This is a genomic window from Limnohabitans sp. TS-CS-82 (assembly GCF_002943475.1).
The window spans coordinates 288,358-346,028 of sequence record NZ_PTQX01000002.1 but is presented as its reverse complement, the minus strand read 5'-3'; the positions used below and the strand labels follow the sequence as shown (position 1 = coordinate 346,028).

Here is a 57,671-nt window from a genome sequence, read left to right as displayed (position 1 = left end):
CAGTGGCATAGCTCACAAAGTCACTGCGGTCTGGCAGTTTGCCGTTGGGCAAGGTCTTGACCCACTCAGGGTTGGGTGCCAAGACGATGGTGTTGTCTAAAAACGAAGTCGATTTGTGTCGCCACTTCAGAGCTTTGTCTAGCCAACCAGGCACCACGGTTTGTTGAAAGTGCGGATATAGCACCAAGCCGTTGTAGTTGAGGTGCAAGTGGTAGTCGGTGATGCCGCCGTCCCAATACGCGCCTGTGGGCGCATCGGGAATGTCGTGCACGGCTTGCAGCACAAACGGGATGGAGCAACTGGCTTGCAGCGCGGCCATGAAGTTGCGCTCGTTCAGTGCCGTGTGTTGGGTGGCAAAGTCAGACGCATCAAACGGCAGTTCGCCACGGCTAGAAAACACCACGCGTTCTAGCCACGCGCCTATGGCTTTGCGTTGCACGGCATTACACAGATATGCACCTGCGTAGCCCAAGGGCGTGAGCAGCGGGTGCTCGTGGTGCAGGATGTGTTTGCCACGCGAGGTCACCACATGCAGGCGATAGCGTGGGTTGTTCAGCACTTCGCTGACATGGCCACCATAAAACGCTTGCAGGGTTTGACTGAACTCGTCGCTCACCTGCTTGGCGCTGGGGCGTTTTTGGCCTTCGGGTAACTGATAGTTTTGGTGGATGTAGTCGTGTGACAGGCGATCAAAGCCTTGCACGGGGTTATCCAAACACGCCGTGGCCATGCGCCACGCGCCGATGGATGCACCGACCAAATCGATAGGCTGCGTGCTTTGGGGCAACCACTCACCAAACAAAAAACGGTCCAGTGGTCCGAGTATCAAACCCTTGGGCCCACCCGCCGCAGCGGGAATGACGCCAATGTGTTCAGGCTTCAAGCCATTGACCTCGATGTGGGCCAAAGCTTTGGGTCCAGCGTAGATGTGCAGGGCTTTCAACGCGCGGCCTTGGGCTTACTTTTTCAAACCTTGCAGCTTGGCAAATGCACTCGCCATGGCCGAGCCCGCCGCGGCTTGCGGTGGTGCGGTGTAGCCGCTGCTGTAGTTGCCACTGCCGCGTTGGCGGTTGTCACGGCCTGCGTGCTCGAAGCGGTTGTCGCGTGGACCATCTCGTTTGGCAGGCGCGCCATCCATCTTCATGGTCAAGCTGATGCGTTTGCGAGCCACGTCCACTTCCAGCACTTTCACCTTGATGATGTCGCCGGTTTTCACCACTTCACGGGCGTCGGTGATGAACTTGTTGCTGAGCTGACTCACGTGAATCAAGCCGTCTTGGTGCACGCCCAAGTCGACAAACGCGCCAAAGGCCGCCACGTTGCTGACCGTGCCTTCGAGCACCATGTCGACCTTCAGGTCTTTGATGTCTTCTACGCCGTCTTGCAGCTTGGCCACTTTGAAATCGGGGCGCGGGTCGCGGCCTGGCTTTTCGAGTTCGCTCAAGATGTCTTTGACGGTGATGACGCCCACGGTGTCGTTGGCAAACAGCTCGGGCTTCAATGTTTTGAGCATGTCAGCGCGGCCCATCAGCTCGGCCACGGGCTTGCCCGTTTGCGCCATGATGCGCTCGACCACGGGGTAGGTTTCGGGGTGAACCGCCGTCATGTCCAGTGGGTTGTCGCCATCGCGAATGCGCAAGAAGCCCGCGCTTTGCTCGAACGTTTTCGCGCCTAGGCCCGTGACTTTGAGCAACTGCTGGCGGTTGGCAAACGCGCCATTGGCTTCGCGCCAACGCACCACGGCTTTGGCGGTGGTGGTCGAGAGGCCCGACACGCGGGTGAGCAATGGCACGCTGGCCGTGTTCAGGTCCACACCCACTTTGTTCACGCAGTCTTCCACCACGGCTTCGAGGGTGCGGGCGAGTTCGCTTTGGTTCACATCGTGTTGGTACTGGCCCACGCCGATGGATTTGGGGTCAATCTTCACCAACTCGGCCAAGGGGTCTTGCAGGCGGCGCGCAATGCTGGCCGCGCCGCGCAGGCTCACATCCACATCGGGCATCTCAGAGCTGGCGTATTCACTGGCGCTGTACACCGACGCGCCTGCTTCGCTCACCACCACTTTGTCAATCACCTTGCTTGCGTCGTGTTTGGCCATGAGCTTGATGAGTTCACCGGCCAGTTTGTCGGTCTCGCGACTGGCGGTGCCGTTGCCAATGGCAATCAGGTTCACGCCATGCTTCTCGGCCAACTTGGCCAAGGTGTAGAGCGATCCATCCCAATCTTTGCGCGGCTCGTGTGGGTAAACGGTGGAGGTTTCCACCAGCTTGCCCGTGGCATCAACCACGGCCACTTTCACGCCGGTACGAATGCCTGGGTCTAGGCCCATCACCACGCGTGGGCCCGCAGGTGCGGCCAGCAACAAATCGCGCAGGTTGTCGGCAAACACTTTGATGGCCACCTTCTCGGCTTCTTCACGCAGACGGGTGAACAAGTCGCGCTCTGTGGAGAGGCTGAGCTTCACACGCCACGTCCACGCCACGCATTTGCGAATCAGGTCATCCCCTGCCCTGCTGGAATGGCTCCAACCAAGGTGCAAAGCAATCTTGCCTTCGGCCAAGCTGGGCTTGCCGGGTTCGGGCTCGACGGGGAGAACGAGTTTGGCATCGAGCATTTCGAGCGCACGGCCACGGAACACGGCCAAGGCGCGGTGCGATGGCACGCGGCCAATGGGTTCGTCGTAATCAAAGTAGTCACGAAACTTCGCCACATCAGGGTTGTTTTCGTCTTTACCAGCAGCGATCTTGCTGCGGAACAAGCCTTCGGCCCACAGCCATTCGCGCAAGCTTTGAATCAATGCGGCGTCTTCAGCCCAACGCTCGCTCAACAGATCGCGTACACCGTCCAACACAGCGGCTACGGTGGTGAAGTCGGCTCCTTCAATCTTGCCAGCGGGCAAGATGAATGCTTCCGCTTCCACATTGGGGTTGAGTGTGGGGTCGGCAAACAGTTTGTCGGCCAGTGGCTCCAAGCCCGCTTCCTTGGCAATCATGCCCTTGGTGCGGCGCTTGGGTTTGAAAGGCAAGTAAATGTCTTCCAGCTCTTGCTTGGTGGGCGCGGCTTCGATGGCAGCCAACAACTCGGGCGTGAGCTTGCCTTGTTCTTGAATGCTCTTGATCACGGCAGCGCGGCGGTCTTCTAGCTCGCGCAGGTAGCTCAGGCGAGCTTCGAGTTCGCGCAGCTGAATGTCGTCCAAGCCGCCGGTCACTTCTTTGCGGTAACGGGCAATAAAGGGGACAGTCGCGCCACCATCTAGTAGCTCCACAGCTGAACGCACTTGGGCTTCGGATATCTTGATTTCGTCCGCCAGTTGGCGGGTAATTTTTTGCATGTTTTCAGTCAGTCGAATTCGCTAAAGCGGGCAATTTTGCCTTAGCTCTCTAGGGTGCTTGAAAACATAGCTTCCCTTCGTTGGCCTGTGCTGTGGTAAGCCAAGACGGCTTACATCGCTGCGCGACGAATGGCGCCGCCTTGGCTCACCTCAACCCACTCGGATTTAGGGGATATTAAAGTGCTAATTCGCGGGTTATGTTCAATTTAAAATGTCTTGGCGTGCCGCAACCGCTTGCCAAAGATGTGAAGCTATCTCAACGCAAGCACTAACCTCAGTCCGTAGGAATTTCGTGCAGCTGTGTGGGGGCAGCTTCACGCTTCACGTACTTAAAAGTTGCCGTCGCGTGGGCACATGCTTTGCCTTCTGCGTCGTACAACGTACCTTCTGTAAATGCCATGCTGCCTGTGCGATGCATCAAACGGCCCTTTGCAGTCAGCGTGCCTTTGGCGGGCTGCATGAACGAAGTTTTCATCTCGATGGTGACCACGCCCATGCCTTTGTCCACACTGCGGGCTGCCGTGGCCAGGGTCACGTCTAGCAGTGTCATCACCGCCCCGCCATGCGTCACATTGAACGAGTTCATGTGCTCAGGCTCGGGGGTGTAGCGCAGCTCGGACTGTCCTTCATCAAAGAACACCAGCTCAAAACCCAAATGGTCGACAAACGGGATGTAGGCGCCAAAGCTTTCTTGCATGGTGTTCTCCTTGAGGTGTTACAGAACTTCGAAGATACCCGCAGCACCCATGCCGCCGCCGATGCACATGGTCACGCATACGCGCTTAGCACCTCGGCGTTTGCCTTCGATCAGGGCGTGGCCCACCAATCGCTGGCCGCTCACGCCGTAGGGGTGGCCCACGGCAATGGCGCCGCCGTTGACGTTGAGGCGGTCATCGGGGATGCCCAGTTTGTCGCGGCAGTACAGCACTTGCACGGCAAAGGCTTCGTTGAGTTCCCACAGGTCAATGTCACCCACGCTCAGGCCCAAGCGGTTGAGTACTTTAGGGATGGCGTACACGGGGCCAATGCCCATTTCGTCAGGCTCGCAACCGGCCACGGCAAACCCGAGGAAGCGGCCCAAGGGCTTCAGGCCACGTTTGCTGGCGAGCTCTTCGCTCATTACCACGCAAGCGCCTGCGCCATCTGAAAACTGGCTAGCGTTACCCGCAGAAATCAAGCCACCAGGCATGGCGGACTTTAGGTTGGCCAAAGCTTCGACAGTTGAGCCTTCGCGAATGCCCTCGTCCTTGCTGACCGTGACTTGCTTGGTCATCAGGCCCATCACTTTGTCGGCAATACCGGCTTTGACAGTGATGGCGGCAATCTCGGCGTCAAACAAACCAGCCGATTGCGCAGCAAAAGCGCGTTGCTGGCTTCGTGCGCCGTATTCATCCATGGCTTCGCGGCCAATGTTGTATTTCTTGGCCACATGTTCAGCGGTTTGCAGCATGTTCCAGTACATCTCAGGCTTTTTCTTTTGCAATGCCAAGTCGACCAACATGTGTTGGTTCATCTCTTGTTGCACGCAGGAGATGCTTTCCACACCACCGGCCACGTACACATCGCCCTCGCCCGCAATGATGCGCTGCGCGGCGGTGGCAATGGTTTGCAAGCCTGAAGAGCAAAAACGGTTGATGGTCATGCCCGACACCGACACAGGGCAATCGGCCATGAGTGCGATTTGGCGGGCAATGTTGGTACCAGTTGCGCCTTCTGGCAAAGCGCAGCCCATGATGACGTCGTCCACTTCGGCGGCTTCAATACCGGCGCGCGCAATGGCGTGTTTGACGACGTGACCACCCAAGGTCGCGCCATGGGTCATGTTGAAAGAGCCCTTCCAGCTTTTAGCAAGCGGTGTGCGGGCGGTAGAGACGATGACAGCGTTGGTCATAGGGATTCCTTAATTCAGAGTTCAGTTGAAGGTCTTGCCTTCGGCGGCGAGCTTTGCGAGCAAAGGTGCTGGCTTCCAAAACTCGGCGTCATCGTGGGGATTGGTGGCAAAACGCTGCATGGCTTGCACCACGTTAAACAGGCCCAACTCGTCGGCGTAGTTCATAGGGCCGCCGCGGAAAATTGGGAAGCCATAACCGCTGATGTAGACCATGTCGATGTCGCTGGCTTTGCTGGCAATGCCTTCTTCTAGGATGTGGGCAGCTTCGTTCACTAAAGCAAAGTTCAGGCGTTGCACGATTTCTTCATCGCTGATCTTGCGAGGCTTGATGCCCAGCTCTTCGCGGTGTTTTGCAATCATGGCCTCCACGTCTTTGTTGGGGATCGCGTCGCGTTTGCCTGGCTTGTAGTCATACCAACCCGCACCTGTTTTTTGGCCAAAGCGACCTTGTTCGCACAAAAGGTCAGCGGTTTTGCTGTAGCGACGTGTGGGGTTTTCTGCGTATTGGCGTTTGCGGATGGCCCAGCCAATGTCGTTGCCCGCCAAGTCACCCATGCGGAACGGACCCATGGCCCAGCCAAATTTCTCAAGGGCGCGGTCCACCTGTGCAGGTGTGCAACCTTCGTCGAGCAAGAAGCCGGCTTGGCGACCGTACTGATCAATCATGCGGTTGCCAATGAAGCCATCGCACACGCCTGAGAGCACAGCGATTTTCTTGATTTTCTTGGCCACATCCATGGCTGTGGCCAGCACGTCCTTGGCGGTGTCTTTGCCACGCACCACTTCGAGCAGTTTCATCACGTTAGCAGGGCTGAAGAAGTGCAAGCCGACCACGTCTTGTGGCCGCTTGGTGAAGTTGGCAATTTTGTTCAGGTCCAAGGTCGAAGTGTTGGACGCCAAAATTGCGCCTGGCTTCATCACCGCATCGAGTTGTTTGAACACCGCTTCTTTGACGCCCATGTCTTCAAACACAGCTTCAATGACGAGGTCAGCATCTTTGATGTCGTCGTAGCTCAGTGTGGTGCTGAGCAGCGCCATGCGCTGGGCTGCTTTATCTTCTTTGAGCTTGCCTTTTTTGACGCGGTCTTCGTAGTTTTTCTTGATCGTGGCTACGCCACGGTCCAAGGCTTCTTGCTTGGTTTCAATCATCTTGACTGCAATGCCTGCATTCAAGAAGTTCATGGCAATGCCGCCGCCCATGGTGCCAGCACCAATGACGGCCACCAACTTGATGTCGCGCACCGGTGTGTCGCTAGGTACATCGGCAATCTTGCTGGCTGCGCGTTGTGCGCCAAACAAGTGGCGCAAAGCACGACTTTCAGGAGTCCACATGAGGTTGATGAACTGCTCACGCTCGTACATCATGCCTTCGTCAAACTTTTTCTTGGTGGCCATTTCTACCGCATCCACCGCTTTGGGTGGCGCTGGGTAGTTCTTTGCCATGCCTTTGACCATGTTGCGCGAGAACTGGAAATAGGCATCGCCCATGGGGTGTTTACAAGGCAGATCACGCAATTTGGGTAGAGGGCGCACATCGGCCACTTCACGGGCGTAAGCAATAGCCTCGTCCATCAGACTTTGTGGAGACATGGCCATTTGGTCAAACAGCTTTTGGCCGGGCAACATGCTGAGCATGTCGCTCTTGATCGCTTCACCGCTCACGATCATGTTCATTGCGGGTTCTACACCCAAAGCACGTGGCAAGCGTTGAGTGCCCCCTGCGCCAGGGATCAGGCCCAGCTTCACCTCAGGCATGCTGATGCTGGTTCCAGGTGCGCACACGCGGTAGTGGCAACCCAAAGCCAGTTCTAAACCGCCGCCCATCACCACGGTGTGCATGGCTGCCACCACAGGCTTGTTACAGTTTTCCACGCAAGAGATCACGCTGAGCAAGTTAGGTTCTTGGAAGGCCTTCGGCGAACCAAATTCGCGCACATCTGCGCCGCCTGAGAAGGCTTTGCCATGGCCGGTAATCACAACGGCTTTGACCGCTGCATCGGCTTGCGCTTGCGCAATACCCGCCACAACAGCGCGGCGTGTTTCTAAACCCATGCCATTGACAGGCGGGTTATTCAAAGTGATCACAGCAACATCGCCGTGTACTTGGTAGTCTGCACTCATTGCATTTCCTTCTTTAAACGAATTGGTAGGGTTAAACGGTGGGAAGCTTGTAGTCTTTGAGCTGCTCGCGTAATTTGGTTTTGAGCATCTTGCCCGTGGCCCCAATGGGGATGGCATCGACAAACACCACATCGTCTGGAATTTGCCACTTGGCGGTTTTGCCTTCGTAGAAAGCCAGCAGTTCTTCGCGGCTCACTTGTGCGTCGGGCTTTTTCACCACGGCCACGATGGGGCGCTCGTCCCACTTGGGGTGTGCCACGCCAATGCACGCGGCCATGGCCACAGCGGGGTGCGCCACGGCGATGTTTTCAATGTCAATCGAGCTGATCCACTCGCCGCCCGACTTGATGACGTCTTTGCTGCGGTCGGTGATTTGCATGAAGCCATCGGCGTCGATGGTGGCCACGTCGCCTGTGGGGAACCAGTCTTGCCCGTCTTTGTCTTTCACCAGCGGGTTGCCTTCGCCTTTGTAGTAGTTGGCTACCACCCAAGGGCCGCGCACCAACAAGTCGCCATAGGCTTTGCCGTCGTGAGGTTGCTCATCGCCTGCATCGTTCACGATCTTCATGTCCACGCCATAAATGGCACGACCTTGCTTCATCAGCAATTTCATTTGCTCTTCTTTGGGAAGCTTGAGGTGTTTGTTCTTCAAGGTGCACAAAGTGCCCAAGGGGCTGAGTTCGGTCATGCCCCACGCGTGCAAGACTTCCACGCCAAAGTCATCACGGAAAGCATCAATCATGGCCGGTGGGCAAGCCGAGCCACCAATGACGGTGCGCTTCAAGGTAGAGAACTTCAAGCCATGGGGCTTCATGTGCCCGAGCAACATTTGCCACACCGTGGGCACGCCAGCGGCGTAGGTGACGCCTTCGTTCTCAATCATTTCGTAAACCGATTTGCCGTCCATGCCGGGGCCTGGAAACACCAGCTTGGCACCGGTGAGCGCTGCGCTGTAGGGGATGCCCCAAGCATTGACGTGGAACATAGGCACCACTGGAAGGATGGCATCACGCGCAGAGATGCACATCACATCGGGCAAAGCTGCTGCGTAGGCGTGCAAGGTGGTGGAGCGGTGGCTGTACAGCGCGGCTTTGGGGTTACCTGTGGTGCCGCTGGTGTAGCACATGCTCGACGCGGTGTTTTCATCAAACACCGGCCATTGGTAAGTGGTGCTTTGGTTGCCCATCCAAGCTTCGTAGCTGATGAGGTTGGGAATGCCCGTGTCTGCTGGCAGTTTGTCCGCATCGCACATCGCCACCCAATGTTTGACTGATGTGCACTTGCTGTGCACGGCTTGAACGATGGGCAAAAAGGTCATGTCAAAACACAGCACTTGGTCTTCAGCGTGGTTGACGATCCACGCAATTTGCTCTGGGTGCAGGCGTGGGTTGATGGTGTGTAACACGCGGCCTGAACCGCTGACACCAAAGTAAAGCTCAAGGTGGCGGTAGCCGTTCCAAGCGATGGTGGCCACGCGGTCGCTGAAACCCAGTTTCATACCGTCGAGCGCATGGGCCACTTGGCGCGAGCGGCGCGCCACATCAGACCAGGTGTAGCGATGAATATCGCCCTCGACGCGGCGTGACACCACCTCACCATCGCCATGATGTTTGTCTGCGAACTCGATCAGGCTTGAGATGAGCAGCGGTTGGTTTTGCATCAGTCCTAACATGGTGTCTCCTTGTTTTTACTTTTCCGCACGGTCGTGCTTTTTTCTGTATTGTGCCAAGTCTTTGTGTATTTTTCGGGAAAGCCCACAAAAAACCAGCCTATGGATAACCCGAGACAATGCCAGCCATGTTTCATCGTCCTGCCGCTCCCACCGCCAACCTTGCGTGGCTCAACACGTCTGATGTGGGCTTTGCTTCGCTGGGTGCCACGTTTGCCACGCCCACCGAGCCAACGCCCTTACCTGCCGCCCATTGGGTAGGTTGTAACGAAGCTTTGCGGGCCGAGCTGGGTTTGCCATCAGACCTTTGGCAACAACAAGAGGCGCTGGATTTGCTCACGGGCAATGCGCTGCCCGCGACTGGCCCCACTTACGCCAGTGTTTACAGTGGTCATCAATTTGGGCAATGGGCAGGCCAGCTGGGCGATGGCCGGGCTTTGAACCTTGGCGCACTTCAAACGCCTCACGGCTTGCAAGAGCTGCAGCTCAAAGGCGCAGGCCCGACACCCTACTCTCGCCGAGGCGACGGCCGTGCTGTGCTGAGGTCCAGCATTCGTGAGTTTTTGGCCAGCGAGGCCATGCATGGTTTGGGCATTCCCACCACGCGGGCTTTGTGCGTGACTGGCTCACCGGCCCATGTGCGACGTGAAGAAGTAGAAACCGCCGCCGTCGTGACACGCGTAGCACCCAGCTTTGTGCGCTTTGGGCACTTCGAGCATTTCGCTTCCAACGGTCAAATCGATGAACTGCGCGCCTTGGCTGACCATGTGGTGACTGCGCATTTCCCGGCATTGCAAGACCAAGCAGGTGCTGATCGCTACGTGGCACTGCTGCACGAAGTCACCCAGCGCACCGCTGCCTTGATGGCGCAATGGCAAGCCGTTGGCTTTTGCCACGGCGTGATGAACACCGACAACATGAGCATCCTCGGTCTCACGCTGGACTATGGCCCTTTCCAATACTTAGACGGCTTTGACGCCAACCACGTTTGCAACCACTCCGACCACCAAGGCCGTTATGCCTATGCGCGGCAACCGCAAATCGCCTACTGGAATTTGTTCTGCTTAGGCCAGGCCTTGATGCCGCTCATCGACGAGCAAGCCCCAGCCTTGGCTGCGCTAGAGAGTTACAAAGCAACCTTCCCAAGCGCCATGGACCAAGCCATGCGCCACAAGTTAGGCCTCAGCGACGCACACGAGGTGGACCGTGCTTTGGTGGAAGACCTGCTGCAAACCCTGCAACAAGACCGTGTGGACTACACCGTGTTTTGGCGGCGCTTGAGCATGGCCGTGCGCGAATCCGACCACAGCACCCATGCGTTTGAACCTGTGCGCGATTTGTTTATGCACCGCGAGGTGTTTGATGCGTGGTGCACGCGCTACCTAGAGCGCTTAGGCGCGGCCAACCGCCAAGCCACAGGTGACGCTATGCTGCGCACCAACCCTAAATACATCTTGCGCAACCACTTAGGCGAGCTGGCCATTCGCCAAGCCAAGGCCGGTAACTTTGCGATGGTGCAAGACCTGCTGCAAGTGCTACACGCCCCCTTTGACGAACACCCCACCTACGAAGCTTGGGCTGGCCTTGCGCCAGAATGGGCTTCATCCATCGAAATCAGTTGCTCCTCATGACCCTCCAAAAAACCGAACAAGAATGGCGCGACCTGCTGGCCGCCAAAAACGCAGAACCTGTGGCCTTTGAGGTCACACGCAAAGCCGCCACCGAGCGTCCGTTCACCGGCAAATACGAAGACCATTGGGCCCCAGGCAGCTACCACTGCATGTGTTGTGACGCCAAACTGTTCGATGCGTCGACCAAGTTTGACGCAGGCTGCGGCTGGCCCAGCTTTCACACCGCGGCCAGCGAAGAAGCGATTGCCGAGCACCGCGACACCAGCCACGGCATGGTGCGTGTGGAAACCGTGTGTAGCCAATGCGGTGCGCACTTGGGCCATGTGTTCAACGACGGCCCTGCCCCCACCGGTTTGCGCTATTGCATGAACTCGGCTTCGTTAGACTTCGTGCCTAACAAATAAAGCGTTTATGAAATTATTGCTCGACTTCTTCCCCATCCTTTTGTTTTTTGGCACCTTCAAAGCGTGGGGCATCATGGCCGCCACGGCTGTGGCCATTGCCGCTACCTTGGTTCAAATTGGCTATTTGCGTTACAAAAATGGTTTTGTAGAACCTATGCAATGGGTCAGCCTTGGCGTCATCGTGGTGTTTGGCGGCGCCACGCTGCTCACCCAAGACGAGACCTTCATCAAGTGGAAACCCACCGTCTTGTACTGGCTCATGGGCAGTGCTTTGTGGGTCGGTCACTTTGTGTTCAAGCGCAATTTCATCCAGCAACTCATGGGTGCTCAGGTGGCGTTGCCTGCACACGCTTGGGGCGTGTTGTTGCACAGCTGGGCCTGCTTCTTTGCAGTCATGGGCTGCATCAACATTTGGGTGGCCAACCACTTTGACACCGACACGTGGGTGAGTTTCAAACTCTTTGGCGGTTTGGGCTTGATGTTGGTGTTTGTCGTGGCTCAAGGCGTCTACATGAGTCGCTTCATCAAAGAGCAGCCTGAGGACTCAGCGTGAACATCACCGTACAAGCCCTGACACAGCGATTACAAGAACGCCTAAACCCCGCTTTTGTTGAAGTTTTAGACGAAAGTGCGGCGCACGCAGGCCATGTGGGGGCCAACGACAGCGGGTTTGGTACACACTTTCGCGTACGCATTCAAAGTGACATTTTTACAGGGCAATCGCGGGTTTCACGCCATCGCCTTGTGTATGATGCATTGCAAGAATATATCGATCAAGGTTTGCATGCCTTGGCCATTGAAGTCATAGAAAACCCCTGAGACCTGACATGAAAAAGCAAATGATTTGGACCGCTGTTGCAGCTGCTGCGTTCGCAGTTTTGAGCATGGGCGCTAACGCGCAAAACATCGCCATCGTCAATGGCAAGGCTGTGCCAACCGCCCGTGCTGAAGCATTGGCTCAGCAAGTGGCGCGCTCTGGCCGCCCGATCACCCCTGAGGTGGAAGCCCAGATCAAAGAAGAAGTTATTGCGCGCGAAATCTTCATGCAAGAAGCCCAAAAACGCGGTTTGGATGCCACGCCAGAGTACAAGTCTCAAATCGAACTGGCCCGTCAAACCATCCTGATTCGCGAGTTGTTTGCTGAATTCCAAAAAACCTCTGCCGTCACGGATGCTGACGTGCAAGCTGAATACGACAAGTTCGTCGCAGCCAACGGCGGCAAAGAGTACCGCGCTCGTCACATCTTGGCCGAGACCAAAGAACAAGCCGAAGCCATCCTCGCCAGCCTGAAAAAAGGTGGTAAGTTTGAAGACATCGCCAAAAAGCAATCCAAAGACCCAGGTTCAGGTGCCAACGGTGGTGACCTCGATTGGGCTGCACCTGGCAACTATGTCAAAGAGTTCTCTGACGCCATGGTCGCTTTGAACAAAGGCCAAGTGTCTGCACCCGTGCAAAGCCAGTTTGGTTTCCACATCATCCGTTTGGACGACGTGCGTGAAGCCCAGTTGCCAGCACTCGAAGACGTGAAGCCACAAATCGTGCAACAAATGACACAACAACGCATGGCCACGTTCCAACAAGAATTGCGCGCCAAAGCCAAGGTCGAGTAATTCACCTTTGCCTCATGCACACAGCGGCCTTCGGGCCGCTTTTGTTTTTCTAGATAATTCAAGCCATGTCCTTGCTCAACCACCAACTCGAACTGCTTGCCCCCGCACGCGATGCCGACATCGGCATTGCCGCCATTCACCACGGCGCAGACGCGGTGTACATCGGTGCACCAGCCTTTGGTGCGCGAGCCAGCGCCTCCAACACGCTGCAAGACATCGAGCGCTTGTGCAAGGAAGCGCACCGGTTCAACAGCAAAATCTTCATCACACTCAACACCATCTTGCGCGACGACGAGCTAGAAGCCGCACAAAAAATGGCGTGGGATGTGTACAGCGCAGGTGCCGATGTGCTGATCGTGCAAGACATGGCGTTTTTGGAGCTGGACTTGCCACCTATCCAACTGCACGCCAGCACACAAACCGACATTCGTACACCCGAAAAAGCCAAGTTCATGCAAGACGTGGGCTTCTCGCAAATTGTGTTGGCGCGCGAGCTGACGCTGCCGCAGATCAAAGCCATCCACGATGTGCTCGATGCTGAACGATGCAACTTAGAGTTTTTTGTGCACGGCGCTTTATGCGTGGCCTACAGCGGCCAATGCTTCATCAGCCATGCCCACACGGGTCGTAGCGCCAACCGTGGCGACTGCAGCCAAGCCTGTCGCCTGCCCTATCACGTGACGGACGCCGAAGGCCGCTTCATCGCACACGACAAGCATGTGCTCTCGATGAAAGACAACAACCAAAGCGAGAATCTCGCTGCCTTGGTCGATGCGGGTGTGCGCAGCTTCAAGATCGAAGGCCGCTACAAAGACATGGCTTATGTGAAGAACATCACCGGCCACTACCGCGTATTGATGGATGAACTGATTGAAGCGCGCCAATACTCGGCCGATCCTGAGCGCCCACCACTCAGCCGCGCATCGAGTGGCAACACCACGTTGTACTTCACGCCCAACCCCGAGCAAAACTTCAACCGCGAGTTCACCGACTACTTTGTGCAAGGCCGCAAAGAGGACATCGGCGCATTTGACTCGCCCAAGAACCCGGGCATTGTGTTGGGCGAAGTGATGGGCACAGGTCCGAATTGGCTGGAAGTGCAGCCCTATGACAAAGCCGCTGTGCTGCACAACGGTGATGGCCTGTGCTACTACGACCTGCAAAAAGAACTGGTGGGCGTGGCCATCAACCGCGCAGAGCCTAGCCCCAAAAAAGGCGTGTGGCGCTTGTACCCCAAAGACCCGATTGAAGGCTTTCGCGATTTGCGCGCGGGCATGGTCATCAACCGCAACCGCGACATGGATTGGGTGCGTGGGCTTGAGAAGAACTCCAGTGAACGCCGCATTGACGCATGGGTGGAGTTTTCTGAAATAGCGCAAGGGTTCGAGCTCAAGCTCACCGATGAAGACGGCCACACGGCCAGCGCCACCCTTGCCTGCCCCAAAGAACTCGCCAAAGACGCGGTGCGCAATGACGCAAGCCTGCGCGAGCACTTGAGCAAGTTTGGCGCAAGTGTGTTTGAAGTGCTCAACCTGCAAATCAATATCAGCCAGCCTTGGTTTGTGCCGGCCTCGTCACTCAACGCATTGCGCCGCGATGCCGTGGAGCAGTTGGAACTTGTGCGCCTGAAGGCCTATGACCGCCCGCAACGCGCCGCAGCTGTTGAGCCACCCGTGAGCTACCCCGAAGATTCGCTCACCTACTTGGCCAACGTCTACAACCAAAAAGCGCACGACTTTTACGCCAAGCACGGCGTGAAAGTGATTGAGGCGGCTTATGAGAGCCACGAAGAGTTGGGCGAAGCCAGCTTGATGATCACCAAACACTGTGTGCGTTTCAGCATGAGCCTGTGCCCAAAACAAGCCAAAGGCGTCACAGGTGTGCAAGGCACGGTCAAGGCTGAGCCGCTGATGCTCATCAACGGCAGCGAAAAACTCACCCTACGTTTTGACTGCAAACCCTGTGAGATGCATGTGGTGGGCAAGATGAAAAAGTCAGTGCTCAACCAGCGCATCAAAGAGATGGCTGAGTCGCCCATCACGTTTTACAAAACGCGTCCCTAAAGCGGGACACCTTGATGGCCCATGTTTCACTCTTCATCGGTCAAGTGCAGCCTCTGCCTGTGTCCGGCCGCCTCACGGCCATGTACAAAACACAGGTGCATGGCTCTGTCGAATTGGGTATTGAAGGTTTTGCAGGCGACCACCAAGCTGACCAGCGTGTGCACGGTGGCCCCGAAAAAGCCGTGCATCTCTACCCCGGCACGCACTACGCCAAGCTGGCCGTGCAGTTTGCCGATGCAGCCCCCTTGCTCGTGCCCGGCAGCATGGGCGAAAACATTGCCACGTCTGAACTAGACGAGCACGATGTGCATTTAGGTGATGTGTGGCAACTCGGTTCAGCACTGATTCAAGTCTGCCAACCACGCAACCCTTGCTGGAAGATTGATGAGCGCTTTGGCTGCGACGGCATGGCTTTGTTCATTGACCAACATCTGCTCACGGGTTGGTATTGGCGGGTGTTGCAAACCGGCACGGTCAACCCAAACGACAGTTTGGTGTTGCACGAGGCCGCAAGCCAAGCCCCTACCCTGCACCAAGCCATGACGCTTTGGCGTGAACACCGCCCCAATCTGGATGCTTTGAGCCGACTGGCAGAAACACCGGGCATTGCCAAAGCGTGGCAAGACAAAATCAAACAGCGGGTGAGCTATTTGATGAAATAAAAAACGCAGCCGTGGCTGCGTTTTTTGATTGGCGTGAGTGAATCAACCCACCCACTGACGCGCATTGCGCCACATACGCATCCAAGGGCTGAACGCATCCACGCCACCCGATGCACCCAAGTCGGTCCAGCTCATTTGTACGTTGCGGAACACGCGCTCGGGGTGCGGCATCATGGCTGTAAAGCGGCCATCTGCCGTGGTGACAGAGGTCAAGCCCCCTGCACTGCCGTTGGGGTTGAACGGATAGGCCTCAGTCGCTGCCCCGTGGTTGTCCACAAAGCGCATGGCGGGCAATGCTTTAGATGCGTTGCCGCGTTGGCTGAAATTGGCAAAGCCTTCACCGTGCGCCACGGCAATCGGCAAACGAGCACCGGCCATGCCCGCAAAGAACAGAGACGGTGATTCCAACACTTCCACCATGCTCAAACGTGCTTCAAAGCGCTCGCTTTGATTGGTGGTGAAGCGTGGCCAGTGTTCTGCGCCGGGGATGATGTCGGCTAATTCAGCAAACATTTGGCAACCGTTGCACACGCCCAAACCGAAGGTGTCGGTGCGTGCAAAGAACTGCTGCATTTGTTCAGACAACACGGGGTTGAACGTGATGCTGCGTGCCCAGCCAATGCCAGCGCCCAAGGTGTCGCCGTAGCTAAAGCCACCGCAAGCCACCAAACCTTTGAAGTCTTGCAGCTTGGCGCGGCCAGTTTGCAGGTCGGTCATGTGCACGTCGTAGGCGTCAAAGCCAGCTTCGGCAAACGCATACGCCATCTCAATGTGTGAGTTCACGCCCTGCTCACGCAGCACCGCCACTTTGGGTTTAGCGGCTAAGTTGATGAAGGGGGCTGCCACGTTGTCGCTGATACCCGCTGGCAAATGCACATGCATGCCGGGGTCGGTGGGGTTGCCAGCTGCGGCGTGTTCGGCATCCGCACAAGCAGGGTTGTCGCGCTGTTGGCAAATCTTCCAGCTCACGCTGTCCCACACTTGGTGCAGGTCGGCCAGCTTGCCAACGAACACTTCTTTGGTGTCGCGCCACACGCTGATCTCGCCCTTGCCTTTGGCTATGGTGGACGATTGGGGGCGTGTCTTGCCCACAAAGTGGCTGTGCTTGGACAAGCCATGCTCACGCAAGGTTTGCATCACCTCGTTGCGCTCAGACGTGCGCACTTGCAGCACCACGCCCAGCTCTTCGTTGAACAAGGCTTGCAGCGTCAGCTCTTCGCGACGGGCGCTTACCTGTGAAGCCCAGTTTTTGGTGTCACCGTATTCGGCACGGCTGTCGTTGATGCCGTCGCCTTCGGTGATGAGCATGTCCAGATTCAGCGCCACACCCACTTGGCCTGCAAAAGCCATTTCGCACACAGCGGCCATCAGGCCACCGTCGCTGCGGTCGTGGTAAGCCAAGATCTTGCCTTGTGCGCGCAAAACGTTCACAGCGTTGACGAGCTTGACCAAGTCTTGTGCATCGTCGAGGTCTGGCACTTGGTCACCTGCTTGGTTCAGCACTTGGCCCAAGATGCTGCCCGCCATGCGGCGCTTACCCTCGCCCAACTGCACCAACACCAAGGTGGTGTCTTCGGTGTTGTTGAGCTGCGGCGTGAGCGTGCCACGCACATCGGGGATGGACGCAAACGCGCTGATGATCAGGCTCACTGGTGAGGTAACTTTTTTGGTCTCGCCGTTCTCACTCCATTGCGTGCGCATGGACAAACTGTCTTTGCCCACGGGGATGGAAATGCCCAAAGCGGGGCAGAGTTCTAAGCCCACGGCTTTGACGGTGTCGTACAAGGCAGCGTCTTCACCGGCTTCGCCGCAAGCGGCCATCCAGTTGGCGCTGAGCTTGACGCGTGGCAACTCAAACGGTGCTGCCAACAAATTGGTGATGGCTTCGGCCACAGCCATGCGGCCTGAGGCGGGTGCATCGAGCGATGCAAGCGGCGTGCGCTCGCCCATGCTCATGGCTTCGCCAGCGAAGCTTTGGTAGTCGGCCAAGGTCACGGCCACGTCGGCCACAGGCACTTGCCATGGGCCAACCATTTGGTCGCGATGTGTCAAACCACCCACGGCACGGTCGCCAATGGTGATGAGAAAACGCTTGCTGGCCACTGTGGGGTGGCTCAACACGTTGATCACAGCTTCTTGCAAGCTCACGCCAGTCAGGTCCATGGGGGCGCTGGTGCGCTCTACACGCGTCACATCGCGGTGCATTTTGGGTGGTTTACCCAGCAGCACGTTCATGGGCATATTGACTGCCGCCTCTGAACTTTCACCTATGTGGTGAGCCAGCACCGCATCTTCATTCGCAACAGTCAGGTGACGCTCTTCAGTCGCCACACCAACCACAGCAAACGGGCAACGCTCGCGTTCACAGAAGGCTTTGAATTGTTCAAGCGACTCAGGCGCAATCGCCATCACGTAGCGCTCTTGGCTTTCGTTCGACCAAATTTCTTTGGGAGCCAAGCCTGACTCTTCCAGCGGCACAGCGCGCAAATCAAAGCGCGCACCACGACCTGCGTCGTTGGTGAGTTCTGGAAACGCGTTGGACAAACCGCCTGCGCCCACATCGTGAATGGCGAGGATGGGGTTGTTCTTGCCTTGCGCCCAGCAATGGTTGATTACCTCTTGTGCACGACGCTCAATTTCGGGGTTACCGCGTTGCACCGAGTCAAAGTCCAGTTCTGCCGCGTTGGTGCCGCTGGCCATCGAGCTGGCGGCGCTGCCCCCCATGCCGATGCGCATGCCGGGGCCGCCCAGTTGAATCAACAAACTGCCTGCAGGGAACTCAATCTTCTTGGTTTGTTCGCTGTCAATGACGCCCAAGCCACCCGCAATCATGATGGGCTTGTGGTAGCCGCGTGTCACGCCAGCCACGTCTTGTTCGTATTCGCGGAAGTAGCCGGTCAGGTTGGGACGGCCAAACTCGTTGTTAAACGCAGCGCCGCCCAATGGGCCCTCGGTCATGATTTGCAAAGGGCTGGCCATGTGTGAGGGGCGGCCTAGTTTGCTGTCCCAAAGCTTTGACACGGTGAAGCCAGACATACCAGCCTTGGGCTTGGAGCCTCGGCCTGTTGCACCTTCGTCGCGAATCTCGCCGCCATTGCCGGTGGAAGCACCGGGGTAAGGCGAAATGGCTGTGGGGTGGTTGTGAGTTTCGACCTTCATCAACACATGGTTGGTGGCAGATACTTTTTCGTACTGAGGCAGGTCTTTGCCATTGTTGGTGGCGATGAAGCGCTCGACCTTGTGGCCTTCCATGATGGAGGCGTTGTCCGAATACGCCACCACCGTGTATTGCGGGCTGGTTTTTTCGGTGTGGCGAATCATGCCAAACAGGCTGTGCGATTGCGCTTCGCCATCAATGGTGAACTCGGCATTGAAAATCTTGTGGCGGCAGTGTTCGCTGTTGGCTTGCGCAAACATCATCAGCTCCACATCGGTGGGGTTGCGCTTGAGTTGGGTAAACGCATTCACCAAATACGCAATCTCGTCCTCGGCCAAAGCCAAGCCCCATCGCTTGTTGGCGTCTTGCAATGCGGCCTCGCCACCGCCCAGCACATCCACTTGCTCCATCGGTGCGGGGTGCAGTTCGGTGAACAAGCCCAACGCTTCATCGCGTGTGCGCATGACAGATTCGGTCATGCGATCGTGCAACACATCGGCTACGGCAGCCAGTTGCTCAGGCGTGAGGGCGGCTTTGCTCAGCAAACCGTCTTTGAGCTGAATATGGAACTCGGTGATGCGCTCAATGCGCTTGAGCTGCAAACCGCAGTTGTGCGCAATGTCGGTGGCCTTTGATGCCCAAGGCGACACGGTGCCAAAACGTGGCGTGACCACCAGCAAGGTGCCTACGGGGGCAACGTGAGCAGGCTCGCCATAAGTCAGCAAAGCAGCCAGTGTTTGTTGCTGAGCGGCATCCAACGTGGCCTCGGTTGCAGCCAAATGCACAAAGCGGGCACTCAGGCCTTGGATTTGCGGGGAGATTGCCGCCAAACGGGGCAAGAGCTGTTGAACACGGAAATCGCTGAGGGCGTTGCCGCCTTCGAAAATGCTGATGTGCAGGGACACGAGGGAGCCTTGAGAAAAAGACGGAAATCGAATCGGGCCGGGCCGCTGACTGGGGCTGGTCGGCAAAGGTTAGATTTTACGTGGCTAGCGATGGTGTTTTGTACACAATTCAGGGTGACAGAGACGTGTTTTGCGACGGATGGGATAATCTAGCCCATGACCACATCCATCAAAGACGCCCAAGGCGCACAAGGCATGCGTATCGCGGGCAAACTGGCCTCTGAAGTTCTCGATTTCATTACCCCGCACGTGGTGCCGGGCGTGACGACCAACCAGCTCGACAAGCTCTGCTACGACTACATCACCGAAGTTCAAAAGGCCATCCCAGCCCCGCTGAACTACAACCCCAGCGGTGACAACCCCTACCCAAAGTCCATCTGCACATCCATCAACCATCAGGTATGCCACGGCATTCCCAATGACAAGCCGCTGAAAAAAGGCGACACGGTCAATATCGACATCACCGTCATCAAAGATGGTTGGCATGGCGACACCAGCCGCATGTTCTCGGTGGGTGATGTGTCCATCGCGGCCAAGCGATTGGCCAAGTTGACATACGAAGCCATGTGGCACGGCATCGTCAAGGTCAAGCCTGGCGCACGGTTGGGGGACATTGGCTTTGCCATTCAACGCTTTGCTGAGAGCAATGGCTTCTCTGTAGTTCGCGAGTTTTGCGGCCATGGCATTGGCCAGGTGTTCCACGAAGAGCCACAAGTGCTGCACTACGGCAAGCCCGGCACAGGTGAGACGCTGCAAGAAGGCATGACCTTCACCATCGAGCCCATGATCAACGCGGGCAAGAAAGACATCAAAGAGTTGGGTGATGGCTGGACCATCGTCACGCGCGACCACTCGTTGTCAGCCCAGTGGGAACACACCATCCTCGTCACGCCCACGGGCTACGAAGTGTTGACCCTGTCCGACGGTAGCCCCGCCCTGCCCGACTTTGTGACCACCACCTGCTGTTAAGCACCCCCACGCGATGAACGCCTTGGCTAACCTTTACCGAAAGGACAAGGCGGCTTTGCTGCTGGCCGCGTCCGGCTCTATCACCCCACGTAGCGTGAAAACCTTGTTGCACAAGTTGTGCAGCATGACCGACGACACCTTACGTAACCTCTGGGACGCTGCAGGCTTTGACCAGCAGTTGTGCTTGGTGGCTGTGGGCGGCTATGGCCGTGGTGAGCTGTTCCCCTATTCGGACGTGGATGTGCTCTTGCTCATGCCAGACGGCACATCGCCCGAAAAAGACGACACGCTCAAAGCACAGATTGAAAAGTTCATCGGCAGCTGCTGGGACACAGGCCTAGAAATTGGCTCTAGCGTACGCACCGTCACCGAGTGCGTGCAAGAAGCCTCTGCCGACATCACCGTGCAAACCTCGCTCTTGGAAGCACGCTTTTTGGTGGGCAGCGTCAAGCTGTTCAAAACCTTCCAAAAACACTACGCGATCGCGCTTGACCCCAAAGCTTTCTTTGTGGCCAAGACCGCCGAGATGCGTCAACGCCACGCCAAGTTCGAAAACACGCCTTACTCGCTAGAACCCAATTGCAAAGAATCGCCAGGCGGCATGCGCGATTTGCAAGTGGTGCTGTGGGTAGCCAAAGCCGCAGGCTTGGGTGACAGCTGGGAGAGCTTGGGCCGCAAAGGCTTGGCGACAGACTTTGAAGTCAAACAACTCAAACGCAACGAAGACGCCTTGGCACTCATCCGCACACGCTTGCATTTGGCGGCCAAACGCCGCGAAGACCGCTTGGTGTTTGACTTGCAACACGCCGTCGCCCAAAGCTTGGGGCTGGGTGTGGAAGAAGACGGCACGCTGAACGCCCGCGTGGCTAGCGAAGCGCTGATGAAGCGCTATTACTGGGCGGCCAAAGCGGTAACCCAGCTCAACCAAATTTTGTTGCTCAACATCGAAGAACGCCTGAGCAGCAACCAACACGAGCTGCGTCCCATCAACGAGCGCTTTGCCGACAAGGCAGGCATGCTCGAAGTGACCAGCGACGACGTGTATATGAACAACCCACACGCGATTCTGGAAACCTTCTGGTTGTACGAATCCACGGTGGGCATCAGCGGCCTGTCGGCTCGCACACTGCGAGCGCTGTACAACGCTCGCACCTTGATGGATGGCAAGTTCCGCGCAGACCCGGTGAACCGTGAGATGTTCATGCGCATCTTGCAAGCCCCCAGCGGCATGACGCACGCGGTGCGCTTGATGAACCAAACTTCGGTGCTCGGACGCTACCTGTGGCCCTTCCGTCGCATCGTGGGCCAGATGCAGCATGACCTGTTCCACGTCTACACCGTGGACCAACACATCTTGATGGTGCTGCGCAATGTGCGCCGCTTCTTCATGGCCGAGCATGCGCATGAATACCCGTTTTGCTCGCAACTCGCTGCGGGTTGGGACAAGCCTTGGATCTTGTTTGCAGCCGCGTTGTTCCACGACATTGCCAAAGGCCGTGGCGGCGACCACTCACAACTGGGCCGTGGTGAAGTGCGCAAATTTGCGCGTGACCACAGCCTAGAAAAAGAAGACGCCAAGCTCATTGAGTTCTTGGTGGGCGAGCACTTGACCATGAGCAACGTCGCTCAAAAGCAAGACTTGAGCGACCCCGATGTGATTCAAGCCTTCGCCAAACGCGTGGGCAACGAGCGCAACCTCACTGCGCTGTACCTGCTGACGGTGGCCGACATTCGCGGCACCAGCCCCAAGGTGTGGAACGCATGGAAAGGCAAGCTGCTGGAAGACTTGTACCGCTACACCGCCCGCGCTTTAGGTGGCCGTGCGCCGGATGCAGCCGCTGAAGTTGAGATTCGTAAAACCGAAGCCCTCACCATGCTCGCGCTGTATGCGCTGCCGTTTGAGGCCCACAAAGATTTATGGGCTACCTTAGACGTGGGCTACTTCATGCGCCACGATGCCGCCGACATTGCCTGGCACACACGCCAGCTCTCGCGCAGCTTGTCGATTGCCAAAGCGCAAAACACCCCCATGGGTGTGACCGTGCGTGCGCGTTTGTCTCCCGTGGGCGAAGGCTTGCAGGTGATGGTGTATTCACCTGACCAGGCAGATTTGTTTGCGCGCATCTGCGGCTACTTTGACCAAGCGGGCTTCAACATTTGGGATGCCAAAGTGCACACCGCCACCAACGGCTACGCGCTAGACACCTTCCAAGTGGTGAGCAGCCATTTTGAAGAGCACTACCGCAACCTCATCAACATGGTGGAGACGGGGTTAACTGAAACCATCGTCGAAGCCAAACCCTTACCAACGGTCGGCAAAGGCCGCGTGTCACGCCGCGTCAAGAGCTTCCCCATCGCGCCGCGTGTGACCTTGCAGCCCGACGAACGTGCGCAAAAGTGGTTGTTGAGCATCTCAGCCAGCGACCGCGTGGGCCTGCTTTACAGCGTGGCGCGTGTGTTGGCCAACCACAAGGTGAACTTGTTGCTGGCCAAAATCAGCACCTTGGGCGAACGCGTGGAAGACACGTTCTTGATTGACGGCGCGGCTTTGCAGCAAAACAGAGCGCAGCTGGAAATTGAGACGGAACTGCTCGCCGCCTTGCAGGCTTAATCGTCCGCGTCATCCAGCCCTGGAAACAACACCTCGGTGTAGCCAAAGCGCGAGAAGTCGCGCACACGCATGGGGTACAGCTTGCCAATGAGGTGGTCACACTCATGTTGCACCACCCGCGCATGAAAGCCCTCGACCGTGCGGTCAATCGGCTGGCCTGTTTCGTCAAAGCCCTGGTAACGCAAACGTTTGAAACGAGGCACCACACCTCGTAGGCCCGGTACTGACAAGCAGCCTTCCCAGCCCTCTTCTTCCTCATCCCCAAGGGGCGTGAGCACAGGGTTGATGAGCACGGTGTACGGCACCACAGGCGCATCGGGGTAACGTGGGTTGACCTCGCCTGAACCAAATACCACCACTTGCAAATCCACACCAATTTGCGGCGCGGCCAAGCCAGCGCCGTTGGCAGCCAGCATGGTGTCGTCGAGGTCTTTGAGCAGTGCTTGCAACTCTGGCGTGTTGAAAGCCTTCACGGGTTGCGCCATACGAAGCAGACGCTCGTCGCCCATTTTCAAGATCTCGCGAACGGCCATGTCGTGTCCTTATTCAGCTGCGTGTTCAGCCACCAAGGCCAACAAGCCAGCTTCGTCGAGCACCTTGATGCCCAACTCTTGCGCTTTGTCGAGCTTGCTGCCCGCCTCTGCACCGGCCACCACACAATGCGTTTTCTTGCTCACACTGCCTGCCACTTTGGCGCCCAAGGCTTCAAGCATGTCTTTGGCTTGATCGCGGCTGAGTGTGGGCAGTGTGCCGGTCAGCACAAAGGTTTGGCCTGCCAGCGGCAAGCTTGCGCCCGCTGTAGGTTCGCCCTCGGTCCATGTGACACCACAAGCACGCAGCTGCTCGACCACTTCGCGGTTGTGCGGCTGATCAAAGAATGTGCGCAGGCTAAGTGCGACGATGGGGCCGACGTCTGCAACTTGCAGCAGTTGGTCCACGGTGGCGTCCATGATGGCGTCCATCTTGCCGAAGTGACGTGCCAGCTCTTTGGCCGTGGCCTCGCCCACATGGCGAATACCAAGGCCAAACAAGAAGCGTGGCAGTGTGGTTTGCTTCGATTTTTCAATGCTGGCCAGCACGTTATTGGCCGATTTTTCAGCCATGCGCTCTAGCGTGACCAAAGCGGTAAAGCCCATGCGGTACAGGTCGGGCAATGTCTTGACCACACCCGCATCCACCAGTTGCTCCACCAGCTTGTCGCCCAAGTCTTCAATCTCTACAGCACGGCGGTGCGCAAAGTGCAGGATGGCTTGCTTGCGCTGTGCGCTGCAAAACAAGCCACCTGTGCATCGGTAATCGGCCTCTCCTTCTTCACGCACCGCAGGGCTGCCGCACACAGGGCACTGGTGCAGCATGGTGAAGATCTGTGCGTCTTGCAAGCGCTTTTCTAAAACGACAGACACCACTTCGGGAATCACATCGCCTGCACGGCGCACCACCACGGTGTCACCCACCCGCACGTCTTTGCGGCGGGCTTCGTCTTCGTTGTGCAGCGTCGCGTTGGTCACGGTCACGCCGCCCACAAACACGGGCGCAAGTTTGGCTACAGGGGTGAGCTTGCCCGTGCGGCCCACTTGCACCTCGATGGCTTGCACCGTGGTGAGTTGTTCTTGCGCGGGGTATTTGTGGGCCACAGCCCAGCGCGGTTCGCGGGTGACAAAGCCCAACTGACGTTGAGCGGCCAAGCTGTTGACCTTGTAGACCACGCCATCAATGTCAAACGGCAGCGCGTCCCGCGCTTGGCCCATGCGTTGGTGAAAGTCCACCAAGCCCGCTGCGCCTTGGACACACGCGGTTTGCTCGGCCACGGGGAAGCCCCATTGCTTCAGCGTCATCAACAAATCGAAATGCGTGTTGAACGTTGGGCCACCATCTTCCACAGGCGTGATGTCACCCAAGCCGTAAGCAAAGAAGCTCAAGGGGCGCTGAGCCGCAATGGTGGGGTCGAGCTGACGCACCGCACCCGCAGCGGCGTTGCGCGGGTTCACAAAGGTTTTTTCGCCTTTTTCACCTGCGGCAATGCGCGCACGTTGGCGCTCGTTCAAGGCTTCGAAATCACCACGGGCCATGTAGACCTCGCCGCGCACTTCCAGCACCTTGGGCGCGTCGCTAGGCAAGCGCAAAGGTATTTGACCAATGGTGCGGATGTTTTGCGTGACTTCTTCGCCCATTTCGCCATCGCCGCGTGTGGCGGCTTGCACCAACACACCATTTTCATAGCGCAGGCTCATCGCTAGGCCATCAAACTTCAGCTCGGCCACATAGTCAACCAACGGGTCGGCCTCGGTCAGAGCTAGCTCTTTTCGAATGCGTGTGTCAAATGCTTCTGCGCCGCTAGCTTCTGTGTCGGTTTCGGTGCGAATGCTGAGCATGGGCACCACGTGTTTGACGCTGGCAAAGCTGTCGAGCGGCGTGCCGCCCACACGTTGCGTGGGAGAGTCTGGCGTGAGGAGTTCGGGATGTGCGGCTTCTAGCGCTTGCAGTTCTTTGAACAAGCGGTCGTATTCGGCATCCGGGATGGTGGGCCCATCCAGCACGTAGTACTGGTGGCCGTGGTGATGCAGCTGTTTACGCAATTCGGCTGCGCGTGTAGCCACATCTGTATGGCCCTTGGCATCGCTGCCAAATAAGTCAGCGGTGCTCATGCTGCGTGACCTTGAAATTAGCTGAACAAGCGGCGCGCTTGCGGCGAACCTGCCGACAAGTCACGCGCATCGAGCGTGTCATACAAAGCCAGCAAATCGCGGGCAATTGCGCCTATGGCTGTTTCAGACAAGGGCTGGCCGTTGTCGTCAGAGATTGCGCCGTCCATCACACGCGCTAGTTCATAGGCGGTTTGAATCATGCGAGCGTAAGGCTCCTCTTTGCGGTCCACCTGTGGCACATCGAGTGACAAGGCGAGTTCGTAAATGGCGGATTGGGTGGGGTCTTCCGACATCGCAGCTTGCGAGTCAAAGGTGAGCCCCAAAATGGGTGGCAAGCCATGCACGGGCGCAGGCACCACCATGCGGCCTGGCAACACGCCAGCGATGAAACCCAAACGGGCGGCGTTTTGCTGCACATAGCCGGGGCTCCATGCGGCTTTGGTGGCCTTCAAGGTGAAGCTCAGTTGTGCATCGTGGGCACTGGCAAAGCTGTCGAGTTCACGGGCGCGGGCCACTTCCTCGAGCATGTCGGGAAACTCAGGTGCACCGTTGATGGTGTCGGCGAAGTGTTGAGTTTTAGTGACGAACTCAGAGAACTCAATTTCGTTCAAGGGGCCGGTGCGGTTGGCCAACTGCACACCCGATTGAAACGCGCTGTAGCGTTGGCCGTTGCGTGGGTGTTCCCACAAACCGGTTTCAGTGTTGAGTCCTTCCAAGCTGAATAACTTGCTGCCCACACGGCGTGTGGCGGGCATGGCCTGCAAAGCGGCATCACCAGAAGCGGGGTGGTCAATTTCAACCGCGGCGATGACGTCAATCAACGCATCTAAGGCTGGGCGTTTTTCGGGCTGAGGCAAGTCAGATGCGGCAGACTCCATCACTTGGGCCACAACGGGCTTCATGACAGGAGCTTGTGCGGCTTGTTGTTTGGCGCGCTCTTCTGCAACTTTGGAAGCGGCGGCTTTGCTTTCTGCAATACGGGCCAACTCAGCTTCATCAGGCACGCGCTGCGCATGGGCCGTGGCCTCTTCCATCATGCTGCGCGCCATGTCGGTCACGGGGTCAAGGCTGCCTGTCGTTTGGTACGTGGGCGTCGTCACAGGCGCAATCACTTCAGGCTCGTGGTGTACGTCGTAGCTCACGCTAGGAGCGACATCGAACGATGGCTCCTGGGGCTGACCGTAATCAGGCGTATAGGCGGCTGGCTCGATGCTTTTTTCTTGCGGCAGTGGTTCTGCCTGACGCGGTTTGTTTTTGCGTGAAGTCCACGTGCTGTGCGCCACCACACCCGCGAGAACCACGCCACCAGCAATTGCTAAACCAATTTGAAGAGTACTCATGTTCTTATTTTTCTATCAAGCATCAACCATGGACACAGCAGACTCCATGTCCACTGCAACGATACGTGAAACGCCTTGCTCTTGCATGGTCACGCCAATGAGTTGCTCGGCCATTTCCATAGCAATCTTGTTGTGCGAGATGAAAAGGAATTGGGTTTCTTTGGACATGCTCGACACCAGCTTGGCATAGCGCTCGGTGTTGGCATCGTCTAGTGGCGCGTCCACTTCGTCCAGCAAACAGAAAGGAGCTGGGTTGAGTTGGAAAATCGCAAACACCAAGGCAATTGCGGTCAGCGCTTTTTCGCCGCCGGAGAGCAAGTGAATGGTTTGGTTTTTCTTGCCAGGCGGCTGGGCCAGCACTTGCACGCCAGCATCCAAAATTTCGTCGCCGGTCATGACCAGCTTGGCATTGCCGCCACCGAAGAGCTCGGGGAACATGCGGCCAAAGTGTTCGTTGACAATCTTGAAGGTGCCGCCCAAGAGCTCGCGGGTTTCGCCGTCGATCTTGCGAATGGCGTCTTCCAGCGTGTTCATCGCGTCGGTCAAATCTTTGGTTTGCGCGTCCAAGAACAGCTTGCGTTCGCTGGCACTGGCCAGCTCTTCCAAGGCGGCCAAGTTGACAGCGCCCAAGGCTGTAATCTCGCGGTGCAAGCGGTCAATCTCGCTTTGCAAACCACCCAAGCGCACGTTGTTGGCGAGGATGGAGGCGGATACGGCTTCGAGGTCGGCCTCGGCGTCGGCCAGCAATTGGCTGTATTGCTCCAAGCCCAGTCGAGCGGCTTGCTCTTTGAGTTGGAAGTCGGTGATGCGTTGGCGCAAAGGCTCTAGCTCACGCTCCAGCTGCAAGCGGCGTTCGTCGCTGGCACGCAGTTTGGTGGTGAGGTCGTCGTACTCGCTGCGCTTGGCGGCCAAGGCGGCTTCGCGCTCCATCTTGATGTTCAAGGCGTTTTGCAAACCAGCTTGGGCCGCAGCATCGGTCAAACGTGTGAGGTCTTCTTGCACACGCGCTTCTTCGATAGACACCGAAGCGGCTTGTTGCGTGGCGGTGTCGATGATGCGTTTGAGTTCGGCTTCGCGGGTGGCCAAGCTGCGTTGGGCAAACTGGGCTTCTTGGGCTTGACGCTCCAAGCTGCGTTGTTGCTCTCGGCTGTCGTTCAAACGGCGCTCGGCGTTGATGACGGCTTCGTCCAGCTGGGCGTGGCGCTCTTGGCTGTCGGCCAATTGCATGTCCAGCTCTTCAAAGCGGGCTTCTGCGGTGGCGCGGCGTTCTTGCAAGTCGGCCAATTGGGCTTCGACTTCAGACAAATCACCACTGATTTGCTCGCTGCGCGCGCGTGTTTGCTCGGCCAATTGGCTCAGGCGCAAGGTTTCCACTTGCAGCTCGTGGGCTGTGGCTTGTGCAGCGGTGGCTTCAGCACGGATGCTGACCAAGCGCTGTGATGACTCGCTGTAAGCCGCCTCAGCACGCACCAAGGTGTTGCGGGCTTCATCGGCGATGAAGGCTTGGGCCTTGCTGCTCTTGTCGAGATTTTCAATTTCTTGAGCGCGGGCCAGCAAGCCCGACTGCGCGTTGTCTTGCGCGTAAAAGCTCACGCTGTGTGCGCTGATGGCGTGGCCGCTGGGCACATAAATCACTTGGCCGGGTTGCAAGCTGCTGCGCTTGGCCAAGGCTTCGTCGAGGTTAGGTGCTGTGAAGCAGCCGTTGAGCCAGTCGGTCAACAGGGTTTTTTGGCCTGCATCGTTGAGGCGCAACAGGTCCGACAAACGCGGTAACGCGCTCTGAGCGTCGGGCGCTGCAGCACTAGGTGCGGTGTAGAAAGCCAGCTTGGTGGGCGGCACATCCGTTTGGAAGGCGCGCACGATGTCTAAACGAGATACTTCGAGCGACGCCATGCGCTCGCGCAAAGCAGCTTCGAGCGCGTTTTCCCAGCCGGCTTCGATGTGGATGCGGCTCCACAAGGCTTGCAAACCGTCCAAGCCGTGCTTGGCCAACCAAGGCTTGAGCTTGTCGTCGGTCTGCACTTTTTCTTGCAGGGCTTTGAGGGCTTCCAAACGCGCCGACAAATCGGCTTGCTTGGCTTGCTCGTCGTTCACAGCCTGTTGTGCCGTGCGGCGGGCTTCATCCAGCACGGGCACATTGGCTTGCAGCTCTTCCAGTTGCGCAGCCGTAACTTCGGCGTGGGCTTGCGCCTCTTGCAACTGTTCTTTGAGGTTGTTCAGACGCACTTCATCGGGTGCGGCCAAAGCGTTTTTGTCAGCGCTCAAACGCTCTTGGCGGGCGTTGAGGTTGCGGCTTTGCTCTTCGATGTTGCGCTGGTCTGCAGCCAACACCTGAATTTGTTGCTGCACTTGAGCCACGCTGCCGCGTTGCTCGTTGCTGCGCTGTTGGGCGATGCGCAAGGCTTCTTCCAACTCGGGCAGTTGCATGGCCTGCTCTTCCACTTGCGCGGCGAGCATGACGGCTTTTTCTTCACCGTCCATGGCCATGGAGGCCAGGTTTTCAATCTCTTGTTGTGCTGTTTCGGACTGTGACGCCCAATGCGCAGTTTGTTCTTTGATTTGAATCAGGCGGGCTTCGGCGCGTTGGCGGCCTTCCACCACAAAGCGAATCTCGGCTTCTAAACGGCCCACTTCGGCGCTGGCTTCGTACAACGAGCCTTGCGCTTGGTTCACTTGATCGCCCGCTGCGTAATGGGCTTGGCGCACGGTTTCTAGGTCGGCTTCGATGTGGCGCAAATCGGCAATACGGGACTCTAGGTCGTTCACCGCTTTGTCGGCTTGGGTTTTGATGCCCACTTGGTCGGCTTCGGCCTCGGCACGGCGTAAGAACCACAGCTGGTGCTGCTTCAAGGTCACATCGGCGTTGAGCGCGTGGTAGCGCTGAGCCACTTCGGCTTGCTTCTCGAGCTTCTCCAAGTTGGCGTTCAGCTCGCGCAAGATGTCTTCCACGCGGGTCAAGTTCTCGCGGGTATCGCTCAGGCGGTTTTCGGTTTCGCGGCGACGCTCTTTGTATTTGGAAACACCCGCAGCCTCTTCCAAGAACAAACGCAGTTCTTCGGGCTTGGATTCAATGATGCGGCTGATGGTGCCCTGACCAATGATGGCGTAGGCGCGTGGGCCAAGGCCTGTGCCCAAGAACACGTCTTGCACGTCACGGCGACGCACAGGTTGGTTGTTGATGTAGTAGCTAGAGCCCCCATCACGGGTCAGCACACGCTTGACCGCGATTTCTGGGAACTGGCTCCATTGGCCGCCTGCACGGTGGTCGGCGTTGTCAAAGACCAGCTCCACGCTGGAGCGGCTGGCCGCTTTACGGGTGGTCGTGCCATTGAAAATCACGTCTTGCATGGACTCGCCACGCAGCTCGGAGGCTTTGGACTCGCCCAGCACCCAGCGCACGGCATCCATGATGTTGGATTTGCCGCAACCGTTGGGGCCTACTACGCCGACCAATTGGCCGGGCAATAAGAAATTGGTGGGTTCCGCAAAGGACTTGAAACCCGATAATTTGATTGAATTCAGACGCACTGAAAAGCCTCTCTAGACACAGCCTGAATCATAAAGCGCTGAGGCACGCGCGAACTTCGACCAGCAAGGTCTCCAAACTAGGTACTAATGCAGTAAAGACGGGACCTGTCACGTCCAGCGGCTTCTCGCGGCTGGTTTGGTACAGGTCAGTCATGGCTTGGGCCAAAGACTCCGCAGCAAACAAAGGCATGAAGCCTTTCAGGGCATGCAACGAATGCTCCACCTTCAAGGCGTCACCAGATGCCAAACCGGCTTGGATGATGGCCATTTCTTGGACCAAGCTTTGCTCAAATGTCACCACCAGCTCGCGCAATTGGTCGGCCTCGAAGGCAAATTCTTTGGCACGGGTCAGGTCAAGCAAGGGAGATATAGACATAAGGTTCAGATTGATCACAGAGCGCGGGGATAATAGCAGCCATGAACCCCCTTCTTTCGAGTCTGCAGCCCTATCCTTTTGAGCGGCTGAAGCAACTTTTCTCCACCGTCACACCCAACCCCGCGTATGCGCCCATCAGCCTAGGCATTGGCGAGCCACGCCATGCCACGCCGCAGTTGGTGTTGGATGCTTTGGCCAAAGCCACCGCCCAGTTGGCTGCGTATCCTGCCACCGCTGGTTTGCCAGCGCTGCGCGAGTCGTGCGTGAACTGGATGCAGCGCCGCTATGGCTTGAAGCTCGACGCCGCCACGCAAGTGCTCCCCGTCAACGGCTCACGCGAGGCCTTGTTTGCCTTTGCCCAAACAGTGATTGACCCCACGCGTGACGCAGTGGTGGTTTGCCCCAACCCGTTCTACCAAATCTACGAAGGCGCTGCACTGTTGGCAGGTGCCCAAACCTATTACGCACCCAGCGACCCTGCGCTGAACTTCAACGTCAACTGGGACAGCGTGCCTGCCGAGGTCTGGGCCAAAACCCAACTCTTGTTTGTGTGCTCACCCGGCAACCCCACGGGCGCTGTGATGCCCATGAGCGACTGGGAAAAGCTGTTTGCTTTGAGCGACAAATACGGCTTTGTGATTGCCAGCGACGAGTGCTACAGCGAAATCTATTTCCGCGAAGAAGCGCCTTTGGGTGGCCTAGAAGCAGCTACCAAACTCGGCCGCACCGACTTTAAGAACCTGGTGGCCTTCACCAGCTTGTCTAAGCGCAGCAATGTGCCGGGCATGCGCAGCGGTTTTGTGGCGGGCGACGCCAACATCCTGAAGCAGTTCTTGCTGTACCGCACCTACCACGGCTCAGCCATGAGCGGCATGGTGCAAGCCGCCAGCATTGCTGCGTGGGACGACGAAGCCCATGTGGTGGACAACCGTGAGCAATACCGCCAAAAGTTTGCGGCCGTCACCCCACTGCTTGAAGCGGTGATGGATGTGCGCTTGCCTGACGCTGGTTTTTACCTGTGGGCAGCTGTACCAGGTGGTGACGACGTAGCCTTCGCCCGCGACTTGCTGGCTCAATACAATGTGACGGTGCTGCCGGGCAGCTACTTGGCGCGTGAGGCCCAAGGCTTTAACCCAGGCGCCGGTCGAATTCGCATGGCTTTGGTGGCTGAAACCGCCGAATGCTTAGAAGCCGCGCAACGTATCGTGGCGTTTATCAAAAACACCCATTCCTGATTCCATTCTTAATTTCAACGTAGAGAAGACAACCATGACTCAACACCAACTCCAACACGTCATCGACAACGCTTGGGACAACCGCGCCAACATCAGCGCGACCGACGCCTCCAAAGAAGTTCGCGATGCCGTCGATCACGTGATTGCCGAATTGAACGCTGGCCGCTTGCGCGTCGCCACCCGTGAAGGCGTGGGTCAATGGACCGTGCACCAATGGTTGAAGAAAGCTGTGTTGTTGTCCTTCCGTTTGAACGACAACCGCGTCATGAAGTCTGGCGACTTGGCTTTCTACGACAAAGTGGACACCAAGTTTGCCCACCTGAGCGAAGAAGAAATGAAAGCCGCTGGCGTGCGCGTGGTGCCTCCAGCTGTGGCGCGTCGCGGTAGCTTTGTGGCTGCGGGTGCGATTTTGATGCCCTCTTACGTGAACATCGGCGCTTATGTGGACAGCGGCACCATGGTCGACACATGGGCCACCGTGGGCTCATGCGCACAAATCGGCAAGAACGTGCACTTGTCTGGCGGCGTGGGCATTGGTGGCGTGTTGGAGCCATTGCAAGCCAACCCCACCATCATTGAAGACAACTGCTTCATCGGCGCACGCTCTGAGGTGGTGGAAGGCGTCATCATCGAAGAAAACTCTGTGCTTGGCATGGGCGTGTTCATCGGTCAATCGACCCCCATCTTCGACCGCGCCACCGGCGAAATCAGCTACGGCCGCGTGGCTTCTGGCTCCGTGGTGGTGGCTGGCAACATTCCTAAAGTCGCTGCCAACGGCGCGCCATACAGCATGTACGCCGCCATCGTGGTCAAACGCGTGGACGCACAAACCCGCTCGAAGACCAGCATCAACGACTTGCTGCGCGACTGATCTTTTTAAAAGCACGTTTCGATGTCTCGCACACTCCAGCTCACCGAGCAACTCATCTCGCGCCCTTCGGTCACACCCGAGGACGCGGGCTGTTTGGACATCATCACCGCAAGGCTTGCGCCCATCGGTTTTGAGTGCGAACGCATCGACAGCGGGCCAGACACATTTCGCGTGAGCAACCTCTGGGCTGTCAAACGCAGCACACAGGCAGCAGCCAAAACACTGGTGTTTGCAGGCCACACCGATGTGGTGCCCACCGGCCCTATCGACCAATGGACCAGCGACCCCTTCACCCCCACCCACCGCGACGGCAAATTGTTTGGCCGCGGTGCCAGCGACATGAAAGCGTCGTTGGCAGCGATGGTGGTGGCCTGTGAAGAGTTTGCAGCCACTCAAGCGGATGCCAACATCAACATCGCCTTCTTGCTCACCAGCGACGAAGAAGGCCCAGCGTTAGACGGCACCGTCAAAGTGTGCGAAACCTTGAAAGCCCGCGGCGAAAAGCTCGACTGGTGCATCGTGGGCGAACCCACCTCGGTGGAACGCACGGGCGACATGATCAAGAACGGCCGACGCGGCACGATGAGCGGCAAGCTCATAGTCAAAGGCGTGCAAGGCCACATTGCCTATCCGCAACTCGCCAAAAACCCCATCCATTTGCTCAGCCCTGCATTGGCAGAGTTGGTGGCGATTGAATGGGACAAAGGCAACGACTTCTTCCCACCCACCAGCTGGCAAGTGAGCAACATCCACGCGGGAACAGGCGCGAGCAACGTGATCCCGGGCGAATGCGTGGTCGACTTCAACTTCCGCTTCTGCACTGAATCCACGCCAGAGCAACTGCAACAGCGCCTGACCGCGGTGCTGCACAAACACAGCTTAGAGTTCGACCTCAAGTGGACCATCGGCGGCCTGCCCTTCCTCACCACACCTGGTGATTTGGTAGGAGCCGTGCAACGCGCCATCCACGACGAAACCGGAATTGACACCGAGCTGTCCACCACGGGTGGCACGAGCGACGGGCGCTTCATTGCGCAAGTTTGCCCACAAGTCATTGAGCTTGGCCCACCCAATGCCACCATCCACAAAATCAACGAGTTTGTGGCCGTGGCTGATTTGGATCCCCTGAAAAACATTTATCGCCGTGTGCTGGAACAGCTGCACGGCTTGGCCTCACAGGCCAACACGTCCGCACAATGAACCCATCCATAACACTCAGCGCGCTCATTGCACAGAGCGCGCAGCAGCTTGACGCTGCCCACACCGCAGGCAACTTGAGCTTTGGTCATGGCACCACCAACGCCGCCGACGAAGCCGCATGGCTGGTGCTGTGGAAGCTGGGTTTGCCGCTCGACACCGATGTGTCAGATGAAGCGCACAACCTTGAACTGCCCGCCACCCAAGTGGCCAGCGTGCAAGCCTTCATTGAGCACCGCATTGCCAGCCGCAAACCTGCGGCTTACCTCACGCAAGAAGCGTGGTTGCAAGGCGTGTCGTTCTACATCGACGAACGCGCCATCGTGCCGCGTTCGCTCATTGCCGAAGTCTTGGCCGAAGGCAGCATTGACCCCTGGCTAGACCCCAACACCACGCGCGTGCTTGACCTGTGCACGGGCAACGGCAGCCTGGGCATCTTGGCTGCGCTCGCTTTTCCAGACATCACGGTGCAGGGTTTGGACTTGTCCAAAGACGCTCTGGCTGTGGCCCACATCAACATCGAGCGTCACGGCCTTGCAGGTCGCATGACACTCGCTGAATCGGATGGTTTGGCCCAAGCCGATGGTGTGTTTGACCTCATCTTGTGCAACCCACCTTATGTGAACGCACAAAGCATGTCCGAACTTCCTGCTGAATTCAAAGCCGAGCCCGCGCTCGCTTTGGCCGGTGGCGATGACGGCATGGACTTTATTCGCCAAATGCTGCGCGACGCCCCAGTACACATGAGCGAGCACGCGGTTTTGGTTTTAGAAATTGGCCACGAACGCGATTACTTTGAAGCAGCCTTCTCCAACATAGATGTCGTGTGGCTATCGACCAGTGCTGGTGACGACCAGGTCTTACTCCTCACACGCCAGGCGATTGTCGAAGGCGCAAATAACAAATGATCACGATTAAAAATGTCACCTTGCGCCGCAGTGCCAAGGTGTTGCTCGAAGGCGCCACCGTCACCTTGAACCCGGGTGAAAAAGTAGGCTTGGTGGGCCGCAACGGCGCAGGTAAATCATCGCTGTTTGCTTTGCTCAACGGCAACTTGCAAGAGGACTCGGGCGAGTTCTACATCCCCACGCAATGGCGCATGGGCCAAGTGGCCCAAGACATGCCCGAGACCGAGCAAAGCGCCACCGAGTTCGTGATTGAAGGCGACACCGTGTTGAACGATGCACGCGCCGAAGTGGCCGCCGCAGAAACCACCGACGACGGCGAGCGTTTGGGCAACGCCTACATGGCGCTGTACGACGCGGGCGAGCACGATGCGCAGTCCCGCGCACAAGCGCTCATCTTGGGTCTGGGCTTTAAAACCACCGAGCTCGACAACCCTGTGAACAGCTTCTCCGGTGGTTGGCGTATGCGCTTGCAATTGGCGCGTGCGCTGATGTGCCCGTCTGATTTGCTGCTGCTGGACGAACCCACCAACCACTTGGACTTGGACGCTTTGGTGTGGCTCGAAGCTTGGCTCAAACGCTACGAAGGCACGATGGTGGTCATCAGCCATGACCGCGAATTTTTGGATGCGGTGACCAACGTCACCCTGCACATCGACGCGGGCAAGCTGGTGCGCTACGGCGGCAACTACAGCAAGTTTGAAGACATGCGTGCCGAGCAAATGGAGCTGCAACAAAACGCATTCTCCAAACAGCAAGACAAGATTGCGCATTTGCAAAAGTTCATTGCACGCTTCAAGGCCAAGGCCAGCAAAGCCAAGCAAGCGCAAAGCCGCGTCAAGGCTTTGGACCGCATGGAAAAAATTGCGCCGTTGTTGGCCGATGCCGACTTCAGCTTCGAGTTCAAAGAACCTGCCAACTTGCCCAACCCCATGCTGAGCATGCAAGGCGTGAGCGTGGGCTACCCCGCCCCTGCCGACGCGCCTGCGGGCACGCCACCCACCGTCATCGTGCAAAACGTCAGCCGCTCGGTGTTAGCGGGCCAGCGCATTGGCATCTTGGGTGCCAACGGCCAAGGTAAATCCACGCTGGTCAAAACCATCGCGCGTGATTTGCAAGCCATTGGCGGCGAAGTGACCGAAGGCAAAGGCCTGAACATCGGCTACTTTGCGCAGCAAGAACTCGACGTGTTACACCCCGCAGACAACCCGCTCGACCACATGATTGCGTTGGCGAAAAAACTCACCATCGACGGCAAGCTGGCCGGCCAAGCCACACGCGAGCAAGACTTGCGCAGCTTCTTAGGCCAGTTCAACTTTGGCGGCGACATGGTCAAGCAAGCCGTAGGCAGCATGAGCGGTGGTGAAAAAGCCCGCTTGGTGCTGTGCATGTTGGTGTGGCAACGCCCCAACCTCTTGCTGATGGACGAGCCTACCAACCACTTGGACTTGGCCACACGCGAAGCGCTGAGCATGGCGCTGAACGAGTTTGAAGGCACCGTGATGCTGGTCAGCCATGACCGTGCGTTGTTGCGTGCGGTGTGTGACGAGTTCTGGATGGTGTCACGCGGTGGCGTCGAGCCGTTTGACGGCGACTTGGACGACTACCAACGCTACCTGCTGGACGAGGGCAAACGCTTGCGTGCCGAAGCTGTGGCCGCGGCCAACGCAGCGGCGCTCAAGCCTGCTGTTGTTGCGCCTGTGGCTGAAGTTGTTCGCAAAGAAGACGCTCAGCTGCGCAAAGAGATCAACGAGAAAAAACGCCCGTTGAAAAAAGAGATGGATGGCGTCGAGAAATCAATGGCTGCGCTCGAGTCTGAGAAAAACGCGTTGCACGACAAACTCGCCACGCCCCTGCCTCCTGCTGACATTGCAGAAGCAGGTAAACGCCTCAAAGCTGTGGAAGACGAGTTGGCCGAGCTAGAAGTGCGTTGGTTGGAACTGACCGAAGCGATGGATGCGATTGAGTCAGCAATGGCTTAAACAAAGCGCGCACTGAACTGCGCGCTGCACCAAATGATGGCGGGGAACGCACACAGCCACGCCCAAAAAAATCGGTTCAAACCAAAGAACCAAAACACCAAGAAGTGAAAGAACGCCGCCACGGTGCAAAACACGGCAGCGAGTCGTGGGTCAAGCAAACTGAAGGGAAACAAAATTTCCCACACGATGAAGCCCCACGAACCCAGCAAAGCCAGCCACTTGTTACGCAGCGGGTGTGTGGCTGATAACGGTCCGTAAATGGCCCCATTCAAAAAGATGGTCATGGCCGAGCCGTTGCGCCATTCAGGGCGCAGCAGCTTCACCGCACCCGACATGAAGTACGAGGTGATGGCCTGAATGGCGATGTACCAGAAGCCTGCTTGCCAGCCCAGCTCTGCATTACCCAACGCGCCCACCACTTGCGAGATGAGCAATCCCGTGAGCACCACCAAGGTCATGAAGTCGCTGCCGCCGTTGAACGCGCCGCGCCAACGGATGAGGATGAGCAAATTGCCCACAAACAAAAAGCCAATCAACGGCAACGAAGCGCCCTGCACTGCCAACAACACAGCGGCACACAAGCGCAGCAACAAATGCAGCTGGTGCATGCGCGGCTTGAACAGCACATCCAACAACGCACGCACAGGCGCGTTAGGAATATCTGCCCGTTGCAAGGGCCAAGACCAAAACGCATCGTCAGCGGTGTACTTGCCCATGCGCAAATACTCCAGCGTTTGAACGGCCAAGCTCCACGCAAACACCAGCTCGGTGGCGCGAATCGCCATCAAGGTGGGCGCTTCGACCAAAGCTTCTATCCAAGCTTGAATGAAAGTCGCCATCAACATGTGGCCACCTCCACAGGCGAGGTCATCATCACTTGCGTGTCCACGTTGTCACTTCGGCCATCTAACACCATGCGCAGTTCAAACTGGCGATGCGTGAAGTTCACATCATGCGCGCGCAGCACTTGATCGACTAAGCGCTGCATCATCTTGTAGCTCACCAAACTGCGTGGGTCCTCGCCCTCGGGCAAGTCATGCAAGTCGGCCCAAAAGTGGTCCACCATGTTTTGCTGGGCTAGTCCAATGTTGGTGTCGGGGTTGTGCACCAAGTGGCTCAAGCGGCGCAAGTGGCGTGGGTAAATCAGCACCCAGCCTGACCATGGCATCTCGCCCGAAGCCAGCTGCACGGCAGAGCGTGCATACAGATGCGGCACATAGCCCACCGCATGAAAGAACTTCCAATTCGGAAAAAACGCGCGCAACAAAAACAGCCACGGCCCTTTGATGATGGGGGTCTTGATGACAAGCGTGGCCACCAATATCACGAAATACAAAACGAACAGAGCTTCGGTCATAGCGCGAAATTCTAGGGGACCAAGAACGCGCTTTATTGCCCTGGCGGCTTTTCGTTGATCATCACCACGGACTCTGTGTTTGCCACAGAAATTCTGATCTGAATTGGGAACGCACCTGCCGGAACTTCATTGGCAGTGAACGTTTTGTTAGCCGCGTCGTAGCGCAACCAGTTGGGCAGTGGCTTGCCATCCATTTGTGACATCTTCACAGGCGCATCGGACGTGTGGCCCGCCACGGCGTGAGGATCCAGCGCAAAGCTAAAGCTCTTGCCGGGTGAAGCGGCCTCTGGAGACACCTGCACTTGAATCACACCGGTTTGGGATGTGCTCGGTACACGGTTGACCACCACGGACACCGTGCTGCTGCCTGTGCTGCCTGCCACGCGCAGCGGTGCATTCACCACATCACCACCTGCGCGTACGCTTGCCACCGTGCTGACCACGGTGGTTTCAGCGCGCACCATCAGCACGCCTGAGTTCACCGCATTCATCAACTGTGGGTGGTTGATCATGATGATCCCACCCTTGAAGTACAGCGCACCCAGCCACAAGTTTTTGGGGTTGAACAGGTCAATCTTGGCATTGCCCGCATCAAAGTCCACGTCTTTGCCAGCTTTCAACGGGCCCGATTGGATGATGTCAAATCCCCCGCTCTTGGCGATGAGCTTGCCGGTGTAAACCGAGTTCGTGCCCAAGTCCAACTGGCCTTGGCTTTGTAAATCGGTGGTCAAGCCCACACTCACCTCGCCCATGCTCAAGGGACCGCTGGCCGTGAGTTTCAAGGCTTGCGGCGTGCTGGCCGACACGCGGTCACCAAAACTGTTGGCGGCATCGGTCAGCGTGATGTTGCCTGCAGGCGTAGCCAAGTTACTCGTGCCCGCAACGACCAAGGGGCCTATTTGGGTGATGTCACCCGTCGCCACAGTCGCTGCCAAATTGCCAGTCACGGTACTGGCGCCCAAAGCGAGCGCGGTGTTGGTGTTGAGGGTGGCGTTCATCGCACTCACCGTCACGGTTTGCGTCAAGGTATTGGCTTGGTCTAGCGTCACGTCGCCTTGAGTGGCGGACAAGGCGCTGGTGCCCGCCACGCTCAGAGGGGCGGTTTGCGTGATGTTGCCAGTGGCGGCTGTCACCTGTGCATTGCCTGTGATGGTGCTGGGGCCCAAGATCAAGTTGTTGCTGCCGACCAACTGCACATCGTTGGCCTGCAAACTGATGACGCCACCAAACTGGTTAGGCACATTGGGCAAGGTCACATTGCCTGTGCCTGCATTGATGTTGGTGGCACCCGTCACGCGCAAGGCTGCATTGGGGGTGCTGTTGGTAGGCGCTTGTTGCACCACGTCACCACCGTTGGTTTGCACGTTCAAGCTACCGCCCACATTGGCAGAGCCCAAGTCCACTTGCTGGCCATCGGTGGTCGCTGTCAGGCTACCTGTCACAGTGGCTTGGCCAAACGACACCGTGCCTTGGGTGCTGCTCATGTTCAAGCTACCCGTGATGTTGGCACCGCCCAAATTCATGTCATCACGGCTGACCAAGGTCAAATCCCCTCCCGTGATGAAGGCCGAGCCTAGGTCAATCGAGCCACTGGGCGCGCGCAACACCATGGGGCCTGTGTTGTTCACACGGGCCAATTGCAAATCGCCGCTGGTCGCGACCGAGGTGGAGGTGCCTTGCAAGGCCAGCGTGCCACCAAAACTATTCAAGGCATTGAGCAAGGTGATGGTGCCTGTGCCTGTAGTGACCGAGGTATTGCCCGTCACCACCATTTGCCCTGTTTGTGACACGCTGCCGCCACCAGTTTGCACCGTCACATCGCCCGTCACCGTCGCGGCACCCAAAGACAACGCGCCGCCCACGCCTAAGCTATCGCGTGTGTCCACACTCACGCTGCCCGAGGTGGAGATGCTGCTGGTGGTCAGCGCTGCGCCTTGCGTGGCCAAACTCACCGAGCCACCGCTTTGCAACGGCGCCAACGACAGCGGTGCAGTGACCTTCACTGCCACATTGCGCCATGAGCCGTTGTTCGTTTCGTTGAGCGTGAGCAAGCCGGTCAAGCGGTTGTCTGTGCTGCTCAGTGCTGCGTCTTGCTGGGTGCCTGTGTCTGCCGTGAATGTGCTGGTGCCGCCCACCCACACATGGGTGCTTGTTTGTTGCGTCACACCCGTCGCCTGGGTGGTCACGTGCAAGTTGCCGCCAATCTCGATATCTGCCAACGCCAGTGCAGTGGCCGTCTTCAAATTCAAATCGAAGGACGATGCACCATCTGCAATGCTCACAAAGTGCAAGGTATCAGCGCCCGACGTCAGCGTGGTGTGGCTGAGCAAGCGCATCGCGTCGTTGTAGGTTTGTACCCCAGAAGTGGTCACCTCCCCGGCATCCATCGCCACAGAGCCTGGGGCGTCTGTGGTCAAGCGGGTCAATGCGTTGCCAGCACCCACCGCACCACTGAAGCGCGTCACCCCTGCCGTGTTGAGGGTCAAGCCGTACGCCCCATTCAGGGTGCTGCCAAAGCTGATGTCACCCGAAGCCGTGCTGGTCAAGGTGGTGTTGGCACCCAACACCATCGCTTCGCCATAGTTTTGTGCGCCTGTGGTCGTCACGCTGCCGCCGCTCATCAGCACGCGGCCAGCGGTGGATGCGTCAGTGGTCAAGCTCGTCAAAGCGTGCGTGGCGCCCACGGTGTCGAGGAACGTGGTGTCGCCACGGGTGTTGATGGTCAAGGCATAAGCACCATCCACAGCACCTACAAATTTCACCCCACCCGCTCCAGCGGTCAGCACTGTGTCACGCATCAATGTGGTGGCCCCGCCGTAGCTTTGCGCGCCCGAGGTGCTGATGGTGCCTGCGTTCAACACGGCTGCGCCCACCAAGCTCACATCACCTGCGCTCACTACGGCATCGTTGAACGTCACCACACTGCCAGTGAACGTGGTGCTGCGCTGCAAGCTCACAATTTCGTTGAAGGTCTGAGCACCGGTGGTGCGTACCGTGGCCGCGTCGATCAACACCATGCCACCCGCATTGGTGGTCAGGCGGGTCAACGCTGTACCCGCTCCGATGTCACCACCAAAACTGGTGGTGCCTGTGGTGTTGACAGTCAAATCAAAGCCACCATCCACAGTGCTCAAGAAGGTCACGAGTGCAGCATCTGCATCCAACACCGTGTTCTTCAACAAGGTCACCGCACCGTCGTAACTTTGTGCGCCATGCGTGGTCACGGTGGCGCCGTTGAGTGTGGTGGCACCCACCACATTCAAACTGCCTGTGCCTGTGACCGCATCGTCAAATCGGATGGCAGAACCCGTGAGCGTGGTGTTGCCACTCAGGGTCACCAGCTCTGCGTAGCGTTGTGCGCCTGTGGTGGTCACACGGCCCCCTTGAATCACCACGGTGCCGCCTGTGTTGGTGGTCACGCTGGCGGCGTCCATGGTGTTGACGAAAGTCGTTGCCCCTGTGGTGTTCACAGCAACTGCACCCATCGGACCGTTGTTTGTGCCCACGGCATCGCCCACTGCGCCAGTGAAGGTCACAGCGCCGCTGCCTGCATTCACGGTCAAGGCTTCAGCTGCTGCCGTGTTGTTGCTGAGCTTGCCACCCAACATCACAGCGGCGTTGCTGGTGTTCAAAGCTGTGGCGCGTGCCGCTGCGTTGTCCAGCAGCACATCGTCGTTGTAGGTTTGGGCGCCGCTGGTGGTCACTCGACCGCCTTTGATGACCACAGTGCCGCCTGTGTTGGTGGTCACGCTCGCAGCGTCCACGGTGTCAACGAAGGTGGTTGCACCTGTGGTGTTCACAGCGATGGCACCCATCGGACCGTTGTTTGTGCCCACGGCATCACCCACAGCGCCAGTGAAGGTCACAGCACCGCTGCCTGCATTCACTGTCAGGGCTTCAGCGTTTGCTGTGTTGTTGTTCAACTTGCCACCGAACATCACAGCAGCGTTGGTGGTGTTCAAAACTGTGGCGCGTGCCGCTGCGTTATCCAGCAACACATCGTCGTTGTAGGTTTGGGCGCCGCTCGTGGTGATGCGTCCACCTTTGATTACGACTGTGCCACCTTGGTTGGTCGTCACGCTAGCGGCGTCCACTGTGTTGACGAAGGTGGTGGCACCTGAGGTGTTCACGACAACTGCGCCCACGGGGCCATTGTTGGTAGCCACAGCATCGCCCACTGCGCCAGTGAAGGTCACAGCGCCGTTGCCGCTGTTGATGGTGAGTGCTTCAGCGGCTGCTGTGTTGTTGCTGAGCTTGGCACCCAACAACACAGCGGCGTTGGTGGTGTTCAAAACTGTGGCGCGTGCAGCAGCGTTGTCCAGCAACACATCGTCGTTGTAGGTTTGTGCGCCGCTGGTCGTGATGCGACCGCCTTTGATGACCACGGTGCCGCCCGTGTTGGTGGTCACGCTGGCGGCGTCCACGGTGTCAACGAAGGTCGTGGCACCTGTGGTGTTCACAGCCAATGCACCCATCGGACCGTTGTTTGTACCCACGGCATCACCCACAGCGCCAGTGAAGGTCACGGCACCGCTGCCTGTGTTCACGGTCAAGGCTTCAGCGTTTGCTGTGTTGTTGCTGAGCTTGCCACCCAACAACACAGCGGCGTTGCTGGTGTTCAAGGCTGTGGCGCGTGCCGCTGCGTTGTCCAGCAACACATCGTCGTTGTAGGTTTGGGCGCCGCTGGTCGTGATGCGACCGCCTTTGATAACCACAGTACCGCCTGTGTTGGTGGTCACGCTGGCGGCGTCCACGGTGTCAACGAAGGTGGTTGCACCTGTGGTGTTCACAGCGATGGCACCCATCGGACCGTTGTTTGTGCCTACGGCATCGCCCACAGCGCCTGTGAAGGTCACGGCACCGCTGCCTGTGTTCACGGTCAGGGCTTCAGCGTTTGCTGTGTTGTTGCTCAGCTTGCCACCGAACAGCACAGCGGCGTTGCTGGTGTTCAAGGCTGTGGCGCGTGCCGCTGCGTTGTCCAGCAACACATCGTCGTTGTAGGTTTGGGCGCCGCTGGTCGTGATGCGACCGCCTTTGATAACCACAGTGCCGCCTGTGTTGGTGGTCACGCTGGCAGCGTCCATGGTGTTGACGAAGGTGGTTGCACCTGTGGTGTTCACAGCGATGGCACCCATCGGACCGTTGTTTGTGCCTACGGCATCGCCCACAGCGCCGGTGAAGGTCACGGCACCACTGCCTGCATTCACGTTCAGGGCTTCAGCGTTTGCTGTGTTGTTGCTGAGCTTGCCACCCAACAACACAGCGGCGTTGCTGGTGTTGAGTGTTGTTGTACGTGCAGCAGCGTTGTCCAGCAACACATCGTCGTTGTAGGTTTGTGCGCCGCTGGTGGTCACTCGACCGCCTTTGATGACCACAGTGCCGCCTGTGTTGGTGGTCACGCTGGCGGCGTCCACGGTGTTGACGAAGGTGGTTGCACCTGTGGTGTTCACAGCCAATGCACCCATCGGACCGTTGCTTGTGCCTACGGCATCACCCACAGCGCCAGTGAAGGTCACAGCGCCGTTGCCGCTGTTGATGGTGAGTGCTTCAGCCGCTGCTGTGTTGTTGCTGAGCTTGCCACCCAACATCACAGCGGCGTTGCTGGTGTTCAAGACTGTGGCACGTGCCGCTGCGTTGTCCAGCAGCACGTCGTCGTTGTAGGTTTGGGCGCCGCTCGTGGTGATGCGTCCACCTTTGATTACGACTGTGCCACCTTGGTTGGTCGTCACGCTAGCGGCGTCCACGGTATCAACGAAGGTGGTTGCACCTGTGGTGTTCACAGCCAATGCACCCATCGGACCGTTGTTTGTGCCTACGGCATCACCCACTGCGCCAGTGAAGGTCACGGCACCGTTGCCTGCATTCACGGTCAAGGCTTCAGCGTTTGCTGTGTTGTTGCTCAGCTTGCCACCCAACAACACAGCGGCGTTGCTGGTGTTCAAAGCTGTGGCGCGTACCGCTGCGTTGTCCAGCAACACATCGTCGTTGTAGGTTTGTGCGCCGCTCGTGGTGATGCGTCCACCTTTGATGACCACGGTGCCGCCTGTGTTGGTGGTGATGCTGCTAAGTGCCGCACCGTCACCCACAGCGCTGCCCAAGGTTGTGACGCCTGTGCTGTTGAGCACCAAGCTGTAAGCACCATCCACCGTGCCGCCCAACGTGATGAGGCCGCTGCCTGCGTTGAAACTGGTGTTGTCAGTCAGCGTCACAGGCGCAGTGCCCAACACGATGGCTGCGTTGGTTGTGTTCACAGTACCCGCTGCTTGAACAGCAGCAGGTGCAGTAGCGGTCAAGCCACCGGCAAATGTCAGCGTGTCACCTGCAGCATTGCCCAACACCAAGTTGCCTGTGTTCAAGAACGTCGTAGCTGTGTTGGCGGCACTCACGTTTGTGGCTGCACCCAGCAACTCAAGGTGGTAACCGTTGGGTGTGGTGGTCAGCACAGGCGTGATCAAGTTGTCTGCAAAGCGAATGGTTTGGCCAGCCACGGTGTCACTCAACAGCACGCTGGTGCCAGTGGTCACAGCGCTGTTGAAGGTGGCGCCATTGCTATTGGTCAACGTCAAGGTTTTGAGTGAGGTGGTTTGTCCCACCGCACCTGTCACGCTCACAGCGCCGGTGGTGCCTGCATTCAAGCTGAGCGATTCGGTGTTGGCTGTGGTGCCGTTGACCGCGCCACCCAAGGTCAAGCTGCCGCCTGCGGTGTGGAGGGCCACATCCGCTGTGAGCGTGAGCGCGGTGTTGCTATCACCCAAGCTCATCGCTGCGTTGGTCGTGTTCACAGTGCCCGCTGCTTGAACAGCCGCAGGTGCAGTAGCGGTCAAGCCACCGGCAAATGTCAGCGTGTCACCTGCAGCGTTGCCCAACACCAAATTGCCTGTGTTCAAGAACGTCGTGGCTGTGTTGGCTGCACTCACGTGTGTGGCTGCACCCAGCAACTCAAGGTGGTAACCGTTGGCTGTGGTGGTCAGCACAGGCGTGCTCAAGTTGTCGGCAAAGCGAATGGTTTGGCCAGCCACGGTGTCACTCAACACCACGCTGGTGCCTGTGGTCACAGCGCTGTTGAAGGTCGCACCATTGCTGTTGGTCATGGTCAAGGTTTTGAGTGAGGTGGTTTGTCCCACCGCACCTGTCACGCTCACAGCGCCAGTGGTGCCTGCATTCAAGCTGAGCGATTCGGTGTTGGCTGTGGTGCCGTTGACCGCGCCACCCAAGGTCAAGCTGCCGCCTGCGGTGTGGAGGGCCACATCCGCTGTGAGCGTGAGCGCGGTGTTGCTATCGCCCAAGCTCATCGCTGCGTTGGTTGTGTTCACAGTACCCGCTGCTTGAACAGCAGCAGGTGCAGTAGCGGTCAAGCCACCGGCAAATGTCAGCGTGTCACCTGCAGCATTGCCCAACACCAAGTTGCCTGTGTTCAAGAACGTCGTAGCTGTGTTGGCGGCACTCACGTTTGTGGCTGCACCCAGCAACTCAAGGTGGTAACCGTTGGCTGTGGAGGTCAACACAGGCGTGCTCAAGTTGTCGGCAAAGCGAATGGTTTGGCCAGTCACGGTGTCACTCAACACCACGCTGGTGCCTGTGGTCACAGCGCTGTTGAAGGTGGCGCCATTGCTGTTGGTCAACGTCAAAGTGCTCAACGGCGCTGTGTTGCCAATCGCACTGCTGACCAGTACAACGCCATTCGTGCCCGCGTTGATCGTCACCGCTTGCGCGTTGTTGGTGCTGCCATTGAGCGTCTTGGCAAACGTGATGTTGGCCCCTGCTGCCAAGGCACCGTTGTTGGTGGTGTCAAACGTGGTGCTGGCCGCTGTGACCACTGCATCGTCGGCGATGTAAATCGAGTTAGGGCTGCTGGTGCGCACCAAGCCACCGCTGAACGTGCTGCTACCAGCGGCGTCTGTTTCAAAGTGCGCAGGTGCCGTGACAGAGCCAATGGCACCGGTGTACGTGGTGTTGCCGCTGTCAGCCACCACCACGCGTGAGGTGCCATCCAAGGTGCTGCCAAATGTCATGCCCACGCCGGTGAAGGTGGTGTTGGTCGTCGCAGCACCACCCACGGTCACGCTGCCGTTGTAGGTTTGGGTGTGGCTGCCAGCGTTGACGCTGCCGCCGTTCACCACGGTGGCGCCGTTCACTGTCAAATCACCTGCGGCGGTCACACCCTTGCTGAAAGTGACAGTGCTGGCAGTCAAAGCGCTGGGGCCACTGAAGCTCACTGGGCTGGCAAAGTCTAGGGTGTAGCCGCTGCCGCTCAAGCTGCCGTTAACGGTGGTGGTGGCTGTGCCACTGTCCAAACGGGTGTTGGCCAACAAGGTGGTGGTCTGCCCTGCTTGGCCCAGCGTGATGGCTTGGTTGGGCGCACTGAGTGTGCCGTCCAACTGCAAAGCGCCAGTGTTGGCGAGGTGGATGCCATTGGCCACGGCGATGTTGCCGCGCAGGGTCAGCGCAAATGGTTGAGTGGCCACGGTGAACGTAGGCGTGGTCAGGCCAGCGTTGAAGGCAATGGCATGGGCATCCACGGTGTCGGTCAACACCACGCGGGTACCGGTGGTCACGGCGCTGTTGAACGTGGCGGTGTTGCTGTTGACCACTTCCAAGGTTTTGAGCGCTGCGCTGCCACCCACCACACCTTGCACGGTGATATTGCCCAAGCTACCTGCGTCCAGTGTCAAGCTGCGCGTGTTGGCCGTGTCACCGTTGACGGTTTGCATGAACTTCAAATCACCGCCGGTTTGCACGGCCACGTCAGTGAAGACTTTCACGATGTCGTTGAACACCGCGTTCGTGGTGACATGAATGCTGCCTGCTTTGAATTGGGTTTCGCCCGCGGCCGTGGTGGGCGAATCGGTGGTCAAGCTCAGCAACGGTGTGGTGCCGCCGATGATGCCGCCCAACACTGTGGTGCCGCTGTCGCTGAGGGTCAGCGCTTGAGCGCCGTCCACGGTGGACATCAAGGCCACATTCACACCTTGCAGCGTGGTGGCCGCGCCCAAATTCAACGCATCGTTGTAGGTTTGCGCGCCTGTGGTGCGCACGCTACCGCCGCTCATGACCACGCTGCCAGTTGCATCGGTGGTCACGCTGGTCAAGGCTGTTGTGCCACCCACAGCGCCACCAAATGTGGTGATGCCCGAGGTGTTGACCGTCAAGTTCTTCGCGCCATCGAGCGTGCCGCCAAACGTGATGGCGCCAGTTGCTGTGCTGGTGAGCGTTGTGTCTGCACCCAAGGTGGCTGCATCGCCGTAGCTTTGTGCGCCTGTGGTGTTCACCACGCCACCGTTGATGGCCAAAGTGCCCCCTGCATCCGTGCTGAGGCTGATCAACGCCACCGAGCCACCCACTGCGCCTGTGAACGTGGTCGCGCCCAATGTATTGACGGCCAAGGTTTGCGCACCGTTCAAGGTGCTGCCAAACGTGATGGCACCACTGCCAGTGCTGCTCAGCACGGTGGCCGCGCCCAAGGTGGCCGCTTCGCCATAGCTTTGCAAGCCCGTGGTGTTGACCACACCACCATTGATGGCCACGGTGCCACCAGCATCGGTGCTGAGGCTGGTCAACGCTGTGGTGCCACCCACTGCGCCTGTGAACGTGGTCGCACCCAATGTATTGACGGCCAAGGTTTGTGCGCCGTTCAAAGTGTTGCCAAACGTGATGGCACCACTGCCTGTGCTGCTCAACACAGTGGCTGCACCCAAGGTCGCCACTTCGTTGTAGATCTGTGCGCCCGTGGTGTTGACCACACCACCGTTGATCGCTACTGTGCCGCCCACATCGGTGGTGAGGCTGGTCAATGCAGCGCTGTTACCCACAGCACCTGTGAAGGTGGTCGCCCCCAATGTATTGACGGCCAAAGTTTGCGCGCCATTCAAGGTGTTGCCAAACGTGATGGCACCGCTGCCTGTGCTGGTCAGCACAGTGGCCGCACCCAAGGTGGCGGCTTCGCCATAGCTTTGTGCGCCAGTGGTGTTCACCGAACCACCGTTGATGGCCACGGTGCCGCCCACATCGGTGGTGAGGCTGGTCAATGCAGCGCTGTGACCCACAGCACCTGTGAAGGTGGTCGCACCCAATGTATTGACGGCCAAGGTTTGCGCACCGTTCAAGGTGCTGCCAAACGTGATGGCGCCACTGCCTGTGCTGGTCAGCACAGTGGCCGCACCCAAGGTGGCCGCTTCGCCGAAGCTTTGCAAGCCCGTGGTGTTGACTGCGCCGCCGTTGATGACCACCGTGCCAACCGCATCGGTGCTGAGGCTGGTCAACGCAGCGCTGTCACCCACTGCACCCACAAAGGTGGTGGCGTCCGAGGTGTTGACGGCCAAGGTGTAACCGCCATTGAGCGTGCTACCAAACGTGATGGCACCACTGCCTGTGCTGGTCAACACAGTGGCTGCACCCAAGGTGACTGCACCGTTATAAGCCTGCGCGCCTGTGGTGCTGATGGTGGCGCCGTTGAGCACAGAGGCGCCATTGAGCGTCAAGCCGCCTGTGCTGCTGAGCGCTTGGTTCACCGTGATGACAGGCGCATACACGGTGATGGGGCCTGCAATGTCGACCAAGCTGTTCAAGGTCATGTCCGTCAAGTTGCCCGACTTGCCCAACGTCAAACCGCTGAGCGCGGTGTCGTAGGTGTAGTTGGCTGTCACCGCGCTGGCAAAGCTGCTGGTGGGTTCAATCGTCACCGTGCCTGAACCTGTGAAGCCTGATGTGGCGGGTGCTGTGTTGTTGGCAAACACGACGCCCCCTGCACTGCCCACGCCTGTGGCACCGGTGTAGCTGTTCACGCCAGTCAGGGTGAGTGTGTGGCCATCGCGTTTGTTGAGTTGGCCTGCGCCGCTGATGGCGTTGGCCACCGTCACATCGGCGTTGTGGTCAAAGTTGAGCGTGGAGCCTGCGGCAAGACTGACGGTGTTGGTGCCCAAGGAGGCCAACACGTCAGTGCCATCCCCCACGTTCAAGGTGCCGCCAGAGACGGTGGTGAGCCCTGTGTAGGTGTTGGCACCTTGCATGACCCACTTGCCCGTGCCGGCTTTGGTGAAGCTGCTGATGCCTGCGTTGTTGGCCAACACGGGCGTCATGGTGTTGTCGGCAGTGTTGGTGCCGGTCAAGGTCAGCAAACGATTCGCTGTACTGCTGTAGGCCAACGCGCCGGTATTGGTGAACACCAATGCGCCTGTACCCGATGCATCCACAGTCGCGCCGCTGTCGCCCAAGGTGAACAAACGGTCGGTGCTGGTGGCAGCGCCTGTGTACTTGAGCGTGGCGTTGTTGATGACCAAGTTAGCTGCCGCGTTGGTGGACTGGCCAATGTTGCTGGCCACGCCGCCATCGGCCAAGCTAGACACAGACAAGGTGCCACCTTGCAAGTTGGTCACACCGGTGTAGGTGTTGGCCGCGCTCAGTGTGAGCGTGTTGGCTGCGTACTTGACCAAGTAGCCCGTGCCACTGATGGTCTTGGCAAAGGTGTAGTTGGCTGTTTGGTTGAAGCCCAAGCCGCCGTTGTTGACGACATCAGTCACGATGGAACCCGTTTGGTCCAGCGCCAAGAAACCTGCGTCAATGGTGGTGAGGCCGCTGTAGGTATTCACGCCACGCAAATACATGGCACCTGCGCCCTGCTTCACCAAATTGGCGTCAGCGCCAGAAATGATGCCCGACAAAATGCTGCTGCTACCGCTGTGGTCCAGCGTGAGCGTGCGGCCTGTGGCCAAGCTGATGTTGTAGGTGCTGTTGACGTTTGCGCCACGCAGCAACACATCACCGGTGCTGGTGTTGCTTGTGCCGATGGCGCTGTTGAGCGTGATGTTGCCGCCGTAAATTTTGATGGGGCCATTGACCGTGTTGCTTGACGCCCAAGTGATGTTGGCTGTGTTAGTAGGCGTGCCAACGGTCAAAGCGCTCAAGCCAGAACCCAACACCCAGCCAGTGCTGTTGACCGCGCTGGTAAAGCTGGACGATGTAGGTGCAATCGTCAAGCTGCCTGTGGTGTTGGCATAGGTCAACGCACTGGCCAGCGACAAGCTGTCGGCTGTCATCAAAATGTTGCCGGTGGCTGATGTCACAGCGCTGCCAGCTTTAGAGCCCAAGTAAATGGCGCTGGCGGCGTTTTGGAAGCTAATGCTGTTGGTGCCTGCATCAATACGAATATCACCCGTGTTTGACAGCGCGTTCATCACACCACCGCCCCACTGGCTACCCACCTGCAGACCAGCCACACCGGCTTTGGCGCGACCAGACAAGGTCACACCACCACCGTTCGTGGCATTCATTTGGAAGTTACCTTCAATCACCGCACCTGGGTCGTTGGTGGCCACGGCATCGGTGATGACACGAATCGCATCCACACCCGTATTGGCAGAGCGCAACTCAAACACCGCATTGGGCAATGTGGCGGGATGCAAGCCAGGTAAGAAAGCGACGATGCCGCCCGACTTGGCGTTGATCAAAATCTGCCCCGTGCCTGAGTTGATCGTCGAGTTGTCAAAGTTCACAAAGCCAGAGCCGCTCGTTGCGCCATAGCCGTACAACGACACATCACCACCGCCAGAAGAAATTTGGCTGCGCTTGAGCACAATGCCGCCCAGCCAATTGACACCGCCTGCAAACGCCACCGATGTACCGCTGGCAGCATAGCCATCCCCCACGGTCAAGCCGTGCCATGTGCTTTGGCCGTTAGGTGTAGCACTACCACCCAACCACACATGGCCACCCACGGTGGTAATGGTCGCGCCTGTATCGAGCAACACCATGCCGGCGCTATTGCCACCATCGCTGTTGGCCCAATACACCGTGCTGCCACCGTTGGTCAGCACATCCACATTGGTGGCTTGTGCAATGTCACCGGCTGACTTGAACAACATCGCCGCATTCGCAGCCGTGCTGGTGATGTCTGCATTCAAATTGAGCGTGCCGCCGTAGAGGCTGATCGGGCCAGCAATGGTCAAAGGCGAATTCACGGTGATGGTCGATGTGTTGCCATCACGGCCCAAGGTCAAGCCTGTGAGCGAGCTGCCAAAGCTGTAAGCACTGCTTGACAAAGTGCTGCCAAAGCTGCCTGCCAACACGGGCTGAATCGTCACAGTGCCATTGCCTGTGAAAGCACCGGGTATCACGGGCAAGGTGTTGTTGGTAAACACAATGCCACCGCCTGCGTCGCCCGTGGCTGTGGCACCGGTGTAGGTGTGTGTGCCGGTGAGCGTGAGCACATTGGCACCCAGCTTGGTCACCGTGCCAGCACCGCTGATGTTGCCGACGTACGCGGCTGCGTCTGAGCGGCTGAACACCAAGCCTGCACCAGTTGCCACGGATGCGTTGCCGGTGATCGAACCCGCAGTGCCTGCATCACCCACTTGCAAGATACCGGCGCTCACAGTGATAGCACCGGTCGATGTGTTGGCACCCGTGAGCTTGACCGTGTTGGCCTGTTGCTTGGTCAAGCTGCCCACGCTGTGCACGCCTGTGAAGGTGTAGTCGGTGGTCGAGTTGAGCAACAAACCACCCGTGGCTTGCACATTGCCGGAGAGCAATCGCCCTGCACTACCGCCATTGCCGATGCTGATGGTTTTGCTCCCGCTGCCCTTCAAGTTGGCAATGGTTGAGTCGCCCAACACGTAGCCTGTGGTGCTGTTCGCGCCGCCCATGAACAAGGTGCCTGCGCCCGTGATGTTTTTGTAATACAGGCTGGCTGCGCCTTGTGTCGCATCTTCAGTGACGGTCACGCCCGAAGCCACATCAATGTTCATGGCATTGGCGGCCGTGTCACTGCCAATGAACCAGAGATTGAAAGAACTCACGCCATTGGTCAAGGTGAACTTGGCCGTGGCCTCACCTGCGGCACGCACCACCAAGCTGCTCATGTCGTGGCCCGTGAAGGTCACGTCGCCCTTGATGTAGTAGCTGGCACCTGAGCCCCTCGGCGTCATCACGTTGGCAATGGTCAAGCCTGCGCTGCCGCCGTCCACCACCACGGTGGTGGTGAGGTTGGTGTTGACACCGCCCGTGAACGTCACCATCTCAGTGCCCACGTTGTCCAGCACACCAGCGCCAGTCAAGCTGATGGCGTTGTTGTAGGTCACGGGGGCGGTGGTGTCAAAGCTCAAACGTGTGCCACTGACCGTCACGCTGCCTGTGCCCAAAGCATTGGCCGCACCGCCAGCCACCAAACGTCCTGCAGAAATGGTGGTGCCACCTGTGTAGCTGTTGTCGCCTGTCAACACCAAGGTGCCATCACCCACTTTGCTCAAGGCAGCGCCTGTCACAGGGCCTGCCCAAGTCACGTCGCTACCCGCTGCGGTGTTGAGCGTGGCGCTGCCGACCAAGGTCAAACCACGGTGGGTGCTGGTGGCCGTGGTGAACACGGGGTAGAAATACAAGGTCGCGTTGTTCACCACCAGTTGTGCGGCTTGCGTGCTGGTGGGGGCTGCGCCCAAGTTGGCATCGCTGCTGATGGCCAAGCTGCCTGCATTCACATAGGTGGCGCCGGTGTAGGTGTTGGTGGCACTGAGTGTCAAAGCCCCTGCACCTTCTTGCTTGACCTCACCCGAGCCCGAAATCACATTGGCAATGCCAATGGCGTTGCTACGCTTGAACACCAAGGTGGCGTTGTTGACGATGTTGCCGCTGCCTAAGTTGCCCGTGGTGGTGGCGTTACCCACTTGCAAGGTGCCTGCGTTGACGGTAGTGGTGCCGGTATAGGCGCTGCCACCGGTCATCACCAAAGTGCCTGCACCGGCTTTGCTCAAACTGCCTGCACCGTTGAACAAGCCCGCCATGGTTTGTGTGGCGCCCGTGGCGATGTCTAAGCCCAAGGTGCCGCCCACGGTCAAGGTGGTGCCTGCTGCGCTTTCAAAGCCGCCGAGTGTGGCGTTGTTGTTGACCACCAAGGAACCGTTCTTGAAATTCAGGTTGCTCAACGCCACCGAGTCTTGGTAAGTCAAGCTGTCCACCAACACAATGCCCGACAAGGCACCCGCGCTGCGGCCTGCCACGCTGTCATCAAAGCTGATGGCGGCACCGCCTGCACCACTGGGCACCAGCACGGTTCGCACGTTGTTCAAATCGGGCACCACGCCGGTGAGCGACAAGTTACCTGTCACCGCCCAGTTGGCTGGGTTGAACCATTCACCCGTCGCGCCGCCCACCCAAGTGACCGAGTCCAAACGCGTCACATCAGCCGAGGTGCCGCCCGTGCCCGACACCAAGTAGTTGGTGGCATCGGTGCCCGCCAAGGCCACGCCGTACACGCTGATGGTTTTGCCTGCGGCCACGTTCTTGTCGGCAAAGCTGGCCGTGCGGTTGATGTCAAACACATCGCCGCTCACGCGGTTGTCGGTGGTGGTCACGGTGGCCACGGCGGTGCCGTCATAGGTGCGGTTCACACCGGTGTAGCCCACGGTCAAGTTGCGCAAACCGATGCTGCCCGCGCCTGTGGCACTGGTGGGCAAGGTGTAGTTGCTCAGCGTGGTGCCGTTGTTGGCCGTGAAGTCTGCATCAGCCAACGTGGCCGTCACGCTGTTGGCTTCCAACACGTTGCGGCTGTTGTAAGCGCCCAGCGTTTGGGTGATGGAGGCGCCTTCGGTCACACCCCCCACCGTCACAAAACCTGTGAGGGTGTAGTTGGCCGAGATCAACGCGGCATCGGTGTTGCCGTCATAGGTTTTTTGAATGCTGCCGGTCAGCGCCGCAGACAAAGCCTTGGGCGTGATGGTGGCCGATGCGCTGCCCGTGCTGGCCACGCTGTAGTTGGCCGCATCGGTCCCGCCTAGGCTCACACCTGTGACGTTGATGCTCACGGGCGCCACGTTGCTGGCGTTGTCATACGCCACGTTTTTGTCAACGAAGTTGGCGGTGCGAGAGACCGTCAACACATCGCCATTCACATAGCCGTTGGCCGAGGTCAGGCTGGTGGTCACGCTGGCGTCTAGCAAACCGTCGTACGTTTTGGTCACACCGGTGTACGCCACCGTCAAAGCGCGTGGTGTGATATTGGCTGTCGTGCTACCCGTGGCGACCACGCTGTAGTTGTTGGCATCTGTGCCGCTCAGGCTCACAGCGCTCACGCTGACGGCTTTGGCGGTGCCCACGTTTTTATCGGCAAAGCTGGCTGTGCGGTTGATGACAAGGTCATCCAGGGTCGCGCCCACACTCAGTCGGTCATCGCTGGTGGCGACGGTGGCCACTGTGCCGCCGTCGTACACGCGGTTGTCGCCGGTGTAGTTCACGGTCAGCACGCGCGGGGTGATGTTGGCGGATGTGCTGCCCGTGGCGGCCACCGTGTAGTTGCCCGCATCCACCGAGGTGACGCCTGATGGGTCGCTCAAGCTCACACCGGTCACGCTGATGGTTTTGCCACCGGCCACGTTCTTGTCGGCAAAGGCAGCTGTCCAGTTGACGATGAAGTTGTCACCCGCCACGCGGTCGTCTGCGGTGGTCACGGTGGCGGTGGTGCCCGCGTCGTACACCTTGTTGACGCCGGTGTAGCTGAGGGTCAAAGCGCGCGGTGTGATGTCGGCACTGGCGCTGCCTGTGGCGGCCACGGTGTAGTTGATGGCGTCGGTGCCGCCCAAACTCACACCGCTCACGCTGATGGCTTTGGCGGTGCCCACGTTTTTGCTGTCGAAGTCAGCGCTGCGGTTGATGGTCAAGGTGTCGCCTGCGACGCGGTTGTCGGTGGTGGTCACGGTGGCGGTGGTGGCGCCGTCATACACCTTGTTCACGCCTGTGAAGGAGGCGGTCAGTGCACGCGGCGTGATTACGCCATCTGTGCCAGTGAAGGTGCTAGCGGCTGTGCCGTTGCCATCGGTCAACACATAGTTGGCGGCGTCTGCACCGCCCAATGCCAAGCTGGTGAAGGTGTAGGTTTTGTCGGCTGCGCCTGTCACGTTTTTGTTGGCATAGGTGCCCACGCCACTGAGGGTGACGGTGTCGGTCACAACAACGCTGTTGACCGTGCCGCTCACCAAGCCCACAGGCGCCAAGGTGGCGCTGCCTGCAGCGGTGTTGCCGTCGTACACCTTGGTCACGCCCGAAGCGCTGGCGGTGACTTGCTTGGGCGTCACTTCATAGGCACCCACCACGTTGATGGTGTTGCTGAAGTTGGTACTGGTTCGACTGATCAGAGTCGTGCCCAGGTTATAGGCGCCCACCTTGAGCGCACCCGAAGTACTGACCGACGGACTCACCGCGCCGAGGTTAAAGCTCGCGACCGTCGCGGGTGTTGGAGTTGCGCCGTCGGTCACTGTGACCAAGTTGCCAATCACGCTGGCTTGGCTCGCCGCCAACAAGTCTGTCAAGACAAGTGCGTTGTTCATGTAGCCAGCTGCTGTCAGCGTGAAGATAGGCGCACTGCCGTAGGTCGCGCTGGTGTTGGCCACTTTCACCAAAAGCTCGCCAGCCGGAACGATGGTGTAGTTGCCATTCACATAGGTGATGGTGTAGTTGTTGGACGACACGCGCGAAGGCTCCAACACGCCGGTGTAGGTGGCGGCGGTGTCTTGGGTGTCCACGCTGTTGGAGTCGGCGGCTAGCTGCACGCTGCGATCACGCGTCACCGTGGATGTGCCAGTCAGTACGGCAGCGGTTTGGCCACCCACAAAACCGCTGTAACGCACACCCGCGTAGCTGGTGTCATCGGCCAGCGAATAGAAACGCGCATCGTTGTTAGCCGTCACGGTCAGGGGCGCTGGCGTGATGGTGGCGCTGGCTGTGCCCCACACCAAACGGTAGTTGGCCGCGCGTGCGCCTGTGAGCTGCACACTGCCTTGGTCCACCGACACGGTGCCTGCATCGGCACTGCTGAACACGGGGCGACCCGTCAAGGTCATGCCACCTGAGAGCAACTGATCTGCTGCCAAGGCATCGGTGTAGCGCTGGCTGTTGTTGGCGCTGGTCACGGCCAAGCTGCCGTAGCCTGTGGCACTGCCCGACAAAGCAGGTGCGACCAAGGTGGTGGCGTCATACACCTTGCTCAAGCTGGCATCAGCGGGCAGTTGCACATCCAGCGGCGCGATGCGCGCGGTGGTGCTGGCCTGCGAGGTGATCGTGTAGTTACCCACATCAGCCCCGCTGTAGCTGCTGGTGAGCGTGACGGTTTTGCCTGTGGCTGCGTTCTCATCGCTGAACACGCCAGTGGCTGCCACGTTGACCACGTCATTCAACACCAAGCCCGTTTTCACCGCACCCAACACGGACACATCAGCGGACGTGGTGTTGTCGTACGTTTTATCAGCCGCTGTGATGCCGTTGATGGTCAACGCCTTGGGCGTGATGTTGGCCGTGCTGCTGGCTTGGCTGGTGATGGCGTAGTTGTCTTTGTCTGCACCTGCGTAGCTGCTGGTGAGCGTGACGGTTTTGGCAGTGCCCACGTTTTTATTGGCGAACACACCGGTGGCCGAAGCCGTGACCACATCGCCACTGATGAGGCCCGCCAAAAACACATTGGAAGCATCGACCGTGGCAACCAAGCCGCCGTCGTACACACGGTTGTTGGCCACAAAGCCCGACACCGTCAACGCCTTGGGCGTGATGGTGGCCGTGGTGGTGGCTTGGTCGGTGACTGTGTAGTTGGCCAAGTCGGTGCCGTTGTAGCTGCTGGTCAGGTTGACGGTGCGGCCCGTGCCTGCTGTCTTGGCAGCAAACACACCGGTGGCAGACACATGCAAGTCGTCGCCCGTCACTTGGCCATTGAACAGCGCGTTGGCGGTGCTGACGGTAGCGCTGGTGGTGGCGTCGTACACCTTGTCGTTGGCGGCGATGCCAGACACGGTCACGGCTTTGGGGTTGATTTTGGCGCTGGCTGTGAGGTTGCCCACGATGGCGTAGTTGCCAGCTTTGGTGCCTGAGAGGCCTAAGCTCGACGCGGTCAAGGTGACTGTTTTGGCAATGACGGTGCTGCCGCTGTAGGCCACGTTTTTGTCGGCAAAGGTGGCCGAAGCGCCTGTGGTGACCAAGCTGACGTTGGCTGTATCTGCTGCCAACACGCCGCTGAGCGTGCCAAAGTTTGCGATGGTGGCCACCACGCCGCCGTCATAGGTTTTGTCGTTTGCTGCCACGCCTGTGAGCGTGAGTGATTTGGGGGTGATCTTGGCAGTCGTGGTGGTGGGGCTGCCCGCGAAGCTGTAGTTGTTCACGTCTGCCCCGCCATAGGTGCTGGTGAAGGCCACCACTTGCGCCGCCAAAGCAGCACCGCTGTACACCACGTTGGCGCTGCCATAGGT

General features: G+C 58.4%; 29 protein-coding genes (2 of these 29 only partly in view). 14 read left to right on the top strand and 15 right to left on the bottom strand.

Annotation, left to right across the window (positions count from 1 at the left end; translation table 11 throughout):
- The 6 genes from C5F52_RS05980 to C5F52_RS05955 form a co-directional block, all read right to left on the bottom strand.
- On the bottom strand, nt 1–943 hold the 5' portion of the coding sequence (locus C5F52_RS05980; RefSeq protein ID WP_104797421.1) for a phospholipase. Its footprint begins 116 nt before the window's first position; the window shows 943 of its 1,059 coding nt (coding positions 1–943); it begins with the start codon at nt 941–943; its stop codon lies off the left edge, out of view.
- A gap of 15 nt (nt 944–958) precedes the next feature.
- The gene (locus C5F52_RS05975) at nt 959–3,331 is read right to left on the bottom strand and encodes a Tex family protein (protein WP_104797420.1); all 2,373 of its coding nucleotides are present in this window, start codon (nt 3,329–3,331) and stop codon (nt 959–961) included.
- A 274-nt stretch (nt 3,332–3,605) separates the two neighbouring features.
- The gene (locus C5F52_RS05970; RefSeq protein ID WP_104797419.1) at nt 3,606–4,028 is read right to left on the bottom strand and encodes a PaaI family thioesterase; all 423 of its coding nucleotides are present in this window, start codon (nt 4,026–4,028) and stop codon (nt 3,606–3,608) included.
- An 18-nt stretch (nt 4,029–4,046) separates the two neighbouring features.
- A complete protein-coding gene (locus tag C5F52_RS05965) occupies nt 4,047–5,222 on the bottom strand; it encodes an acetyl-CoA C-acyltransferase (RefSeq protein WP_104797418.1) in 1,176 nt (391 codons plus the stop codon).
- Between the two features lie 21 nt (nt 5,223–5,243).
- Nucleotides 5,244–7,343: a 3-hydroxyacyl-CoA dehydrogenase NAD-binding domain-containing protein gene (locus C5F52_RS05960; RefSeq protein WP_104797417.1), complete on the bottom strand. Its 2,100-nt coding sequence runs from the start codon at nt 7,341–7,343 to the stop codon at nt 5,244–5,246.
- A 31-nt stretch (nt 7,344–7,374) separates the two neighbouring features.
- Nucleotides 7,375–9,015, bottom strand: coding sequence for a 3-(methylthio)propionyl-CoA ligase (locus C5F52_RS05955; RefSeq protein ID WP_104797416.1), 1,641 nt, complete (start codon nt 9,013–9,015; stop codon nt 7,375–7,377).
- Between the two features lie 125 nt (nt 9,016–9,140).
- Between C5F52_RS05955 and C5F52_RS05950 the strand changes: the two genes are divergently transcribed.
- From C5F52_RS05950 to C5F52_RS05920, 7 genes are all read left to right on the top strand, one after another.
- Nucleotides 9,141–10,643: a YdiU family protein gene (locus C5F52_RS05950; RefSeq protein ID WP_104797825.1), complete on the top strand. Its 1,503-nt coding sequence runs from the start codon at nt 9,141–9,143 to the stop codon at nt 10,641–10,643.
- Nucleotides 10,640–11,047, top strand: coding sequence for a peptide-methionine (R)-S-oxide reductase MsrB (gene msrB / locus C5F52_RS05945; RefSeq protein ID WP_104797415.1), 408 nt, complete (start codon nt 10,640–10,642; stop codon nt 11,045–11,047). Before C5F52_RS05950 ends, msrB begins: the two co-directional genes overlap by 4 nt.
- 7 nt (nt 11,048–11,054) lie before the next feature.
- A complete protein-coding gene (locus tag C5F52_RS05940; protein ID WP_104797414.1) occupies nt 11,055–11,600 on the top strand; it encodes a septation protein A in 546 nt (181 codons plus the stop codon).
- Entirely contained in the window at nt 11,597–11,866 is a 270-nt protein-coding gene (locus C5F52_RS05935) for a BolA family transcriptional regulator (RefSeq protein ID WP_104797413.1), read from the top strand. Before C5F52_RS05940 ends, C5F52_RS05935 begins: the two co-directional genes overlap by 4 nt.
- 8 nt (nt 11,867–11,874) lie before the next feature.
- On the top strand, nt 11,875–12,657 hold the full coding sequence (locus C5F52_RS05930; protein ID WP_104797412.1) for a peptidylprolyl isomerase: 783 nt from the start codon (nt 11,875–11,877) through the stop codon (nt 12,655–12,657).
- Nucleotides 12,658–12,722: 65 nt separating this feature from the next.
- The gene (locus C5F52_RS05925) at nt 12,723–14,720 is read left to right on the top strand and encodes a U32 family peptidase (RefSeq protein WP_104797411.1); all 1,998 of its coding nucleotides are present in this window, start codon (nt 12,723–12,725) and stop codon (nt 14,718–14,720) included.
- A gap of 14 nt (nt 14,721–14,734) precedes the next feature.
- Nucleotides 14,735–15,382 carry an MOSC domain-containing protein gene (locus C5F52_RS05920; protein ID WP_104797410.1) on the top strand — a complete coding sequence of 216 codons (648 nt, stop codon included), beginning with the start codon at nt 14,735–14,737 and terminating at the stop codon, nt 15,380–15,382.
- 42 nt (nt 15,383–15,424) lie between these two features.
- On the opposite strand, the gene purL is transcribed toward C5F52_RS05920, so the two are convergent.
- The gene (gene purL, locus C5F52_RS05915) at nt 15,425–19,444 is read right to left on the bottom strand and encodes a phosphoribosylformylglycinamidine synthase (RefSeq protein WP_104797409.1); all 4,020 of its coding nucleotides are present in this window, start codon (nt 19,442–19,444) and stop codon (nt 15,425–15,427) included.
- A gap of 156 nt (nt 19,445–19,600) precedes the next feature.
- On the opposite strand from purL, the gene map reads away from it, so the two are divergent.
- Nucleotides 19,601–20,413, top strand: a complete 813-nt coding sequence (gene map / locus C5F52_RS05910; protein WP_104797408.1) for a type I methionyl aminopeptidase — start codon at nt 19,601–19,603, stop codon at nt 20,411–20,413.
- Nucleotides 20,414–20,426: 13 nt separating this feature from the next.
- Nucleotides 20,427–23,024, top strand: a complete 2,598-nt coding sequence (locus C5F52_RS05905; RefSeq protein ID WP_104797407.1) for a [protein-PII] uridylyltransferase — start codon at nt 20,427–20,429, stop codon at nt 23,022–23,024.
- Here C5F52_RS05905 and def read toward each other — a convergent pair.
- From def to C5F52_RS05875, 5 genes are read right to left on the bottom strand one after another with little or no spacing between them, the layout of a single operon-like run.
- The gene (gene def, locus C5F52_RS05900; RefSeq protein ID WP_104797406.1) at nt 23,021–23,557 is read right to left on the bottom strand and encodes a peptide deformylase; all 537 of its coding nucleotides are present in this window, start codon (nt 23,555–23,557) and stop codon (nt 23,021–23,023) included. The genes C5F52_RS05905 and def overlap by 4 nt on opposite strands.
- A 9-nt stretch (nt 23,558–23,566) precedes the next feature.
- Nucleotides 23,567–25,669, bottom strand: coding sequence for an NAD-dependent DNA ligase LigA (gene ligA / locus C5F52_RS05895; protein ID WP_104797405.1), 2,103 nt, complete (start codon nt 25,667–25,669; stop codon nt 23,567–23,569).
- Nucleotides 25,670–25,686: 17 nt separating this feature from the next.
- Nucleotides 25,687–27,009: a cell division protein ZipA C-terminal FtsZ-binding domain-containing protein gene (locus C5F52_RS05890; RefSeq protein WP_201746969.1), complete on the bottom strand. Its 1,323-nt coding sequence runs from the start codon at nt 27,007–27,009 to the stop codon at nt 25,687–25,689.
- 15 nt (nt 27,010–27,024) lie between these two features.
- Nucleotides 27,025–30,537, bottom strand: coding sequence for a chromosome segregation protein SMC (gene smc, locus C5F52_RS05880; RefSeq protein ID WP_104797404.1), 3,513 nt, complete (start codon nt 30,535–30,537; stop codon nt 27,025–27,027).
- 28 nt (nt 30,538–30,565) lie between these two features.
- A complete protein-coding gene (locus tag C5F52_RS05875) occupies nt 30,566–30,913 on the bottom strand; it encodes an Hpt domain-containing protein (protein WP_146100045.1) in 348 nt (115 codons plus the stop codon).
- Between the two features lie 41 nt (nt 30,914–30,954).
- Here C5F52_RS05875 and dapC point away from each other — a divergent pair, with 41 nt between their 5' ends.
- From dapC to C5F52_RS05850, 5 genes are read left to right on the top strand one after another with little or no spacing between them, the layout of a single operon-like run.
- Nucleotides 30,955–32,148, top strand: a complete 1,194-nt coding sequence (dapC, locus tag C5F52_RS05870) for a succinyldiaminopimelate transaminase (RefSeq protein ID WP_104797402.1) — start codon at nt 30,955–30,957, stop codon at nt 32,146–32,148.
- A 34-nt stretch (nt 32,149–32,182) separates the two neighbouring features.
- The gene (dapD, locus tag C5F52_RS05865; RefSeq protein ID WP_104797401.1) at nt 32,183–33,019 is read left to right on the top strand and encodes a 2,3,4,5-tetrahydropyridine-2,6-dicarboxylate N-succinyltransferase; all 837 of its coding nucleotides are present in this window, start codon (nt 32,183–32,185) and stop codon (nt 33,017–33,019) included.
- A gap of 21 nt (nt 33,020–33,040) precedes the next feature.
- Entirely contained in the window at nt 33,041–34,219 is a 1,179-nt protein-coding gene (dapE, locus tag C5F52_RS05860; RefSeq protein WP_104797400.1) for a succinyl-diaminopimelate desuccinylase, read from the top strand.
- Nucleotides 34,216–35,124, top strand: coding sequence for a 50S ribosomal protein L3 N(5)-glutamine methyltransferase (gene prmB / locus C5F52_RS05855; RefSeq protein WP_104797399.1), 909 nt, complete (start codon nt 34,216–34,218; stop codon nt 35,122–35,124). The genes dapE and prmB overlap by 4 nt, the downstream gene beginning before the upstream one ends.
- Nucleotides 35,121–37,103, top strand: coding sequence for an ABC-F family ATP-binding cassette domain-containing protein (locus C5F52_RS05850; protein WP_104797398.1), 1,983 nt, complete (start codon nt 35,121–35,123; stop codon nt 37,101–37,103). The genes prmB and C5F52_RS05850 overlap by 4 nt, the downstream gene beginning before the upstream one ends.
- On the opposite strand, the gene C5F52_RS05845 is transcribed toward C5F52_RS05850, so the two are convergent.
- The 3 genes in view from C5F52_RS05845 to C5F52_RS05835 are tightly spaced (at most 32 nt apart) and all read right to left on the bottom strand, a layout consistent with a single transcriptional unit that may run on beyond the window.
- A complete protein-coding gene (locus C5F52_RS05845; RefSeq protein WP_236657746.1) occupies nt 37,100–37,948 on the bottom strand; it encodes a hypothetical protein in 849 nt (282 codons plus the stop codon). The two genes, C5F52_RS05850 and C5F52_RS05845, sit on opposite strands and share 4 nt — an antisense overlap.
- Nucleotides 37,942–38,460, bottom strand: coding sequence for a hypothetical protein (locus C5F52_RS05840; RefSeq protein ID WP_104797397.1), 519 nt, complete (start codon nt 38,458–38,460; stop codon nt 37,942–37,944). Before C5F52_RS05840 ends, C5F52_RS05845 begins: the two co-directional genes overlap by 7 nt.
- Before the next feature lie 32 nt (nt 38,461–38,492).
- Nucleotides 38,493–57,671: the 3' portion of a YDG domain-containing protein gene (locus C5F52_RS05835; protein ID WP_104797396.1), read on the bottom strand. Its footprint extends 13,425 nt past the window's final position; only the last 19,179 of its 32,604 coding nucleotides appear in the window; the start codon falls outside the window, past its right edge; the stop codon is at nt 38,493–38,495.

Coding starts and splice junctions, on each gene's coding strand:
- C5F52_RS05965 (WP_104797418.1), bottom strand. CDS start 5,222: ATGACCAACGCTGTCATCGTCTCTACCGCCCGCACACCGCTTGCTAAA.
- prmB (WP_104797399.1), top strand. CDS start 34,216: ATGAACCCATCCATAACACTCAGCGCGCTCATTGCACAGAGCGCGCAG.
- map (WP_104797408.1), top strand. CDS start 19,601: ATGACCACATCCATCAAAGACGCCCAAGGCGCACAAGGCATGCGTATC.
- C5F52_RS05970 (WP_104797419.1), bottom strand. CDS start 4,028: ATGCAAGAAAGCTTTGGCGCCTACATCCCGTTTGTCGACCATTTGGGT.
- C5F52_RS05925 (WP_104797411.1), top strand. CDS start 12,723: ATGTCCTTGCTCAACCACCAACTCGAACTGCTTGCCCCCGCACGCGAT.
- msrB (WP_104797415.1), top strand. CDS start 10,640: ATGACCCTCCAAAAAACCGAACAAGAATGGCGCGACCTGCTGGCCGCC.
- C5F52_RS05920 (WP_104797410.1), top strand. CDS start 14,735: ATGGCCCATGTTTCACTCTTCATCGGTCAAGTGCAGCCTCTGCCTGTG.
- ligA (WP_104797405.1), bottom strand. CDS start 25,669: ATGAGCACCGCTGACTTATTTGGCAGCGATGCCAAGGGCCATACAGAT.
- C5F52_RS05905 (WP_104797407.1), top strand. CDS start 20,427: ATGAACGCCTTGGCTAACCTTTACCGAAAGGACAAGGCGGCTTTGCTG.
- C5F52_RS05845 (WP_236657746.1), bottom strand. CDS start 37,948: ATGTTGATGGCGACTTTCATTCAAGCTTGGATAGAAGCTTTGGTCGAA.
- C5F52_RS05960 (WP_104797417.1), bottom strand. CDS start 7,343: ATGAGTGCAGACTACCAAGTACACGGCGATGTTGCTGTGATCACTTTG.
- C5F52_RS05940 (WP_104797414.1), top strand. CDS start 11,055: ATGAAATTATTGCTCGACTTCTTCCCCATCCTTTTGTTTTTTGGCACC.
- C5F52_RS05975 (WP_104797420.1), bottom strand. CDS start 3,331: ATGCAAAAAATTACCCGCCAACTGGCGGACGAAATCAAGATATCCGAA.
- C5F52_RS05930 (WP_104797412.1), top strand. CDS start 11,875: ATGAAAAAGCAAATGATTTGGACCGCTGTTGCAGCTGCTGCGTTCGCA.
- C5F52_RS05890 (WP_201746969.1), bottom strand. CDS start 27,009: ATGAGTACTCTTCAAATTGGTTTAGCAATTGCTGGTGGCGTGGTTCTC.
- C5F52_RS05950 (WP_104797825.1), top strand. CDS start 9,141: ATGTTTCATCGTCCTGCCGCTCCCACCGCCAACCTTGCGTGGCTCAAC.
- dapD (WP_104797401.1), top strand. CDS start 32,183: ATGACTCAACACCAACTCCAACACGTCATCGACAACGCTTGGGACAAC.
- dapC (WP_104797402.1), top strand. CDS start 30,955: ATGAACCCCCTTCTTTCGAGTCTGCAGCCCTATCCTTTTGAGCGGCTG.
- C5F52_RS05840 (WP_104797397.1), bottom strand. CDS start 38,460: ATGACCGAAGCTCTGTTCGTTTTGTATTTCGTGATATTGGTGGCCACG.
- dapE (WP_104797400.1), top strand. CDS start 33,041: ATGTCTCGCACACTCCAGCTCACCGAGCAACTCATCTCGCGCCCTTCG.
- C5F52_RS05875 (WP_146100045.1), bottom strand. CDS start 30,913: ATGTCTATATCTCCCTTGCTTGACCTGACCCGTGCCAAAGAATTTGCC.
- C5F52_RS05850 (WP_104797398.1), top strand. CDS start 35,121: ATGATCACGATTAAAAATGTCACCTTGCGCCGCAGTGCCAAGGTGTTG.
- def (WP_104797406.1), bottom strand. CDS start 23,557: ATGGCCGTTCGCGAGATCTTGAAAATGGGCGACGAGCGTCTGCTTCGT.
- C5F52_RS05955 (WP_104797416.1), bottom strand. CDS start 9,015: ATGTTAGGACTGATGCAAAACCAACCGCTGCTCATCTCAAGCCTGATC.